68 protein-coding genes and 1 pseudogene (1 of these 69 running past the window's edge) are annotated in these 56,828 nt (G+C 38.1%); 18 read left to right on the forward strand and 51 right to left on the reverse strand.

From position 1 onward, the window contains the following. Positions 1-67 carry the end of a response regulator transcription factor gene (locus tag M3196_RS13095; protein ID WP_251322767.1) on the forward strand. It extends 620 nt beyond the left edge of the window, so 67 of the gene's 687 nt are visible here — the last part of the coding sequence; the start codon falls outside the window, past its left edge; it ends in the stop codon at positions 65-67. Then, positions 57-1,466, forward strand: a complete 1,410-nt coding sequence (locus M3196_RS13100; protein ID WP_251322897.1) for a sensor histidine kinase — start codon at positions 57-59, stop codon at positions 1,464-1,466. The genes M3196_RS13095 and M3196_RS13100 overlap by 11 nt, the downstream gene beginning before the upstream one ends. Before the next feature lie 453 nt (positions 1,467-1,919). On the opposite strand, the gene M3196_RS13105 is transcribed toward M3196_RS13100, so the two are convergent. Together M3196_RS13105 and M3196_RS13110 are read right to left on the reverse strand one after the other, a co-directional pair. Further along, positions 1,920-2,162 (reverse strand): hypothetical protein, encoded by a 243-nt coding sequence (locus tag M3196_RS13105; protein WP_251322768.1) that lies wholly within the window; start codon positions 2,160-2,162, stop codon positions 1,920-1,922. A gap of 51 nt (positions 2,163-2,213) precedes the next feature. Then, on the reverse strand, positions 2,214-3,500 hold the full coding sequence (locus tag M3196_RS13110) for an MFS transporter (RefSeq protein ID WP_251322769.1): 1,287 nt from the start codon (positions 3,498-3,500) through the stop codon (positions 2,214-2,216). A gap of 143 nt (positions 3,501-3,643) precedes the next feature. On the opposite strand from M3196_RS13110, the gene M3196_RS13115 reads away from it, so the two are divergent. The 3 genes from M3196_RS13115 (at position 3,644) to M3196_RS13125 (ending at position 6,379) form a co-directional block, all read left to right on the forward strand. Then, positions 3,644-4,825 carry a DHH family phosphoesterase gene (locus tag M3196_RS13115; protein ID WP_251322770.1) on the forward strand — a complete coding sequence of 394 codons (1,182 nt, stop codon included), beginning with the start codon at positions 3,644-3,646 and terminating at the stop codon, positions 4,823-4,825. Positions 4,826-4,961: 136 nt separating this feature from the next. Then, a complete protein-coding gene (locus M3196_RS13120) occupies positions 4,962-5,612 on the forward strand; it encodes a spore coat protein (protein ID WP_425310999.1) in 651 nt (216 codons plus the stop codon). Positions 5,613-5,614: 2 nt separating this feature from the next. Further along, positions 5,615-6,379 carry an alpha/beta fold hydrolase gene (locus M3196_RS13125; RefSeq protein WP_251322771.1) on the forward strand — a complete coding sequence of 255 codons (765 nt, stop codon included), beginning with the start codon at positions 5,615-5,617 and terminating at the stop codon, positions 6,377-6,379. Positions 6,380-6,637: 258 nt separating this feature from the next. Here the strand turns inward: M3196_RS13125 and M3196_RS13130 are convergent, their stop codons facing one another. Beyond that, the gene (locus tag M3196_RS13130; protein WP_251322772.1) at positions 6,638-7,078 is read right to left on the reverse strand and encodes a MarR family winged helix-turn-helix transcriptional regulator; all 441 of its coding nucleotides are present in this window, start codon (positions 7,076-7,078) and stop codon (positions 6,638-6,640) included. A gap of 148 nt (positions 7,079-7,226) precedes the next feature. Here M3196_RS13130 and M3196_RS13135 point away from each other — a divergent pair, with 148 nt between their 5' ends. The 4 genes from M3196_RS13135 (at position 7,227) to M3196_RS13150 (ending at position 12,120) form a co-directional block, all read left to right on the forward strand. Continuing rightward, a complete protein-coding gene (locus M3196_RS13135; protein ID WP_251322773.1) occupies positions 7,227-7,649 on the forward strand; it encodes an organic hydroperoxide resistance protein in 423 nt (140 codons plus the stop codon). Positions 7,650-7,815: 166 nt separating this feature from the next. Next, positions 7,816-9,192 carry a sigma-54 interaction domain-containing protein gene (locus M3196_RS13140; RefSeq protein ID WP_251322774.1) on the forward strand — a complete coding sequence of 459 codons (1,377 nt, stop codon included), beginning with the start codon at positions 7,816-7,818 and terminating at the stop codon, positions 9,190-9,192. A gap of 84 nt (positions 9,193-9,276) precedes the next feature. After that, positions 9,277-10,617, forward strand: coding sequence for an aspartate aminotransferase family protein (locus M3196_RS13145; protein ID WP_338082949.1), 1,341 nt, complete (start codon positions 9,277-9,279; stop codon positions 10,615-10,617). Positions 10,618-10,668: 51 nt separating this feature from the next. Beyond that, complete coding sequence (locus tag M3196_RS13150) at positions 10,669-12,120, forward strand: sodium:solute symporter (protein WP_251322775.1); 1,452 nt, start codon at positions 10,669-10,671, stop codon at positions 12,118-12,120. A 48-nt stretch (positions 12,121-12,168) separates the two neighbouring features. On the opposite strand, the gene M3196_RS13155 is transcribed toward M3196_RS13150, so the two are convergent. From M3196_RS13155 to M3196_RS13220, 15 genes are all read right to left on the reverse strand, one after another. Continuing rightward, entirely contained in the window at positions 12,169-12,951 is a 783-nt protein-coding gene (locus tag M3196_RS13155; RefSeq protein ID WP_251322776.1) for an AAA family ATPase, read from the reverse strand. Between the two features lie 52 nt (positions 12,952-13,003). Further along, positions 13,004-13,393: a hypothetical protein gene (locus M3196_RS13160; RefSeq protein WP_251322777.1), complete on the reverse strand. Its 390-nt coding sequence runs from the start codon at positions 13,391-13,393 to the stop codon at positions 13,004-13,006. Between the two features lie 147 nt (positions 13,394-13,540). Next, positions 13,541-14,062, reverse strand: a complete 522-nt coding sequence (locus tag M3196_RS13165) for a DUF3189 family protein (protein WP_251322778.1) — start codon at positions 14,060-14,062, stop codon at positions 13,541-13,543. Positions 14,063-14,198: 136 nt separating this feature from the next. Further along, positions 14,199-14,693: a competence protein ComK gene (locus M3196_RS13170; protein ID WP_251322779.1), complete on the reverse strand. Its 495-nt coding sequence runs from the start codon at positions 14,691-14,693 to the stop codon at positions 14,199-14,201. Positions 14,694-15,058: 365 nt separating this feature from the next. Further along, a complete protein-coding gene (locus M3196_RS13175) occupies positions 15,059-15,781 on the reverse strand; it encodes a hypothetical protein (RefSeq protein WP_251322780.1) in 723 nt (240 codons plus the stop codon). Then, positions 15,781-16,509, reverse strand: a complete 729-nt coding sequence (locus M3196_RS13180; protein WP_251322781.1) for a hypothetical protein — start codon at positions 16,507-16,509, stop codon at positions 15,781-15,783. The genes M3196_RS13175 and M3196_RS13180 overlap by 1 nt, the downstream gene beginning before the upstream one ends. Positions 16,510-16,637: 128 nt before the next feature. Next, positions 16,638-17,633, reverse strand: coding sequence for a UDP-glucose 4-epimerase GalE (gene galE / locus M3196_RS13185; RefSeq protein ID WP_251322782.1), 996 nt, complete (start codon positions 17,631-17,633; stop codon positions 16,638-16,640). Between the two features lie 57 nt (positions 17,634-17,690). Beyond that, the gene (locus tag M3196_RS13190) at positions 17,691-18,092 is read right to left on the reverse strand and encodes a hypothetical protein (RefSeq protein ID WP_251322783.1); all 402 of its coding nucleotides are present in this window, start codon (positions 18,090-18,092) and stop codon (positions 17,691-17,693) included. A 119-nt stretch (positions 18,093-18,211) separates the two neighbouring features. Continuing rightward, positions 18,212-18,370: a DUF3934 family protein gene (locus tag M3196_RS13195; protein ID WP_251322784.1), complete on the reverse strand. Its 159-nt coding sequence runs from the start codon at positions 18,368-18,370 to the stop codon at positions 18,212-18,214. A gap of 57 nt (positions 18,371-18,427) precedes the next feature. Next, positions 18,428-18,661, reverse strand: coding sequence for a hypothetical protein (locus tag M3196_RS13200; protein ID WP_251322785.1), 234 nt, complete (start codon positions 18,659-18,661; stop codon positions 18,428-18,430). After that, complete coding sequence (locus M3196_RS22230; RefSeq protein ID WP_425311000.1) at positions 18,646-18,834, reverse strand: NUDIX hydrolase; 189 nt, start codon at positions 18,832-18,834, stop codon at positions 18,646-18,648. The genes M3196_RS13200 and M3196_RS22230 overlap by 16 nt, the downstream gene beginning before the upstream one ends. A gap of 66 nt (positions 18,835-18,900) precedes the next feature. Beyond that, on the reverse strand, positions 18,901-19,281 hold the full coding sequence (locus tag M3196_RS13205; protein WP_251322786.1) for a hypothetical protein: 381 nt from the start codon (positions 19,279-19,281) through the stop codon (positions 18,901-18,903). A 9-nt stretch (positions 19,282-19,290) separates the two neighbouring features. Further along, positions 19,291-19,857 carry a GNAT family N-acetyltransferase gene (locus tag M3196_RS13210; protein WP_425311001.1) on the reverse strand — a complete coding sequence of 189 codons (567 nt, stop codon included), beginning with the start codon at positions 19,855-19,857 and terminating at the stop codon, positions 19,291-19,293. Next, complete coding sequence (locus tag M3196_RS13215) at positions 19,841-20,059, reverse strand: hypothetical protein (RefSeq protein WP_251322787.1); 219 nt, start codon at positions 20,057-20,059, stop codon at positions 19,841-19,843. Before M3196_RS13215 ends, M3196_RS13210 begins: the two co-directional genes overlap by 17 nt. 3 nt (positions 20,060-20,062) lie before the next feature. Further along, the gene (locus M3196_RS13220) at positions 20,063-20,320 is read right to left on the reverse strand and encodes a hypothetical protein (RefSeq protein WP_251322788.1); all 258 of its coding nucleotides are present in this window, start codon (positions 20,318-20,320) and stop codon (positions 20,063-20,065) included. Positions 20,321-20,876: 556 nt separating this feature from the next. On the opposite strand from M3196_RS13220, the gene M3196_RS13225 reads away from it, so the two are divergent. Next, entirely contained in the window at positions 20,877-21,248 is a 372-nt protein-coding gene (locus M3196_RS13225; protein ID WP_251322789.1) for a cyclic-phosphate processing receiver domain-containing protein, read from the forward strand. A 55-nt stretch (positions 21,249-21,303) separates the two neighbouring features. Here the strand turns inward: M3196_RS13225 and M3196_RS13230 are convergent, their stop codons facing one another. From M3196_RS13230 to M3196_RS13250, 5 genes are all read right to left on the reverse strand, one after another. Further along, the gene (locus tag M3196_RS13230; RefSeq protein WP_251322790.1) at positions 21,304-22,110 is read right to left on the reverse strand and encodes a protein phosphatase 2C domain-containing protein; all 807 of its coding nucleotides are present in this window, start codon (positions 22,108-22,110) and stop codon (positions 21,304-21,306) included. Then, positions 22,103-22,558 carry an HIT family protein gene (locus M3196_RS13235; RefSeq protein WP_251322791.1) on the reverse strand — a complete coding sequence of 152 codons (456 nt, stop codon included), beginning with the start codon at positions 22,556-22,558 and terminating at the stop codon, positions 22,103-22,105. Before M3196_RS13235 ends, M3196_RS13230 begins: the two co-directional genes overlap by 8 nt. A 51-nt stretch (positions 22,559-22,609) precedes the next feature. Further along, entirely contained in the window at positions 22,610-23,023 is a 414-nt protein-coding gene (locus M3196_RS13240; protein ID WP_251322792.1) for a flavoprotein, read from the reverse strand. A 1-nt stretch (position 23,024) separates the two neighbouring features. Continuing rightward, the gene (locus tag M3196_RS13245) at positions 23,025-23,537 is read right to left on the reverse strand and encodes a GNAT family N-acetyltransferase (RefSeq protein WP_251322793.1); all 513 of its coding nucleotides are present in this window, start codon (positions 23,535-23,537) and stop codon (positions 23,025-23,027) included. Positions 23,538-23,784: 247 nt separating this feature from the next. After that, the gene (locus tag M3196_RS13250) at positions 23,785-24,120 is read right to left on the reverse strand and encodes a hypothetical protein (RefSeq protein WP_251322794.1); all 336 of its coding nucleotides are present in this window, start codon (positions 24,118-24,120) and stop codon (positions 23,785-23,787) included. 144 nt (positions 24,121-24,264) lie between these two features. Between M3196_RS13250 and M3196_RS13255 the strand changes: the two genes are divergently transcribed. Continuing rightward, positions 24,265-25,614: an FAD-binding oxidoreductase gene (locus tag M3196_RS13255; protein WP_251322795.1), complete on the forward strand. Its 1,350-nt coding sequence runs from the start codon at positions 24,265-24,267 to the stop codon at positions 25,612-25,614. Positions 25,615-25,666: 52 nt separating this feature from the next. On the opposite strand, the gene M3196_RS13260 is transcribed toward M3196_RS13255, so the two are convergent. The 4 genes from M3196_RS13260 to M3196_RS13275 form a co-directional block, all read right to left on the reverse strand. Next, complete coding sequence (locus tag M3196_RS13260) at positions 25,667-26,299, reverse strand: pyridoxamine 5'-phosphate oxidase family protein (RefSeq protein WP_251322796.1); 633 nt, start codon at positions 26,297-26,299, stop codon at positions 25,667-25,669. 433 nt (positions 26,300-26,732) lie between these two features. Continuing rightward, on the reverse strand, positions 26,733-26,975 hold the full coding sequence (locus M3196_RS13265) for a zinc ribbon domain-containing protein (RefSeq protein WP_251322797.1): 243 nt from the start codon (positions 26,973-26,975) through the stop codon (positions 26,733-26,735). 53 nt (positions 26,976-27,028) lie between these two features. Further along, complete coding sequence (locus M3196_RS13270) at positions 27,029-27,754, reverse strand: hypothetical protein (RefSeq protein WP_251322798.1); 726 nt, start codon at positions 27,752-27,754, stop codon at positions 27,029-27,031. Between the two features lie 15 nt (positions 27,755-27,769). After that, a complete protein-coding gene (locus M3196_RS13275; protein WP_251322799.1) occupies positions 27,770-28,219 on the reverse strand; it encodes a GNAT family N-acetyltransferase in 450 nt (149 codons plus the stop codon). 164 nt (positions 28,220-28,383) lie between these two features. Between M3196_RS13275 and M3196_RS13280 the strand changes: the two genes are divergently transcribed. Continuing rightward, on the forward strand, positions 28,384-28,701 hold the full coding sequence (locus M3196_RS13280) for a hypothetical protein (protein WP_251322800.1): 318 nt from the start codon (positions 28,384-28,386) through the stop codon (positions 28,699-28,701). A 157-nt stretch (positions 28,702-28,858) separates the two neighbouring features. On the opposite strand, the gene M3196_RS13285 is transcribed toward M3196_RS13280, so the two are convergent. Together M3196_RS13285 and M3196_RS13290 are read right to left on the reverse strand one after the other, a co-directional pair. After that, the gene (locus tag M3196_RS13285) at positions 28,859-29,233 is read right to left on the reverse strand and encodes a YkvA family protein (RefSeq protein ID WP_251322801.1); all 375 of its coding nucleotides are present in this window, start codon (positions 29,231-29,233) and stop codon (positions 28,859-28,861) included. A gap of 13 nt (positions 29,234-29,246) precedes the next feature. Beyond that, positions 29,247-30,004: pseudogene (locus M3196_RS13290) on the reverse strand (AAA family ATPase). Positions 30,005-30,616: 612 nt separating this feature from the next. On the opposite strand from M3196_RS13290, the gene M3196_RS13295 reads away from it, so the two are divergent. Beyond that, positions 30,617-32,359 (forward strand): ABC transporter ATP-binding protein, encoded by a 1,743-nt coding sequence (locus M3196_RS13295; protein ID WP_251322802.1) that lies wholly within the window; start codon positions 30,617-30,619, stop codon positions 32,357-32,359. 299 nt (positions 32,360-32,658) lie between these two features. Here M3196_RS13295 and pheA read toward each other — a convergent pair whose 3' ends face one another. From pheA to M3196_RS13315, 4 genes are all read right to left on the reverse strand, one after another. Continuing rightward, the gene (gene pheA / locus M3196_RS13300) at positions 32,659-33,483 is read right to left on the reverse strand and encodes a prephenate dehydratase (RefSeq protein ID WP_251322803.1); all 825 of its coding nucleotides are present in this window, start codon (positions 33,481-33,483) and stop codon (positions 32,659-32,661) included. Between the two features lie 114 nt (positions 33,484-33,597). Further along, a complete protein-coding gene (locus M3196_RS13305; protein WP_251322804.1) occupies positions 33,598-34,689 on the reverse strand; it encodes a hypothetical protein in 1,092 nt (363 codons plus the stop codon). Beyond that, on the reverse strand, positions 34,670-35,200 hold the full coding sequence (locus tag M3196_RS13310; protein WP_251322805.1) for an RNA polymerase sigma factor: 531 nt from the start codon (positions 35,198-35,200) through the stop codon (positions 34,670-34,672). Before M3196_RS13310 ends, M3196_RS13305 begins: the two co-directional genes overlap by 20 nt. A 155-nt stretch (positions 35,201-35,355) precedes the next feature. After that, on the reverse strand, positions 35,356-36,252 hold the full coding sequence (locus tag M3196_RS13315) for a DMT family transporter (protein WP_251322806.1): 897 nt from the start codon (positions 36,250-36,252) through the stop codon (positions 35,356-35,358). Positions 36,253-36,373: 121 nt separating this feature from the next. Here M3196_RS13315 and M3196_RS13320 point away from each other — a divergent pair, with 121 nt between their 5' ends. After that, entirely contained in the window at positions 36,374-37,234 is an 861-nt protein-coding gene (locus tag M3196_RS13320) for a LysR family transcriptional regulator (RefSeq protein ID WP_251322807.1), read from the forward strand. A gap of 60 nt (positions 37,235-37,294) precedes the next feature. On the opposite strand, the gene M3196_RS13325 is transcribed toward M3196_RS13320, so the two are convergent. The 11 genes from M3196_RS13325 to M3196_RS13375 all read right to left on the reverse strand — a co-directional run bounded on the left by M3196_RS13325 (position 37,295) and on the right by M3196_RS13375 (position 46,330). Then, positions 37,295-37,738, reverse strand: coding sequence for an SRPBCC family protein (locus M3196_RS13325; RefSeq protein WP_251322808.1), 444 nt, complete (start codon positions 37,736-37,738; stop codon positions 37,295-37,297). Between the two features lie 33 nt (positions 37,739-37,771). Continuing rightward, a complete protein-coding gene (locus tag M3196_RS13330) occupies positions 37,772-38,416 on the reverse strand; it encodes a pentapeptide repeat-containing protein (RefSeq protein WP_251322809.1) in 645 nt (214 codons plus the stop codon). Between the two features lie 27 nt (positions 38,417-38,443). Further along, entirely contained in the window at positions 38,444-39,277 is an 834-nt protein-coding gene (locus M3196_RS13335; RefSeq protein WP_251322810.1) for an MBL fold metallo-hydrolase, read from the reverse strand. Between the two features lie 568 nt (positions 39,278-39,845). Then, on the reverse strand, positions 39,846-40,856 hold the full coding sequence (locus M3196_RS13340; protein ID WP_425311005.1) for a LysM peptidoglycan-binding domain-containing protein: 1,011 nt from the start codon (positions 40,854-40,856) through the stop codon (positions 39,846-39,848). A gap of 232 nt (positions 40,857-41,088) precedes the next feature. Further along, a complete protein-coding gene (locus M3196_RS13345) occupies positions 41,089-41,262 on the reverse strand; it encodes a hypothetical protein (protein WP_251322812.1) in 174 nt (57 codons plus the stop codon). 158 nt (positions 41,263-41,420) lie between these two features. Next, positions 41,421-42,341, reverse strand: a complete 921-nt coding sequence (locus M3196_RS13350; protein WP_251322813.1) for a bifunctional helix-turn-helix transcriptional regulator/GNAT family N-acetyltransferase — start codon at positions 42,339-42,341, stop codon at positions 41,421-41,423. Positions 42,342-42,493: 152 nt separating this feature from the next. Further along, the gene (locus M3196_RS13355) at positions 42,494-42,913 is read right to left on the reverse strand and encodes a CHRD domain-containing protein (protein ID WP_251322814.1); all 420 of its coding nucleotides are present in this window, start codon (positions 42,911-42,913) and stop codon (positions 42,494-42,496) included. A gap of 182 nt (positions 42,914-43,095) precedes the next feature. After that, positions 43,096-44,445, reverse strand: a complete 1,350-nt coding sequence (locus M3196_RS13360) for a S8 family serine peptidase (protein ID WP_251322815.1) — start codon at positions 44,443-44,445, stop codon at positions 43,096-43,098. A 475-nt stretch (positions 44,446-44,920) separates the two neighbouring features. Beyond that, positions 44,921-45,427, reverse strand: coding sequence for an SRPBCC domain-containing protein (locus M3196_RS13365; protein ID WP_251322816.1), 507 nt, complete (start codon positions 45,425-45,427; stop codon positions 44,921-44,923). A 19-nt stretch (positions 45,428-45,446) separates the two neighbouring features. Continuing rightward, on the reverse strand, positions 45,447-45,947 hold the full coding sequence (locus M3196_RS13370) for an SRPBCC family protein (protein WP_251322817.1): 501 nt from the start codon (positions 45,945-45,947) through the stop codon (positions 45,447-45,449). A gap of 47 nt (positions 45,948-45,994) precedes the next feature. After that, on the reverse strand, positions 45,995-46,330 hold the full coding sequence (locus M3196_RS13375; protein WP_251322818.1) for an ArsR/SmtB family transcription factor: 336 nt from the start codon (positions 46,328-46,330) through the stop codon (positions 45,995-45,997). Positions 46,331-46,493: 163 nt separating this feature from the next. Between M3196_RS13375 and M3196_RS13380 the strand changes: the two genes are divergently transcribed. Next, positions 46,494-47,294 carry a DUF2935 domain-containing protein gene (locus M3196_RS13380; RefSeq protein ID WP_251322819.1) on the forward strand — a complete coding sequence of 267 codons (801 nt, stop codon included), beginning with the start codon at positions 46,494-46,496 and terminating at the stop codon, positions 47,292-47,294. A gap of 33 nt (positions 47,295-47,327) precedes the next feature. Here M3196_RS13380 and M3196_RS13385 read toward each other — a convergent pair whose 3' ends face one another. After that, positions 47,328-48,221, reverse strand: a complete 894-nt coding sequence (locus M3196_RS13385) for an aminoglycoside phosphotransferase family protein (RefSeq protein WP_251322820.1) — start codon at positions 48,219-48,221, stop codon at positions 47,328-47,330. Further along, on the reverse strand, positions 48,205-48,750 hold the full coding sequence (locus tag M3196_RS13390) for an AAA family ATPase (protein WP_251322821.1): 546 nt from the start codon (positions 48,748-48,750) through the stop codon (positions 48,205-48,207). The genes M3196_RS13385 and M3196_RS13390 overlap by 17 nt, the downstream gene beginning before the upstream one ends. A 141-nt stretch (positions 48,751-48,891) precedes the next feature. On the opposite strand from M3196_RS13390, the gene M3196_RS13395 reads away from it, so the two are divergent. Next, entirely contained in the window at positions 48,892-49,824 is a 933-nt protein-coding gene (locus tag M3196_RS13395; RefSeq protein WP_251322822.1) for a sigma-70 family RNA polymerase sigma factor, read from the forward strand. A gap of 480 nt (positions 49,825-50,304) precedes the next feature. On the opposite strand, the gene M3196_RS13400 is transcribed toward M3196_RS13395, so the two are convergent. Both M3196_RS13400 and M3196_RS13405 read right to left on the reverse strand, forming a co-directional pair. Further along, a complete protein-coding gene (locus tag M3196_RS13400) occupies positions 50,305-51,096 on the reverse strand; it encodes a hypothetical protein (RefSeq protein WP_251322823.1) in 792 nt (263 codons plus the stop codon). Between the two features lie 159 nt (positions 51,097-51,255). Continuing rightward, a complete protein-coding gene (locus tag M3196_RS13405) occupies positions 51,256-51,477 on the reverse strand; it encodes a hypothetical protein (RefSeq protein WP_251322824.1) in 222 nt (73 codons plus the stop codon). A gap of 310 nt (positions 51,478-51,787) precedes the next feature. Here M3196_RS13405 and cyoE point away from each other — a divergent pair, with 310 nt between their 5' ends. Next, positions 51,788-52,696 carry a heme o synthase gene (gene cyoE / locus M3196_RS13410; RefSeq protein WP_251322825.1) on the forward strand — a complete coding sequence of 303 codons (909 nt, stop codon included), beginning with the start codon at positions 51,788-51,790 and terminating at the stop codon, positions 52,694-52,696. Between the two features lie 128 nt (positions 52,697-52,824). Here the strand turns inward: cyoE and M3196_RS13415 are convergent, their stop codons facing one another. Next, a complete protein-coding gene (locus M3196_RS13415; protein WP_251322826.1) occupies positions 52,825-53,406 on the reverse strand; it encodes an SET domain-containing protein in 582 nt (193 codons plus the stop codon). A gap of 226 nt (positions 53,407-53,632) precedes the next feature. Further along, positions 53,633-54,478: an AraC family transcriptional regulator gene (locus M3196_RS13420; RefSeq protein WP_251322827.1), complete on the reverse strand. Its 846-nt coding sequence runs from the start codon at positions 54,476-54,478 to the stop codon at positions 53,633-53,635. A gap of 239 nt (positions 54,479-54,717) precedes the next feature. Here M3196_RS13420 and M3196_RS13425 point away from each other — a divergent pair, with 239 nt between their 5' ends. After that, entirely contained in the window at positions 54,718-55,422 is a 705-nt protein-coding gene (locus M3196_RS13425) for a GDSL-type esterase/lipase family protein (RefSeq protein ID WP_251322828.1), read from the forward strand. Positions 55,423-56,202: 780 nt separating this feature from the next. Here the strand turns inward: M3196_RS13425 and M3196_RS13430 are convergent. Further along, positions 56,203-56,649: an NUDIX hydrolase gene (locus M3196_RS13430; protein ID WP_251322829.1), complete on the reverse strand. Its 447-nt coding sequence runs from the start codon at positions 56,647-56,649 to the stop codon at positions 56,203-56,205. Between the last annotated feature and the right edge of the window lie 179 nt (positions 56,650-56,828).

Here is a 56,828-nt window from a genome sequence, read left to right on the forward strand (position 1 = left end):
AGATTCACAAGGTGAAATACGTACACTTCGGGGATTGGGGTATCAGTTCTGTGTCTATGAAAAATAAGAATCGAACAACATTGTTAAGATATTGGACAGCAAGATATTTATCTACCCTTTTCATAGGACTGCTGATATTAGGAGTTTGTACGATATGGTGGATCAGGCATACTGCCCTTGAGAACCGTTTAACATTAATGGAATATGTCGCAGCTGAAACGGCAGACCGAATCGCATTCACCGACAGGAACAACGATTATAATTCATTTAATAGAAGACTGGATGACAGAGCTAAAATTCTTCAAATGGACAGACCGCCAGAGTTCTTTATTACGGATATGGATGGAAATGTTCTAAATTCTAAACCGCTTCATAAGGGGCAAATGCCTAATGAGAATACCTTTTTTAGTCTTCAGAAGCTCCCCTCTGATATTTTAGAAAACGATGAAACGGTACAAAAATTACAACTGAATGAAACCCGTGTGTATGCGGTTAAAAAACCAATTGTCTATGAAGATAATCAAGCCGGCTGGGTCGTCGTTATGCAAAACGCCTCTCAATTAACCGACGTGGAACAGGAATACAAACTGCCATTCATCTTATTGATCGGACTAGGTCTGCTTGGATGGATCATAATATATTTGCTGACCAAAAAAATCGTAAAACCTATACAAGATGTAGCCCAGGCTGCTTCATTAATTAAAGACGGAAACTATGACATCCATCTCAATACCAATGCAAAAGAAAAGGAAATTCATGAACTATTAACCTCATTCGAGGAGATGACCAGCCGGCTGACTCAACTGGAAAGACTTCGTGCGGAACTGCTTGCTGGAGTTACACATGATTTGAAGACACCTGTTACTTCAATCAGCGGTCTCGTTCAGGCTGTAAAGGACGGGATTGTTTCTGAGGATGAACAAAAGGAATTTTTAGAGATTACAATGAAAGAAGTTCACCGGTTACAAAGAATGATTGAGGATCTCCTCGATTACAATTCCCTTTCTGCAGGAGCTTTTTCTATCCGAACTGAAAAAACAAATCTGAATGAACTTCTAAAAGAAATTGTCCATCACTGGAAAATCACGTTGAATGAGGAATTTGATTGCAAGGTGATTCTTCCCGATGAAAGGATCTACAAGGAGACAGACCCGCTTCGATTACAGCAAATCTTGATTAATCTCTTAAACAATGCTTATCAAGCACTTGGTAAGAATGACTCAATTATAGTATCCTTATCTAAAAATGCAATCGATGTTCAAGACACCGGATCAGGCATTCCAGAAAAAGAACAGCCATATATATTCGAACGTTTCTTCCGTGGTGAAAAGAAAAAGTTAAAAGTTAGAGGACTTGGACTTGGTTTGCCCTTTAGCAGAATGCTCGCAAAAGCCTTAGGTGCAGACCTCATTTTGAAGTCAAGTTCACCACAAGGAACGACTTTTTCAATAGATTGGAAAAAATAGACTTCAAAACGGTTTACAAGAACACTTGTTCGTGTTATCCTGAATATAGGTTAGATATTCCAACGACTAACCTCCCCACCATCGAGACCGGCCTACCCAGCCGGTCGTTTTTTATATAAAGTCTCTTTTCTAATGATTGTTATTTTTGGATGGTATGTTTAAAAACCCTTCATAGACAAGTTGCGCAAGGTGCGAGACTCCCGTGGGATTAGCTTGCCATCCACCTGAGAAAACTTCTAGCAAGGCATGCGACGAGGAAGCCCACTTCGGCAGGATATGCTTGCAGATGCAGGAGCACACGAGCTTCCTTGAATATCGAGGCTCACCGCACGCCCCGCGGAAAGCGAGCACCCTGAAGCGGAAATCAACCGCTCCCAAGAGCCACCAAGTTTCCGATCAGACAAAAAAAAAGGCTCTGCAAGCAAGTTGCTTCGCAGAAACCTTTTAATCAGATTATCGATAATCCATGCGCTGTCTTTTCATCCATAGCCACACACATGTGATGAGATGAATAGCTATTACAACGAATACCGCACCATATCTTTCTGTAATCCAGCCTACAAACCAAACTAAGGGCAATGTTAAAAATAAATTAATGAGCATTAACACCCACGATGTTCTGGCGATAGCCACGATAAAAAGAACGATAGGCAATATAATAAAAATCCAGAATAGAATACTTTGAAATAATGCCATAACTTCCCCTCCGCCTTTTATTATATAAGGGGTTCGTTACTTTCACCAGCTTTAGACAGGTACTTTTTCTTCTAATAATACTTCACCCTGGTATTCATACTCTTCTGAATCATACTTTGGCAGTGTAAATGTAAAGAAGATTCCAGTTACAAGGATCATACCGCCGATTATCCAAAATAAAGCCTCGATTGTTAATAGCTTTGGAAAGAATGCTGCAATTAATCCAAGTGTAATCGTATGTGACAGCATGTTGATTGGAGTAATCCAGCCTTGTACGCGTCCCATCATTTTAGGATCAACGATCTTTGGCAGCCAGCCTCCGATTCCAATATTAATTAGCGGTATGCTAAGACCTGTGATACCAGTAAATACAAAGAATAGTGCTATAGAATCAACTACCCCGCAAATTCCTAGCGCTAATCCGCTAATGAATAGCCCAATGATGATAGCCGTTGAAAGGTTCACTTTTTTTGCAAGCATCGAACAAAGGACACTTCCAACTAAAACAGAAATTCCAAACACGATGCCCATCCACATCATCATTTGTTCATAATTCGTTGGTGCCAGTTTGTATTTCATAATGAAGGCCGGCATAACTGAAAGTCCTCCATTTACAATACCAAACAAGAAAAAACCAAAGATCAAAGCCAGCAATAATTTTGAGCTTTTTATGTATGAAAAACCGGCACCAAAGTCTTTCCACACCATGCTTATATTGATTTCATTAAATTTGTGATTTCCATTCGGTAAACGAACTTCTTCATTCACTTTCATACTCATGATCAACAGGGCTGAAATTACATACGTTGCCAAGTCAAACGCAATCGCGCCCTGTATGCCAACACTCCAATAGATAAAGATCGCGATCATATTGCCAAACAGCATGAACAAACTGCCTACCATTTGATTTAATCCTGCAGCAATCGCATACTCACCCTTTGATAAAATACCCTGTACCATTGCTTGATCAGCTGGAAAAAAGAACTTTCCTACAGCACTGCGCAAAAATAAGATTGCAAATATTAACGGCATCCAATCAAGCCAGATTGCACCCATAAGCACCAAACAAAGAGCGGCACATATCCAGTCACAATATAAAGCAATCTTCTGCCGGTCCATCCTGTCCGCCAATACACCTACGATAAAAAAGACAGCCAGAGTCGGCAGAGAATACATCAACTCTGCGAGTGTTGCATAAAACGGCTGTTCACTGAACTTATCCAGTAAATAAAACATGAAAGCTGTAACACCTATGATACTCCCCATCATAGATGTAAACCCTGCTAAAAACAGCTTGCTGAAGTTCGGGTTCTGAAATATTTTCAGAAAATCCTTCATTTAATAACCCCCAATTATGTATGTAACAATGTTCTACTTACCATTTTCTACCTAATTCCAACTTTTGTAAATGTTTTTTTAGGTTGAACTTTAGGCATTATGACGATACTCTAGACAGAGAGCATAATAGAGAGGATACTAACATGATTCATTTATTTTCACACAATGATTTAGACGGAAAATCGTGCGGTTACCTCGCACAGCTGGCATTTGGAGACAACTGCAAAATATCATATTGTTCACACGGAACGATTAACGACCGAGTTGAACAGCTTTTGGATAATCCGAAAGAAAGAAAAACAGAAATTATTATTACCGATATCGCAGTAAACGAAGAATTAATGATGCGTCTGGATGAACGCTCGAACGCAGGCGGAAAAGTTAAACTGATTGATCATCATGCAACAGCGCTTCATTTTAATGGGTTTGATTGGGGGCATGTTCAAGTTCGTTATGACGATGATCGCCTGACTTGTGCTACCTCTCTTTTCTATGAATATTTGTTGGAGAACGGGAAGCTTAAAGATACAGGCGCTTTAAAAGAGTATGTTGAGCTGGTCAGACTTTATGACACATGGGAATGGTTTGACGAAAAGATTGAAGCCAAGCGTTTAAACGATCTGTTCTTCATCCTGCCTCCTGATAAGTTTGAAGAACAAATCATGGAACGCTTAAGAGGTGACACTTTTGAGTTTTCTGAAACCGAAAAAACGATCCTTGATCTTGAAGAAGAAAATATCGCTGACTATATTAAAAAGAAACAGCGTCAAATGGTTGAGATTTGGGATACATGGTCATTAGGTGAAGGATCTGAGGAAAAAACGTACAAGATTGGCATCCTGCATGCTGAACGCTACCATTCAGAGCTAGGCAACGAAATAAACCGGGAGAATCCTCACTTAGATCTTATCGTGATCTTAAATATCGCCAACAAGCGAATTGGACTGCGTACTATTCACGAAGAAGTGGATTGCTCGATTTACGCAAAACAATATGGAGGCGGCGGACATCCAAAAGCATCAGGTGGCACAATGACACCAGAAGCTTTTGAAAAGTTTGTGGTAGCAGCATTCCAAGAACAGCCGCGTAGAATCGATGCTCCTAAAAATGAACAGAACGTTAAAGAAAATCCGGATGGAACCATGTACGTTAATAAATACCAGGAAGTTTCAAAGGTTTATTCGGAAAATAACCAAACTTGGCTGATCACTCATAAAACACATCCGGTCGATGAATCGTTTGATAGTTTCCAGGCTGCTGAAAACTATGTTAAACGCCATTTTGAAGGCTGGCTAATGCGTGATGACGAACTCAACAATAATTAATACAAAAACTTGGCTCACTCAGGTTGTCAATCAACCAGAATGAGCCTTTTTTTTATAAATCAACATTTTTTTACTCATGATTAGACGCATTGTAGGTATCCTAATGAAGTAATTACTTTTTCAGGAGGAAAATGATATGCCTAATCCAAACCAAAATCAAATGCAGAGCGCCTCTCAAACGCCGCAAAATATTATGGGAAATCAAGCAATCAATAAAAACCACGGCGGTCACGAGTTGTTTGATGCTCATGAAGTTATTGCAGGGATTATTAGCATGCTGGATCAATATCAAATGTATGACCAGCACATTCAGGACCCGGTTTTAAAAGATATAAACCACCGTCAGTCCGCGTTTGTAACTCAAATGTACAATACGATCGTTGATTGTTTCAGTACTGGACAAGACCCGAAAGTTCCCACTCAGCCATATAAAATGAATCAAAACCATGATGTTGTTTATGGTGTTAAACCGGGACAACCGAAAAAGCCGAATCAATCCGTGAGCGACCTTTCTGACCAAGGATTATCTGCTTACATGTTAGGTAACACAAAGTCATTAGCAACTCTTTTAGCCATGACAGCACTTGAGATGACAAACCCTGTATTACGCCGTGTTGTCGCAGATAGTGTTCCTAACTTTATTGAAATGAGCTATGAGATATTCCTGTATCAAAATAAACATGGGTATTACCAGATTCCGCAATTAAATGATCAAGATATGACGCTAATGCTTCAAAGTTATACTAAAGCTCCACAGCAAAATAGTCCTGGGAATATTCCTCACTAGAGATGACGTACTTAGAAATAGATGACACTTCTTTATACTACAGTGTGAAAGGAGACGGGGTACCAATCGTTTTTATTCACCCTCCTCTTCTTACGTCTGAAAATTTCACCTATCAGGTCGACGAATTATCAAAAAACTATAAAGTCATTACCTTTGATATTAGAGGACACGGTAAAAGCGATTATTCAAGTACTCCTCTTTCTTATCCATTAATTGTTGAAGATATAAAACGATTGTTAGATCATCTTCGAATAGATAAAGCCTACTTGTGTGGTTACTCTACTGGTGGCTCTATCGTCTTGGAATTTTTACTTACATGTAATGAACGCGCCCTTGGCGGAATCATCGTTAGTGGTATGTCTGAAGCCAATGGTGTTTTAAAGGATAAAATAGAGATAGGAAGGTCTTTGGCCGGGCAAGATGCTGTACCACTTATCGCATTAGCTGTTTCAAAGACAAATTCAAATAACAAAGAGATGTTCCAGCTATTATTAACTACATCACTAAAGGGCAACGCGATAAATATCGAGCAATATTATGCCTACAGTTTAGAATACAATTGTACAGACCAGCTAGAGAACATCAATCTCCCCGTTCTACTCGTGTTTGGAAAGAAAGATCGTCAGTTCCATCCTTATGCCAAGATATTGCATAAAAAGTTAAAACAGAATGAATTAAAAATCATTGATCACGTGAAGCACCAGATTCCTACAAAAGCAGCAAATGAACTTAATCAGTTTATTAAAGAATTTATTGCATGTCATTAAACAAACAATAAAGGACTTCATAAAAACGAAGTCCTTTAATTTATTCCACGATTCAATTTATTCCACGACCGGCATGAGTAATGATAGGTCAACACGGACGTTAACTTTAACATCCGGGTAGTGCTTCCCATTTCTTTAGATTTAAATCCCAATAGTTATCCTACAATTTGAGTTATTTTTTATACAGGAATGGTTTCAATATGCATATATAGCAAAGTACACTTAGATTCTCTTAACGTGCTTAACCCCGATGTATTCTTATTTTTTATTTTGCAGTCTTGTCAGTATATCTGTCAGCGTGTCATTCAATAAGGTTAATTCATTTCTATTCATCGACATGTCTTCCACCAGTTGAGTCGGAATACATTCTGCTTTCTTTTTTAATTCGTCACCCTTTTTAGTTAAAGAAATAATCACACTCCGCTCATCTTCTGCTGATCGTCTTCTTTCTATGATTCCGTTTGCTTCCATTCGTTTCAACATGGGTGTTAAGGTACCCGAATCTAAGAATAATCGTTTTCCTAATTGTTTAACGGTCATAGCGTCTTTTTCCCATAGCAACAGCATTACCAGGTATTGGGGATACGTCATATCCAGATCCTCTAATAGGTTTCTGTACAATTTTGTGATTTCCCGTTCCACTGTATATATTTTAAAACAGATTTGGCTCTCCAGTTTTAAGTGATTATTATTTTCCATGCTATCTTCCTTTCTTCTAATCCTTCTTTTCATTATACATTAGTTTTGCACAATTTAATTGTTGACATAAACAAAGTGAAATAGTATTCTTAATTTGTAGCATTTAATTGTACACAATTTAATTTTACACAATAAAGGAGTGTTTTTAATGGAAAAGTTATATACTGCAAAAGCAACTGCAGAAGGTGGCAGAACCGGAAAGATCAAAAGTGATGATGGTGTTTTAAACCTCGAACTTTCAATGCCAAAAGCACTCGGTGGTACAGGAAAAGAAAACGCGACTAACCCAGAGCAATTGTTTGCAGCAGGATATGCAGCATGTTTTGACAGTGCACTGAACTTAGTGGCAAGACAAGCAAGGAAACGTATTGAGTCAAAAGTAACCGCTGAAGTTTCAATTGGAAAAGATAATGACGGAGGATTCAAGCTAGGAGCTGTTCTGCATGTTGGAGTGAATGGTGTAACTCAAGAGGAAGCTGAAGAGTTAGTTAAAGCAGCACATGGTGTTTGTCCGTATTCAAAAGCGACTGCCGGGAACATTGAAGTGGAATTGAATACCGAATTGTATTAGAATCCATTATTTTAAGGACCAGTCACATGGTCCTTTTTTAATTTTATTTACGTATACTCCCTCTTACCAGTATGAAACCTTTACAACTATTGATATAATTATTCAAAAATAAATAATTATTCAGAATTGAATATTTATTTCAATAGTGCTAGGAAGGAATGATTGTATGAATCATTTGAATGACTGGAACGAAAATGAACAGATTTTGCATTCTTTGAAAGATGACATTTTAATCACGAATGTCGATGGCATTATTTTAAAAGTTAGTGAGTTGACAGGGAAAATTTATGGAGTAGATTCTGAGAGCTTGCTTGGAAAATCCGTATATGACCTTGAAGCACAAGGATTGTTTACCCCCATCCTTACCCCCATTGTAGTGAAAGAAAATAAAAAAATTACGTTTGTTCAAACCACTAATCAAGGAAAAAAGCTTCTCGTTACAGGTATTCCCGTTTATAACGAAAGAGGCGAACTGTATAGAGTTGTCAGCTACTCACATGATATTACTGAACTAGCGGAATACAAAGACTTCCTGATTACGATGGAAGAAGAAATGGAAAAAGTAAAAAGCGAACTCGGCCTATTAAGGAGCAAACAGCTGCATGACGCTGGAATTATCGCGAACAGTGAAGAAATGAAAAAAGTGGTCAGTACCGCACTTCAACTTTCAGAGGTGGATGTAAATGCATTAATCCTGGGAGAATCAGGTGTTGGAAAATCACTGTTAGCCAAATTCATACATAACAAAAGCCACCGCTGCAATGGTCCCTTTATTGAAGTGAACTGCGGAGCCATACCCGATTCGTTATTCGAAGCTGAATTATTCGGATATGAGTCCGGAGCTTTTACGGGTGCACACAAAAAAGGCAAATTAGGTCTAATTGAGCTCTCTGATGGAGGAACACTATTTTTGGATGAAATCGGTGAACTTCCTCTTCATCACCAAGTTAAAGTTTTAAAAGTCATTCAGGAAAAGCAGTTTTATCGAGTAGGAGGAACAAATCCGATTAAAGTTGATTTTCGTCTAATTTCTGCTACCAATAAAGACCTTAAAAAAGCGATACAAGAAAAAGCTTTTCGAGAGGACCTATATTTTCGGTTAAATGTAGTTCCAATCACGATTCCTCCTCTTCGAAACAGAACCGAGGATATCGTTCCACTCATCCATCTCCTGCTGCAGCAATTCGCCGAAAAATATAAAAAAGACAAAAAATTAGATGAAGCCGTCATCCACCACTTGCTGCATTATAAGTGGAAGGGCAATGTAAGAGAATTGGTTAACATTATGGAACGATTAGTAGTAATCTCACCTTCTACCCTGATTACGGTTGAACAGCTTCCTGATCATTTAAAAAAGAGTCTGTCTCCTCTAAGTCCTTCTTTAGATGATCATCAAACATTGAAAGAAATATTGGACAAGACCGAAAAGGAAGTTTTATTAAACGCCAGAAAAAAATATAAAACCACGATACGAATGGCAAAAGCACTTGGTATAAGTCAGCCTTCCATTGTTAGAAAAATGAAAAAATATCAAATCATTTAATTTTTTGGCACAGAACTTGCATGGATATTCGATATAGAAACTTTTTATACAACAAGAGTTGGAACTATCCAAGGAGGTAATATTGTGTCTATAAACTGGAGTCACCTTGTAACGGAAATGCCTGATTTATTAGCACCAAGCATGGCTAAGGATCACCCGAACCTGCCTGTCGTAAAAGCGGAGGGCTGCTACTATTACGGACTCGACGGAAAGGAGTATTTGGATTTCACATCAGGAATTGCAACTGCCAACACCGGCCACCGTCATCCAAAAGTGGTACAAGCCATCAAAGACGCTGCAGACCGCCTCATGCATGGTCCGTCCGGGGTGATCATGTATGAATCCATCCTGAAGCTTGCAAAGGAACTAACACAAGTTCTGCCAGGCGGCCTTGATTGCTTTTTTTTCGCAAACAGCGGAACGGAAGCTATCGAAGGAGCCATTAAGCTGGCTAAACATGTAACAAAAAGACCCTATGTCGTTTCGTTTATCGGTTGCTTCCACGGACGATCGCTCGGTGCATTAAGTGTAACAACGTCTAAGAGCAAATACCGAAAGTTCCTTCAGCCGAACGGACTTGCTTATCAAGTTCCTTATGCGGATGTAAAAGGATGCCCGAGTGGCGTTGATCCAGAAGATTATGTCATTAAAAAGCTCGAAAAAGATTTTGAAACCCTGTTTAACCACCAGGTGACACCTGAAGAAGTGGCTTGCATGATCGTAGAACCCGTACTTGGAGAGGGCGGCTATATCATTCCGCCAAGTGGCTGGCTGAAGAAAATCCGTGAAATCTGTGACAAACATGGTATCCTCCTTATTTTTGATGAAGTGCAAACCGGTTTCGGACGCACGGGTGAATGGTTTGCTGCTCAATCATTCGGTGTCACGCCTGACATTATGGCGATCGCAAAAGGAATCGCATCAGGACTGCCTTTAAGCGCAACTGTAGCATCTAAAAATCTAATGAAACAATGGCCGCTCGGAAGTCATGGTACAACGTTCGGCGGAAACCCTATCGCTTGTGAAGCTGCTCTTGCTACAATCGCGGTTTTAAAAGAAGAAAAACTCGTTGAAAACTCTAAGAATATGGGGACTTATGCTTATGGGAAACTGAAAGAGCTGCAGCGTAATTATTCTGTCATCGGCAGCGTTAGAGCATTGGGGCTTATGATAGGTATTGAAATGGTTGATCCGTTTACCGGTAAACCTGATGGAAGTGCGCTCATGACGATTTTAGACAAATGCCTGGAAAAAGGAGTACTCTTCTATCTTTGTGGAAACAACGGTGAAGTGATCCGGATGATTCCGCCTTTAACTGTTACGAAAGAACAAATTGACCATGGGCTACAGGTACTTGAAGAAGCCATCTTTGAGTATCAGGCTGAACTCCAAGGAGAGTTAAGCGGACACTATCAGAATGCTTGATCCGTATAGAGGTATCGCCAAAATCCACTTATAAAAAGGAGGCTATTAAACATGCAAACACTTGATACGGTTATTATTCTTTTATATTTTGCTGTATTAATTGGCGCAGGGATTATCGGTTCTACAAAGGCAAAAACATCTGAAGATTTCAATCTTGCAGGACGAAATCTTGGCATGTTCATGTATCTCGGCTGCTTATCCGCTGTTATTTTAGGCGGTGCTGCAACGATTGGAACAACAAAGCTTGGGTATCAGTTCGGTATTTCCGGAATCTGGTTCGTGTCTATGATCGGTTTAGGCATTATTCTTCTTGGTACGATTTTTATAAAAAAGATCGATTCATTGAAAGTCACGACGATCAGCGAATTATTAGGAAAAAGATATAAATCTGAAACAAGGCTTCTCAGTGCCATTGTGGCCTCGATCTACACCTTGATGATTGCTGTTACACAAGTAATTGGAATGGGTACCATCATAAACGTGCTTTTAGGCTGGAGTATTACAAACTCCATGCTTGTCGGCGGCGGAATCGTTCTTTTTTACACCATCCTTGGCGGAATGTGGAGTGTTACGGTAACGGATATTATTCAGTTCATCGTGATGACTATCGGTATTTTCTTCATCATGGTCCCTATGAGTCTTTCAAAAGTTGATGGTTTAGGAAATCTATTATCCAATCTGCCTCAATCACACTTAGATTTTTCAGCGATCGGCTATCAGCAAATCTTCCAATACTTCATGCTGTTTGCACTAGGGATGGTCGTATCCCAGGACATCTGGCAGCGTGTTTTCACAGCTAAGTCAGCCAAGATTGCTAGAAACGGTTCGATCTTTGCAGGTGTGTACAGCTTTGCTTACGCGATTGCCGGGAGCATCATTGGGATGTGTGCCTTCATCGTCATTCCAAACATAGGTGACCCGCAAAATACGTTTGCAACAATGGCTCTTACCATCCTGCCTACAGGAGTTTTAGGCCTAGTTCTAGCCAGTGTCTGTTCTGCTCTTATGTCAACGGCATCCGGCTCGCTACTCGCCTCTTCAACGTTAGTTACAAACGACATTGTAAAGCAGTATTTTCTGAAAAATTTATCTGACAAACAGCAGTTGATGGTCTCAAGGATCACAACTCTTCTTATTGGCATTATCGCCATTACCTTTTCAATTTGGATACAGGATGTTTTGGTTGCACTTGATGTGGCTTATGCCATTTTATCCGGTGCCATCTTTGTCCCGTTGGTCATGACCTTCTTCTGGAAAAGAGCGACACCAGCTTCAGGCTTTTATGCCATCTTAATCAGTACAATCGTCGTCCTTGCAGGGCTTTTTGTAGAAGGGTTGACGTCAACAAACCCTATCCTTTACGGTATGTCTGCTGGAGTCATCAGCTTGGTGGCAATTTCATTATTCACAAGCCAGGGATCGGATACAGAGTTTGCTGTACCTTTTGATGAGGATGATTCTGATGAAGACGAAGCCGATGCTGAAGAAAGAAAACAAGCATAATATGAAAACCTTCCTGTCGAGGAAGGTTTTTTTAATAAGCTTTGTAACTTAAAGGTGCCTTAAATACCGTTCCGGGCTCTCTAAAAATGATTTTGTGATTTGTACATGCTCCAAATCTTCATAGGGGCAAGATTGCGGCGGCAGCGAATCTAAACTGATGATCTCCGCATCTGGAATCGCCATCAAGATCGGTGAATGCGTGGCAATGATAAACTGAGCTTCTTTTTTCGTCATCTCTTTAATCATGGAGATAAAGCTTAACTGCTTCATTGGAGACAATGGAACTTCAGGCTCGTCCAGTATATAAAGACCTTTTGGACGAAACCGCGATTGAAAAAAATCCAAGAATCTTTCCCCGTGGGACTTGAACTCCAGCCCGTCTTTATATAGATTTTGGAGCTCATACAACGTATTGTTATGCGGCATGGATGCTAAATTTTTTGCGAATGGAGATCTGTCTTTATACTCCACTTCGATCTCTTCTAAATTTCGTTTCGCTTCTTCCCGCATGTCAGAAACACGTTTTACGTAATTTACAAAATCTTCAGCTGTTAAAAAGAAGCCCTCTTTTGTTCTTGCACTCCAGGTTAGCTTCAACTGATCTGAAAGCTGTTGTATGGAATCGTTTGTATAAGTTGCATCAATTCTGATAGAGCCCGCCTGTTCAGCGATGGCTTCTAAGAGGGTTGATTTCCCTGTCCCATTTTCTCCAACTAAAATGGTAACGTTTTTTCGAAAGTGAAGAGATTCTAACGACTGAAATAATGGCAGCTGAAAGGGAAATCCTTGCTGACTCTTTTCTTTTATGTACGTTACGGATTTCAATATCAAGATGATGTCCCCCAAGTATGCTGTTATTTTTGTACCGAAAAAGTGCAATGATCTACCCTTCACTCGCACCTAAATACTTTTTAACCATACCATTGACTTCGACAACCAAAACATCATTTCTTTCTTTTACAGAATAAATTTTTGAACCGATTGGCAGCTTATTCGCCATCCCGTTTTTATACTGATAGTTATCGGGTTTTGATGATACAGAATTAATTTCACCAAGTTCTTTATCTTTCGTAAGCTTTAATGGTTCCACCCAATCTATATTCGTTTTATAAACCACGTTAGTCCACATGAAAATATCAGCGTCCGGATCAAGCGTTAATACCTCTTCAGCATCAGGAACCTCTGAAGAATGTTTCTCTAACTCCTGTTCTTCACATGCTGATATTAAGAAAATGCTTGTTAAAAACAAAAAGCACCAAAGGAATCTTTTCACGTTTATCACCTCTATAAACAGTCGAGAAGTTACAAGTTTACGTTACTAATAATCCTATAAAAAATACTCTTTTTAATAAAAGAAAATAAAAATACCCGCAGCATATCTTTCTGCAACGGGCATCATGCCTATATTAAATAGAATTTATTAAGCATTTGAATATAATAACTGTTTTGTGTTATCTAATATGATTACATCTTCATCAGATGATTGGGCCATTTCTTTCGTGTGCTGAACCAGCTGGACAATGCTAGCTGATGCTTGTTTAGCACCCACAACCAATAAAGGAACACCTAAAAAATCAATTTTTAGTCCTCTTGAGAGGAACCCGCCTATCGTCATCGCCAGTGGAACAGTCGGCGATGTATTTGAAAATATAAATCTTTCTTTCTTTCCTGACTTCTCTTGCAAAATCTCAATCAAGTTCTTCATTCCAGGAACAAAAGCCTTAGAGTTTCCACGGCCTACTGTATATACAGAATCACCTTCTTCGTCTACTCCATGAAAAATGATCCTTCCCATATCAGATCTATCCAATTTATTAAAATAATCCACGTTTAAGATCTCATCACGTGTCAGGAGTCTTTCCTTTGGTAATTTATTTAAATGGAAAGCAGCAGCCATTACTGTGGTATGTGTACCGCCGTAATCATTATAAATGTAGATCATAGGTTTTTAACTCCTCGAAATGGTTTATTAAGTCATTATCTCCCTCCTTCCTTCATTTCAACCCCAAAAAACAAAAACAAAACGCCCATGCATCACTCTGCATCAGGCGCTTTTTTTGTAAGAATCTCTTCTCTTATTAATATCTCATATTTCTTTCACTTACACGTTCACTCAATATATATCTGTATTGTGCGGTACGGAACAGTTTCGCCTCTAATGCATGTTTGGATTGGGGTAGGATCAGGTTTGCGGTGTTCTTAAAGTGGACGCTGCATGTGTCCGTGTCTACGGATTCTATTCGCTGAACATGTGATTGGGATAGCCAGATGCACGTTTCGTTCTTGGGTGATTCTACAGGAAAAAAGAAAATGCCTAATTCGAGGTTAATCATGATAGGGGACAGACTCACATAGCCCATAGAGCGGCGGACAGCTTCTCGCCTGCCTTCGTAACTGGAGCCGAAGAACAAACAACTTTCATTGATTATTTTTATTGGACTGAGGGTAACTCTTTCATTCTTTTCCGATTCTAACACTTCAGTATGAACAACTCCGAATTCATTGTAAAAAGGTAAAAGTGCCATCGTGCTGGTATTTATTTCGTAGGAACTTAGAAGTATTGTTTTTTCCATCTATACATCCTCCCTGTTTCTCTAATTATTTTTTCTGCTATCCCCTCTCTAAATTTTTGAAAGTAAAAAACTTCCAGTAGGTAAATTATACTAAGTCTTTTGACAGTAATCTATATATTTCTAAAATAATTTTAATTTTTTTAATATTTAGTAAACAATTTCATCCAAAGAACCCAAAGCCATGCTTCAGGCATGGGAACGCTCACTGCCAGGCGACACTCTCTTATTCTTGTACGATGAGTACACCTCCATTCAAGGCGTCCTGCAAAAGATCAAACACGCTGAACCAGTTTCTGTCCTGCAAAAAGCAGATAATAGAAAAAAACAGTGCATATTTCTCTTGTTGGAGATGCACTGTTTTTAGCTTATTGAGATTCGAGGTCATTGTCATCCATATATCTTACATAGGAGAGATCATCATTTTGAATGCCGCTCGCATTTTGGCTAAGCTTTGGATAGGTATTTTCATCGTATTTTTTGCCGTTGTTCCAGCCAAAGTACATGGCTTGCTCAAGTTCAAAGGTGTTAATAAAAGGTTTATCCAGTTCCACTCTTAAGATGGAATCCAGAAAATTTGCCCAATTCTTTGGTAAATCCATTGATCCAAACAAGCGGTTCGTTATATTAATCTTTTGCACCATTTGGACCCCTGGCTGATACACATGAATATCACCTGTAATATGATAGTTTCTTTCTCTCATTAAGTAAAGATTCATAGAATCCAGTTTGTCATCAGGATGTATGTTCCAAACGATCTTGTATGAATTTGGGTTTTCTTTATCAATCTTCCAAATACTAGGCTGCCCTCCAGACTGTATAGAAGTCACTTCCCACTTATATTTATTCCATGTCCAGAAGCTTTTCCCATACTTGTTATTCTTCGTAATAAATGGCACAAACACATGTGTATCATCAACATAAATGGTATCTTGAACTTTTGTAGCACCTATATTAAGAAGAGTGCTGTTTATTTTTTGAAGCAATTCGTCTTTTGCTGGCAATTCAGCTGGCTTTGAGTAGTACAACAAATAAACAGCGGCAAAAACGATTAAAATTGAAAAAACAATTAAGGACAATTTTTTATTCATCATTCTTTCCCCACTGTAAGTAAAGATTTTTCAGAGCGGAAATACAGCTGTTTTTCCGGAGTTGTTACAAGTAATCCTTTTCCGTCTTTTTCAACATATACGGTGTTGTTCAAAGCACTACCCCATTTCGGAAAAGTTCCTGCAAGTTGATATGGAAACCTTTCTACACGTCTCCCAAGCGAATCCTCCATATGGACGATTTCACTGTACCACCCATCACTATCAATTCTTTTGCTTTTCATGGTTTGGATCTGTTGATTTAAAACCAGTTGATTTATCGTCGCTTCTCGTGCAGAAGGATGAAGCGTAATTATACTTAACTCTCCCGTTTCCGCTATATAAGTCGTAATTTCACTTCCCGGATAAAGAAGGTTGTGGAAGAGAATCGAGGCAAATGTTGCTGTCAGAAAAATGAAGTTCGCGAAGAATCCCAACCATGCAAAACGCCTGTAAGCTACCCACTTCTCCACCTTGTTTCTAAAGATAAAATACAAAATCCACACACCAAGCGGAAGGATTGAAATTTTAATAAATGTTTCAAAAACAGGCAGGGTAAACGAAAATGAAAAAAGGCCAATAATGATAACAATAAATACTTTCCACTTCTTCGGCTTCTCCTCTTGCTTTTGATAAATATGATAAGCAAGAAAACCAATTAAAAGAAACGCCAGACTATCCATCAGCATAGACGGAAAATGGTTAACAAAATAAAAATCGATGATCAGCACCCCTTTTTTCTACCAATATACTTATCTATGTATGGAATATAATAACAATTATTGCACATGGATGATTTTACATCTATCCCAACTATTAAAAAAGCTCAAAGAGCATATTGCTCTTGAGCTGTTTGTTTTTAAATAGATGTTTGTGCCATGCCTGTCTGTTTTAAATGCCAGTTCCATGCATGAGTAACCATGTCTTTTAAATTCGTGTATTTCGGCTGCCATTTTAGTTCTTCCTGTGCTTTTTGTGACGAGGCAATCAGCACAGCTGGATCACCCGGTCTTTGATGAGAATTAACCGATTTTATCTCTCGTTGCGTAACTTCCCTGCAAGTATCAATCACTTCTTTTACAGAAAAACCTTTACCATTTCCAAGGTTATAAATACCACCCTTATTTTCCTTTCTAATCCTTTGTAGCGCACAATAATGAGCATCCGCCAGATCCATTACATGAATGTAATCACGTACACATGTGCCGTCTTCCGTTGGGTAATCATCACCAAACACTTTTACTTCTTTCCTTATATCCAGGGCGACTTCCAGTACGATTGGAATAAGATGTGTTTCAGGATCATGGTTTTCTCCTAGTCTTCCCAGCGGATCTGCCCCAGCTGCATTAAAATAACGAAGAGCAACATACTTTAATCCATATGCACAATCCGCCCATTGAAGCATCTTTTCAATCGCAAGCTTCGTTTCACCATAGGGATTTGTTGGTTCTGCGGGGTCATTCTCCTGTATCGGAATGTTTTTTGGTTCACCGTACACTGCTGCAGTCGAAGAAAATACGATACGATTCACGTTATTCTTAAGCATCACCTTAAGAAGCGATAGAGTTCCACCTAAATTGTTTTCATAATAAGAGAGAGGCTCTTTCATACTTTCACCAACCAGGGAACTGGCCGCAAAATGGATGACCGAATCAACGTTATGAGTCTGGAAAATATAGTTCAATAATTGTTCATCATTCAAACTGCCCATATAGAATGGAACTTCCTCTAAAACGGATTGCCGATGGCCTTTTACTAAATTGTCAAGAACAACTACGGATTCACCCTTTTCTTTCAGATAAAGAACGGTATGACTGCCGATATACCCTGCACCACCTGTTACTAAAATTGTCATTTTTCAATCACTCTCCATCAGAAATAAGGTGACTTTTTGATGCAAGTCACCCTTCTTTTATTTAAGTGTTTTAACAACAATCGCTTGAGATGCACTCTTAATAAGGCAGCCTTCAAGGTCTTCTTCTTTAATTAATCCGAGATTGATCGCTGACTTCACTTTTTCCTCGTCGGGCTTTGGTACATGCTGAATCAAGTCCGTCATATTTAATTCAGTCAACCGGTGAACTGTCTTCTCATCATTAAACTTTTCAGATTTTCGAATTTGTCTTTGCAGCTTGTAGTTATTGACGGTAACTTCTCCTTTTTCGTTTTTGCCGACAAGGTTATCAAAGTAAATATGAAAGACATTCTTGAGTTCATCCAGTTCCTTTTCAAGCTCTTTCTTCTTTGCACTGAGTGTGTTGTATTTAATAACCAAGTCCTCTGAAATCGTATAGTCCGTTTTCTTTACAGTCACTGCTCGTCCTCCTTCGTAACAAATGGATAATTCATTTTATTGTGAAGGAGGAGGAAATATACCTTTTTGGTGAGATCAAATAAAAAAACCAACTCACTTGGATGGTGAGTTGGCTCTTATTAATCGTTCTGTTCTTGATCTTTATCTATCTTTTTCGTCCCTTTACTTACATACGGTTTTGGACCTTTTTTCTTGCTGCTGGATTTCCAGCGGTTCCAGCCCTTCTTCCCAGTACCCTGGCCGACCCCGCTCTTCTTTTTACCCTTTGCTTTACTCATCTATAATCACTCCATGAACATTCTATTACTCAGTATAGAGCAGAAAGATGATTTATACTACAGACAGGAAAAAATCCTTAAATGACTAAACTTATTTTCATAAACATCTTCAATTCTTTTTTTATTCCAAGGGTGTAGTTCTGGTGGTAAATTATCTTTGTTGAAGAAAGCTATTTGATCGATTTCATTGTTATTCGTCCACTCCAGCTGCTCTTTAATGTTGGCTTTAAATAAAAGAACAAGATCATCTTTTTTAGGAGCAGAATAAAGTGAGATTAAGTGGTCAACCACAACAACGAATCCTGTCTCCTCAAGTATTCCCTTTTCACTCCATCAATCGGTGATTCATTAGGATCCAAATTCCCACCCGGTAGAGTCCAGTTTTGTGAACCATACTTAATTTTTACGAGGAGTATATGATTATGCTCATTAAATATAGCTGCAAAGACCCCTACACTAGGCATGTAGAGCAGCCTCCTTTTCGAGATAAATTAAGAATTCTAGAATAATGCGCCACCTGGACTCCCTAATCACTTAATAACTTCCTTTAATCTTTGTGCTTCTGCTTCATCCAATATTCCATACCTATTTTTGTTCGGGTCAACGATTTCGGTTACTTCGTTGTTAAACCAAATCTGATACTCCTCTAGTCTCTCAGGCTCGTTCGGATCATAGCGGTAAAAAAATGTCAGGATTAGTTCTTTTTTTCTGTCCATCTGTACTTTGGCGTTTTCCCATTTTACTTTTTTGAAGATGGACTCAATCATTCTTACCTGGCTTTCTTCGGTTATCATTTGGGCATCTCCCGTTCTCCACTCACCCATTTGATAATCCACTCTGACCAGCTCTTCATGATCACCGCACCCTGCCAAGCCTATCAGAACAAATAAAAAAGCTATCCATTTTTTCATACATTCTCTTTAATCAGCTGGATTAACAATCGCCATTTGCTGGTGATCTTCCCACTTACCCTTGATCTTCACATTTTTGCGAGCAAGTCCCTCTTTTTCGAACCCCGCTTTTTCTAAAACACGAATGGAGCCAAGGTTATGAGGCATCACTCCTGCTTCAACACGGTGGAGCTTCAATTCTTCGAACGCATACTTCACGATCAGTTTAACAGCCTCAGTCGCATAGCCTTTTCCGTTGTGCTTCTTATCTAAGAAATACCCGACAAACGCACTCTGGATAGAGCCTCGAATAACGGAAAACAGATTTATAGTCCCTAACAAACGACCATCTTCATGTGAAAAAATGCCAAAATAGTAATCAAGATCTTGCTTCGCATTCTCAGCAAACATCTGCAGACGTTTCCGATGACTTTCAAGCGTGTAAAAGTCTTCTTTACGTTCCATGGCGAACTCCTCAAAAAAAGTTCTATTCTCCAGCTGCAGCTGAAGCATTTCTTCAGCGTCTTCAACTGTCAATAAACGTATATAAATACTCTTACCAGATAACTTTTGCTCCATTTCAATACTTTGGTTCATTTTCATTCCTCGTTTCTTCTTTATATTCAATCTCGTGTTTCGTATCGTATATCGGCTGATCCTTCATCACATCAATCTGTCTTCCCATCGTGATGTCATCATAAGGGGTATATTTATTAGAAGGCATCTTACGTTTGAAGATAATGCGGTAAAGGATAATACCAAATACAACCGCATAAAAACTCATCCCAGCAACTGTCATACCTCAGTTTCCATTTTTCTTTGTCTTTGTAGCATCTTTTTCGTTACCTCTTTTAAAATTGCCCGTCACTTTTGCGAGAATCAGCTGGACCTCATGATCTGATGGAGCTTGATTGATTTTATTCAAGATTTTCTCCGCTTCCTTCCCTTTTAATGTTGTTACTTGCCTGCCATGATAATCAATAAAAACCGTGTTGTTCTTCGTCACTCGGTATGTAAAAACCTCTTTTTCCAGCCGTTTACGCTTATCGATATTCCCCATCTGCCGTTCTCCTCTAGTCACCTCAAAATTTAAGGCTGAACACCATTTTATATTTTCATAGCCTATCCTTTTGTAAAAATCATGAGCTTCTTTTTGGTGAGCTCCTGAACGAAGTCTCACTAAAACAAAGTCTTGCAACCTCTTTAGAAATCCGCTTTTACAGCAGTTCTAATCATTTAAAATCACCTTCTATCATTAGCCTATTACCACATATTTCTATTGAATCCGCACAAATTCCTTTACAAAATAGAAAACACCACTAATAACTGTGAAACGCCTATCTTCTTTTTCAACCTCACCAACCTAATTGCCCTCATTTTTGGTTCTATCACAAAGACGATTTGTTTTAAGATTGGTTTCATTTTTTCTATTTGAAAAGCAGTTTTCCTTTTGAGTTAGCCCTCTTGTTAAACTCTACTAAACTTTCAATAATATTATATTTAAACATATGTCTTTTCCAATAATGCAAAAAGTATGTTATGATTGATATATTACAAAAACTTAGGGCTTTCGACTTTTCTTAGTCACCCTCCGTTCTTCGAAGGGAGTGCAAGAAATGGAGAAAATCAGTGTATTTATGGATGATTACCGGAGTCCGCCTGAGGGCTATGTGTTTGTTGAGACCATCGACGAATGTATTGAACTTTTGCGAAACTTCGATATCGAACATCTGTCATTGGATCACGACCTGATCAGTAAAACAAGAAATGGTACCATGCTTGTCCAAATGATGGTCGATGAGAAACTATTTGCAAACCGCATCACCATTCACTCTGCCAATTCCGTTGCCGGCAAAGTCATGTATAATCACTTGAAACAAGCACAACGCGATTTTATTATGCCGCCAACAATTATCGTATCTTTACGACCTTTACCTCTCAAATTCATTCCGCCACGTGTCCTACAGCATTATCTGGAAGTCAGATAACTTATAATCCTAAACTCACAATGCTAACCATAATAAACTGAGGAAACAGCCACAGTTAACTTATATCACTATCACTTGGCAAGGTGGCCGTTTCCTCAATTTGAACAGACCAGAAGATAATCGTTGTACTGTCCCTTACACCTTTTACTCTAACTTCTTCTAATAATATCTGAACACCTTCTTGACCACTGTAACCTTTAAACTTTTCTTCTACCGCTGCAGGCTCCTCAAACGCCACACCCGGACATTCCGTTAATCCATCTGTTGTCATAAAAATCTGACTCTCACCTTGCCGTAATTCTTTCTTTCCAGTGCTGTAACAAGGAACAGGCATCTCAAACGTGTTCACTTCGCCCACCCATTCGTAAAAACTTCTCTGATTCAGCTGCCTCTCACCAAGTACGATCAATTCAGGATGAAACACGTGCAAGATACAGTCTCCGATTGAAAACCACCATAAATATTTTTCTTTCCGAATAACGATCATACAAGCGGTTTCTCCTGTAGTCTTACGGCATGCTTCCATAAAATCAGGTGCCTGAAAAATATCTAAAATAATTGAGTCCATCTTTTTTAACGCCTCACCCGCCGGCAGCATCAATACTTTCTGAATTTGTATCTTCTCCCGGTTAAAATGATCGATAACCAACTCAACACTCTGAGCTGTCTTGTGACCATCAAACAACATGGTGAATTCCCATTTCCCGCTTTCGCATACCCAAACTAAACAGCCATCTTCATTTTTATATTGACCAGCAGAAGAGTTCCCGCCGAACCTTCCTACCGTTACATGCCCAACTTGACTCACATCTAGTTCATCAACAAAATGCTTTTCGCTTCCCACCCATTTGAATTCATTCATAAGGATTGCTCTCCAAATATTGCTTAACTCGCTCACACACCTGAATGATTTCTTCGTTTTTACCGAATGGAGCTTCCGGCCAGTCATACACTTCCCAAGGACCCCAGTATTCTTCAGGAGTGTTCGGATAACGCGGAATGATATGCATGTGAAGATGAGGAACAGAATTACCTGAAACAACAGCATAGATGTGCTCTGCACTCTCCGTTTTCCGAATCGCGTTACTTACTCTCGCCATTATCATACCGAATGCTTTTGCTTCCTCTAGCGTCATATCACCTAAGGAAGGTACATGACGCTTCAAATCGATCATAATATGCCCAAGGTAAGATGGTTTTCCGCCTTTATCGATATGGCCAACGTACACAAATTCATCTTCATAAATCTTAACACCTGACGTTTGAATGCCCCCGTTATGTTTATTGCAAATAAAACAACTCACACTCATTTCCCATCTCTCCCCTCTAAAAATAATAAGCCCACCACTTAAGAGAGTTTCTTAATTAAATTGTATTTCATTCATTTTACTTAACGGTAAGCCCGCTTCAATATAACTTCTTACCAGTTGCCATTCTTCGTTCTCCAGTCTAAACGTTTGAAAAAATAGATTCGCAGTATCTAAACTTTTTCCCTCAATGATTATTGAAGCCCACAGTATGGCCATCACTTCATTCTCACTCAAAGGTATAATCCCCACCTCAGTTAACACCCACTGCACATCTTTGCCTCGAAATTGGTTAAAAGCCTGTTCCCAGCCCTCAATTGATTCGTCGTAACCAAAATCAAAAATGTCCCGCTTTCTAATCTCTCGTGCTTGATAATCATTTGAAATTGCTTTTTTCAAGTCGTCAATGGAAGAGCGTTTCCATGATTCTTTGAAACTCTCTAAAAATGTACGAAACGACTGGTCCATACTACCTCCTGAGCAAATCTTTTTGATATTTACTATGGTTATCCGTCTCTCCTATATAGGTAAAACCGTTTTCGCGATAAAACTGGTTTAGCCTTTGGTTATCTGCAACGCAATCTAGCTTCAAATACGTTTTTTCACTCTGATGGTTTTCTTCTATCCACTTCAGCATGCTTTTACCGATTCCCTTACCCATGTACTTTGAAGAAACGGCTAATCTATGTAAATATAACGAATCGGAAGAATCCTCAACTCCAAAAATATGCTTATCCCACTCACTTTGTTTAGATGATAGAGTAAACGTCCCTACCATCTCACCATTTTCAATAACAATAAATGTTTCCTTATTCTCAATAGCCTTCAGGATCTCCATATCGTCTCCACCTTGTAAAAGATAGCCCCACTGATTAATTTCATTATTTTTTAACCATTGGGCGACTTCTTTTAGCAAACGTATTACTTGTTCACCTTTTAACGAAGATGCTCTTTCCACTTCAAAACTAGTTATATTTTCCAACTAAAGATCCTCCTTTTCATCGTAAAAAAATAATACCAGGGCTAAGCACATAAATAGAAGTATCCAAAAAGGATTAATAGGAACCACAGTTCACCTTGCTGCATCTGATTTACTAAGTACTCCATTTTAATTATTTCCTTGTCTCTGCTAATCCTGTTCCATGCACTTACGATATAACATAATTTTACATTTTATTTATTATTAATAAAAGCAATAACTCCTGATTAGGAATTATTGCTTAGAAGATTTACCACCAGAAACGTCTAAATCTGCGAATCCCAAAAAACGGGAAACCGAAAAGGCCGAAACCAGGAAAGAAAGGACTTGCAAAGAATGGAAAACCGAAACCGCCGCCAAAACCAAAAGCCCGCTCTGTTCTATTCTGAGTTTGCATGACCATGTACATATTGTCGTTGTCATAGCTATGGATTTTGCCTTGATACACTCTTCCGTTCGCCATTTCCACCTCGCAATATTGTCCTACTCTTTGTTTGCAGATGTTCATCAAATCATGATAACCATCTTTCATGGGGTAATTCTCGTTGGGCATATGATACCCTGCGTTGTCTTTGCCGTATTGCAAATGAAAGCCTCCTAATAAATATTCCATATATCTTATTCATATTAAGACAACTTGTTACAGGGCCACGCACATTTAATTCGAACAGTGTATACATTATCCGCATATGTATATATCTACAAAATGATTTTGTCGGGAGTGGGATAAGTGGGATCTAACAATACACGATTAACAGGAAGAGTAATCTTTAAAGGGGACCCCGGTTATAAGGAAGCAATCAAGAACTGGAACCCTTATGTTGATACCTTTCCTCTTGTTTTCGTTTTTGCACAAAATGCATGTGATGTAAGTAATGCTATTAAATGGGCTCGAGAGAATGATGTACCACTGCGTGTCAGAGGCGGCCGTCATGCCCTGGATAAGAATCTCTCGGTAGTGAAAGGCGGAATTGTTATAGATGTAAGTGACATGCAAAAAGTGCACTTAGATAAAAAGAAGGGAATTGCAACCGTTCAAACAGGGATCCATGTGGGTCCACTTGTAAAAGGATTAGCTCGAGAAGGTTTTATGGCACCGTTTGGAGACAGTCCAACCGTTGGAATCGGAGGAATTACGACTGGCGGTGGATTTGGAGTAATTTCACGGTCCATCGGTCTTATATCTGATAATCTTCTTGCACTAGAAACCGTGGATGCAAAAGGCAGGATCCTTAAAGCAAATTCAACTTGTAATGAAGACTTATTGTGGGCTTCTAGAGGAGGCGGCGGTGGTACTTTTGGATATAATACCGAATACACGTTTAAAGTTCATCGTGCTCCTGAAACAGCAACCGTCTTCAAAATCATTTGGCCATGGGAACAATTCGAAACGGTATTTAGAGCTTGGCAACAATGGGCCCCGTTTGTTGACGAACGATTAGGGTGCTTTTTTGAGGTTTTAAGCAGAGTAAATGGACTGTGTCATGCAGAAGGCCTTTTCTTTGGCTCCAAACCTGAACTGATTCGATTAATGGAACCTTTATTAAGTGCTGGAACCCCGTCATCTGTTGTTATAGAAACATTATTCTATCCAGATTGCATAGATTTCCTCGATCCTGATGAACCGATCCCTGGAAGATCTGACCAGAGTACTAAATTCACTTCGACATGGGCAACTAATCTTTGGCCGGAAAAACCGATTTCAGTAATGAAACAATTTTTGGAAGAAACAACTGGAACAGAAGCTGGTTTCTTTTTTATCAATTGGGGCGGTGCCATTAGCAGATTACCGAAAGACAAAACAGCTTTCTTTTGGCGCAAACCATTGTTTTACTCGGAATTAAATGCTTCTTGGGTAGATAAATCAGAAGAAGCTAGTAATCTTGCATTAGTCGAAAGAACACGTCTGCTATTGAAACCATATGTAGTTGGCTCATATGTTAACGTTCCAGACGAAAATATCGAAAATTTTGGATCTGCCTATTGGGGCACAAACTTTGAAAGACTTCGTAGAGTAAAAGCAAAATATGATCCAGAAAATGTATTTAATCATCCACAGAGTGTTCCACCTTTATTTTAAATAACTTTTTATATACTAAAAAGGACCCGAGCAAACTCAGGTCCTTTGATTATTAATAAAGTTTACTCTTATATCCTTCTAATAAATCTGCAGCTACTCTTTCTTCCGTCATCCCAGGTAAATTCACGTGTGCAGCCAGGATTTTTGCAGCATTCGGTAATTCATTATTTGCTGACCACGTTTCGGGTTCCCAAAGTCCTGAACGTTTGAACGCTTTTCCGCAATGTATGTAGCAATGCTCTACTTTTACAACAATCCCGAGCAGCGGTGCTTTTCCGTTAACAGCCATCTGCTCTAAAATCGCTTCGTCTCTTATAATCATCGCATCTCCATTTATCCGCAATGTTTCTCCCATACCTGGTATGAGAAAGAGTAACCCCACTTTAGGATTTGTAAGAATGTTCAACATGGAGTCCACTCTTTTATTTCCCGGGCGGTCAGGAATAATAAGATGCTGATCATCGAGCACGTAGACAAAACCAGGTGCATCACCTCTAGGCGAACTGTCGCAGTTTCCGTCAGCATCTGAGGTAGCGAGAACTAGAAATGGTGACTTCGATATAAACTCTCTACAATGATCATCAAGCGTAGAAATCACCTTGTTTTGTCCTCTAAGACTGGGACTCCCTAACATATTTCTCAATTCTTCCTGGCTGGTTACGCGATCTTGAAATGTAATAGTCATATGTTTCTCCTCAATGTGATTTGGAAATTTACGAAACTTCTCTTCTTCACCATATATACAAATCAGTGAACGAGAGAATTATTGTTGAGATGAAAATGCCAAGTTCCTCAGGATGAGCAGCTGATCTTTTCTACCTTCCCTTTTGCATAGCATTTGCAGCTAGATGGACATCTTCTTTTTTTACATAGATATCGTACTGAGTATTATCGTTATAGTAACTTACACCAAAGTTTTGTATAGGTGTTCTCACTTTATATTTAACGTCTCCAGCATTTAATTTAGAAGCAATATTAAAAAAACTCTCACGTCCAGTTTCGGTACCTATACTTATGGATGAATGTTCCGATGATGATTCCTCCCAGCACAATACTTACAAAAAGCCAGCCGATACTTGGCATAGGACGCCAGCACCTTTCATTTTAAAGTCAAACGATCAGCCAAAAAGAACATCTAACACTGAACTCAACTGGCCTTTTTTTCCTTCTAAAACGTTCGGATTATAGACTTCTACATAACCGCAATTCATGCAAGAGACAAACAGAAAATGATTATGCTGAATATCTAATAATTTACTTAATCCAGAGCCTGTCATTGCTAGCTCTTTTGTATTACAAGCAGTATGACTACACTTCTGGCACTTAAATTTACTTTTGATCGCATCTTCTACTCTGCTCACTCGAATCCTCTCCTTTTAAAATAAATACGTTTTTCAATTCCATAAGTTCCCATTTATTGAAGAACACTGCTTTCGTCATAAAGAGTTGAAGATCCCCGTTCTACTTTGTATGAAATAAACCACGGACCGCCTGTATCATCATCTTTCCACGTCTCGGTAAACGTCACGATGTATACTTCATCCCTAATCTCTTCAACACTCGTTTCTCGTGTAGCATTTCCAACCGTAATGACGCCTTCATCTTTCGGAAATTTATCGATAATCGTTCCTTCACCTGACGTTACGAATTCAATAGCATCCTCAGCAGTAAACGGTGGTGGATCAGGAGATATGAAGCTGAGGACCGCCCAAACCACCGCAAAAATAGGAATAGGAGTTAACATGAGCATCTTTATTCGTTTTTCATTTCTTATACGATAGAAAATCCACATGTCGATGCAGGCATACAAGATCGCTGAACCTACGCCAAACACTGCAAGGATTGGATCTCCGAGCATGATCAGACCAAAAACACCGTGAAGCAAAATGTATATCCAAGTGTTTATTTTGAACCATCTGTTCATAACAAACTCAATTAGGGCAGACACAAGATTCCCATAAACCAGTATAGTTACTCCCCCATACAATCCATATAACATGGTTGCAAATAAAAAAGCCTCTCCGTAGTCAGATGGACCGGCACCAATGTCGCTTAATGAAAGAAGTGCTAGAATCATTGCCAGAGTGACAGTGGTAACGAACGTCGCCGTAATTTTTCTTTGGAGAAAGTTTTCGTGCAAGAGCTGAACCCCTCTCTATTGATGTATTAACTCCCACTTCAGCATATCGCCGTCTTGTCCTGTTCTAGTCATGTCCAGCTTTTCTAACACTTTGACAGATGCGAGGTTGTCTTCTAAACATTCAGCGACAACTTTACGTACGAGATTTGTAGAAAACGCCCAATCTATAATTTCTTCCACCGCTTCAGTAGCATAGCCTTTTCCTTGTGCAGACGGAATAATGCCATACTCAACTTCTACAGTAAGATTGACCGGTTTCCCTTTGAAACCAATGTCACCAATAATTTTTTCAGACGCCTTCTCCATAACAAACCAAACTCCCCACCCAAGCAGACTGGAATCGGCTTTTAAGTCTGCAAGATAACTCTTAATAAACCTATGAATCTCGTAATCTTCTGGTGAAAGCTTCTCTACAAGATGGTGTTCAACAGGAACGATAATAAGTCTTTCCGTATCAAGTTTCATAGTCAGAATGTCCCTCTCCAATTGTTCTTAACCCAATCATAGGGTTATGGAAAAATTTAGTCAATGCATGAAAATACCCCCATAAAAGAGCTTCTCATTATAAATAGTGTATTGAGTACATAAAAAGTTAGACTTACGAATGAACTGCTGTAAGGAGGCAAAAGATGGAGCCGTATGTAAAAGATGCTCTGCTTGAATGGAAAGAAGAGATTGAAAACCAGAAGAAAGAAATCGATGAAGAGTACGAAAAAGTGAAGACAGAACTTCAACTTTATTCTTATAAATTCGGGATCACGAAACAAGTTATTCAATCCACCATCAACGAGGAAATGATCAAAAATATTAAAAAGACGTATCAGCAGCCGTTTGAAGAAAAATACAACGAGCTAAAAGAACAGTTGAAGAGGCTTGAGCAAAAGCGGAGTGTGTTCAACATGTTTGTTGAAAAGATTGAGATTGCAAGTGTAAAAGATTCAAATTAAAAAAGATAGCTTGGAGTAAATCCCAAGCTATCTTTTTTATGCCTGATTCCGTAATAATCATAGTTCCTCCATTTTTACTCTTTAATTGTTTCTACTGTTTTAATGAAAATACCTGATTTCATTAAAAAACGACCCTTCCAAAGAAGAATCGCATCCGTTAGTTAACTATTTTATTAAAACCCCATACCAAAATCAAAAGCCATATTATTATGATGGTAGAACCGGTGAGCCAATTCTTTGGTTTCTCTTTTTGCATCATCACTTCAGCCATTCTCTCGCAATCGGAAATTACACGTTTAGGTATCATCTTCAATGCAAGTTTAATACCTAATGGAACGATTATAACATCGTCAATATAACCTAGAATCGGTATAAAGTCTGGAATTAAATCAATCGGACTGAATGCATATGCTACAACACTAGCTGTAAAAACCTTAGTAAACCAGAATACTCTTTTATCTTTGTACGCAAAGTAAAGTACAAAAACATGCTTCTTTAATTTCTTAGCCCAGGCTTTTATTTTAGTCAGCATGTAATCTCCTTACTTATTGAAATAAATGATGTAATAATCGGTCTTTATCTTCAAAAAACTGTTTCATGATTGAATAATGGTTAGTTTCTTCTAATGTTGATTCTCGCATACCGCCTTCTGTTAACTCAATAATTTTAGCTTTTGGATATGCCATTATGATTGGTGAATGGGTAGAAATAATAAACTGTGATCCCTTCCGAACAAGATCATTTATTCTTGCTAACATCGACATTTGTCTCAGCGGCGACAAAGCCGCTTCTGGCTCATCTAGTATGTATAAGCCATTCCCTTGAAACCGTTCAATAAACGCAGCAAAAAAAGACTCTCCATGAGATTGTTCGTGAAGTGATTTCCCTCCATAGGATTCGATAATTTTTCGACTGGATCCTGGCTCCATATCTAAATCTTCTATATTCGTTGCAACATTATAAAAAGATTCTGCTCTAAAGAAAAAGTGATCCTTGGCTCTGTTTACCCCCCTCATTAAACGAATATATTCGTCTAAATTTAAGTGGGAATCATAACTAGAAAAATTAAAGTTTAACGTTCCTCCTTCTGGATTAAATCCTAAAGCAATAGCAATACCTTCAAGTAAAGTTGACTTCCCCATCCCATTTTCCCCAATGATATACGTAACATTTGGATGGAATCTTAATTCTGAAAATTACGAATGACTGGAAGATTGAGAGGGAAACGATCATAAGAAGAAATTTGATCTCTTTTGAGGGAGATTCCCCTAATATATTGATTATCTCGATTTAACTTTGCCAATTATGTATTCACTCCCCTTTTTTATCTTCCATAACATTCATATCATATTCTAATCATAACTACATTCACTAAAATATAAAAATAGTTTATTTTTTTATAGAATAATAGATTTTACGGTATGTGTTCTTATATTTTGTTACACGTTCGCTCAAGATTACTGGGTTTTCGCTCAGAATAGCCGGGTTTCGCTCAACACTGTTGAGTTACGCTCAAACTTGTCCTAGTTTCGCTCAAAAAAGCTGAAGTGGACTTACCAGTTACGATAAAAAAGGGCTCACCCTAATATATAAGGTGGCCGATTTCAGTTCATACACGTTTTATTATGGGAAAAGTGACAAATAATTATAAGGTGTTGGATTAATAAGGATTGAGTTTTGAAGTACGTATTCATTTATTTTAAAAAATATTAGTTCTTTTCCTTATATAATCATCTACAATGGAAATATCAACGAATAAGGAGGCAATACACATGAGAAAAATGACGAATCAAACCATGCAAACATATAAGGGTGGAACCGAGTAACGAAGAAATTCGCCGCTTATCGTTTGGATTCTCTTAACGGTGAAATCCCTTATATGTGTTTATTTAAATAACACACAAAGGGGTAAATCATGCGTTTTCCAGTTAAAAAATTTTTCTCCTATTACAAACCGTATCTAAAGTTGTTTCTTTTCGTATTATTCTGTGCCTTACTTGTATCTGCTGTGACTCTTATGTTTCCACTGCTCGTCCGGTACATTACGAAAAATGTGCTCGAAGGTGACCTGTCCAATGCGCTTACGGATGTGTACTGGGTTGGGGGGCTGATGCTTGTATTAACAGCCATCCAGAATATAGCAAACTACTTTCTGGACTACAAAGGGCATGAAGTCGGAGCGCGTATGGAAAGGGATTTGCGAAGCGAGCTATTCGCTCATATGCAAAAGCTTTCCTTTAGCTTTTACGATAAAGAAAAGACAGGTCAGCTTATGTCACGGGTTACGACCGACCTTCTCATGCTTGCTGAGCTGTATCATCATGGACCAGAAGACTATGTCAAATATTTGATCCGATTTATCGGCGCGTTTGTTATATTGTTCTTTATTAACGCACCATTAACGATCGCCGTTTTTTGTTTCATGCCTTTTTTAGGTGCGTGCGCGCTGTACTTTAATAAAAGGCTAAACCAGTCATTAAGAGACAACAAAGAACGAATCGCAGACGTAAATGCACAAGTAGAGGATAGTCTGTCAGGAATTCGTGTCGTAAAATCATTTGCTAACGAATACCTGGAAATTAAGAAGTTTAACAGGGAGAATAATCGTTTCCTGGGTAGCCGAAAGAATACGTATAGAGTAGAGGCGTACTTTTACAATGGTATGGAAACGTTTATTCAATTAATCACAATCGCTGTCGTCATATTTGGAAGTGCCAGTATTGTCGGGCAAACGCTAGACTTAGCAGATTTGATCACTTTCTTGCTGTATATCAACTTTATGATCGAGCCCATACAAAAACTGACTCATATGACAACACAGTTTCAAGAAGGAGTTACCGGTTTTCAGCGGTTTATGGAAATTATGAATCTGAAGCCCGCCATTGAAAACAAAGCAGACGCTGTTATACTGTCAGACGTTCGTGGTGAAGTGGAGTTTGATAATGTGTCCTTCCGTTATGAAGACCATACGGAATATGTCCTAAAGGGCTTATCCTTGCATGTAAATCCAGGTGAGTACATTGCTTTGGTTGGTCCATCTGGTGCAGGCAAAACGACTTTATGCTCACTCATCCCCCGTTTTTATGATGTGACATGCGGGAATGTTCGATTAGACGGAAAAGACGTCCGTGATATCGACCTTTTGTCATTAAGAAAAACAATCGGGATCGTACAGCAAGATATTTACCTTTTTGCAGGAACAGTTATGGAGAACATTCGCTATGGAAATCCAGAAGCGAACGACGAAGAAGTTATTGCGGCTGCCAAGCATGCAAATGCCCATGAATTTATCATGAGTTTGCCAAACGGCTATCATTCTGAAATCGGCCAAAGAGGGGTTAAACTGTCTGGCGGCCAAAAACAGCGGTTAAGTATCGCACGCGTTTTCTTAAAGGATCCGCCCGTTCTTATTTTAGATGAGGCGACGAGTGCACTTGATAACGAAAGTGAAAGCATCATTAAAGAATCACTGGAATCGTTAGCAAAAGGACGGACAACAATCGTCATCGCCCATCGCCTTTCCACTATCCGCAACGCTGAACGGATTATCGTATTAACAGAGAACGGAATTGCCGAACAAGGCACCCACGATATGCTTCTTGAACACGATGGAGTATATGCTCACCTGTATTCCAAACAATTTGAATTACAAGCATAACATAACCGGCTCACTCCATACTTGGGGTGGCCGATTTTTTTATTTGTGTCACCGATACTTTTACGGTACGTGTTCTTATATTTCTTACACGTTCGCGAAAGATCACTGGGTTTTCACGCAGAACCCCCTCCGTTTCGCTCAAAACCCTTCCGTTTCGCTCAAACTAGCACTAGTTTCACGCAAACTCCTTATTTTCAGAGAATCTGCCAATAAAAAAGAAGAGAAAGCACTTCAAAAATACACGAAAATGTATTTTTTGCTCTTCCTCTCCTACTAAAAAGTTCCCTTAAATCACCGTTTTATAATTTCGTTGTATTATAGTTTCCTAAAATACGGATATCATGTCCAAAAGCCTTCAGAATCGTGATCGCTTTCGTCATTTTTTCTTCATGCAGACCCTTTTGTGCTTCTATAAAAAAGTGATAGGTACCTAATTGTTTCTTGGTCGGACGAGATTCAATCCAAGTTAAGTTAATCGAAAGAGCCGTAAATACATTCAAAATTGAAGACAATACACCTGAATAATCTTCAGTAGGAGCAATCAAGAGCATCGTTTTCGTTCTGTCTTCACTTTTCTTTGCTGGTTCTTTGCTGATCACTACGAATCGCGTATGATTGTTGCTGCAATCTTGAATACCACTTTTCGTTATCTGCAAATCAAATAATTCTGCTGCATATTTTGATGCAATGGCTGCAACATCTTTTCTTTCTTGATTTTTAACAGCTTGAGCTGCTGCAGACGTACTGTCAAACTGCATGCTTTTCACTTTAGATTCTCTAATAAAATCCCTGCATTGAGCAAGGGCAGGTACGATGGACCAGACTTCACGAACATCATCTAAAGAAGCCCCTTTTCGTGTAAGAAGGTGCAGCGAAACCGGGAAAATCAATTCTGCTTCTACAAACAGATCATAAGTTAATAGACCATCTGCTGTTATATTAATTGTACCTTCAATGGAATTTTCGATGGGAACGATCCCTTTATCCGCTTTCCCCTCACCGACTGCTTCGAGAACATCGACGATGGAATCACTTTTATGCCACTCAATATCATCAGCTTTGAAATAACGAAAGGCAGCTTCTTCTGAGAAACTTCCTTGAGGACCTAAATATGCTACTTTCATTTTTGGACACGCCTGCCTTTTTACTTTTCATATCAGTATACATGTATTATTTCGTAACACCAACTGAAATTTATCAAATTTTTTATAAATTCGTTAAAGTCATGGTTTAACTAATCATTTCACTTCTACAATAATATTCCCGAATCGTTTTGTACCAAAAAATACATCAAGGCGCCAGATCCCAGGTTTGCTGAATTTCATATTACTTGGGATTGAATGTATTGAACCTGAATTGGGGTCTCCAGTTAAAGGACTATTTTTAGGAAAATCGTATTTCCAAACAAGTTCTTCCTTTTCAGTTCCAGCACTTTCAACAAGCACCATCTCTTTTTCTCCGCTTTCCTTGTTTATTGCCGTCACCTTAAAGTCGCCACTACTTAAGGTCTCTACTTCATTATGTCCTCCAAAGAAATGCCATATATACTTATCTGTTTGATCTGCTGCAAATGCCGGCCCCGAAATCCCTAGACTGTCTTTTTCTCCAACCAATACTCCAAAAGTATCCGTAGAAAATTCTTTTGACAATGACCAGTCTTCTTCTTTGCCTTTTACCACTTTCCCATCTTTATAAATCTCAAATGACCTGGCGATATCATCTGCACTCTCCTCAGTAAAGAAAGGCGTATAAAAGTACACATGATAATTTAAGCTGCTTTCAGGAGACGTAAAATAATAATGAAGGATTTGGATGACTTCCATTGTTTTTTGATGATCTAATGTAAAAGTTGTCGGGTACTGATAACCAGCTAACTCCTCTTTAATAAATAGGTTTTGCTTGTTCATACTTTTAACCATTTCTTCCTCATTCAACGGCTCAATTCCGCCAACCGTTTTTCCTTCTGCTTCAAATCGTACTGATCCATCTTTGTTTTCTTTTAATGTAAAATCTTCATTAACTTGAATCGTAAAAAATTCATCAGATTGCTTATATAGATCGATTCCTGTATCAGCTTTTTGTGAAGTTCCAGGTGAACCAGGTGTTTCCTTCGTATGATCCAAGGCAAAAAAGCTGGCACTGGCTAAAAAGAATACGAGTACGACAATACTTAAAACAGCTTTATAGAATGCTGCAGCACTTTTGATCTTCTCTTTTTCCTCTAACTTAGCGAGGTTCCCTAGTATGGCATTTTTTTGATCAGCATCCATTCGGTATCTATGAAACTTCTTCATTTCTGACGTCAGGTTTTCATTCGTTAATCGTTTCAATGTAATCACTCCACTTCTCGGCTTCAAGCTTTTTCTTTAGTGACTGAATTGCTCTGTGATAGGTGAGATTAACTTTACTAATCTTCCAATTCAATATTTGAGAAGTTTCTTCTGGTGTATAGTCCATAACACCACGTAAAATTGCGACATCTCTATAGGATGGCTTTAATTGATTAATAGCCTGATATAGTTCCATTTTCCGTTCATTCTCTAACACTAAATCCTGTGGAACCTTCTCTTTTTCAGAAAAGCGATTTACTAGATTTAATAGAAGCTGCTGCTGCCGTTTCTTTTTCCGAGTATGATCGATGGCTATGTTTCTAGCAATTGAGATCAGCCATGTCTTGGGATCAGAACGTCCTTCAAAATGATTCATATGGTTAAACCCTTTAATAAAAACGTCTTGCACGATATCCTCTACATCTTTCGTGCCCATATAATAAATGAGAAAATTATAGATATCATTGTGGTAATCAATAAACCAGCGCTTTATCAACTCATGGTTTTTCATGGATTCACTCCCTCTTTACCAGATCCTTCAACAATTAGACGCTTGCCGTTTCAATAAATTTCAGTCGCCTTAACATTATTTTACATAAGCTTGTTCGGTTAAAGGGGGAAAAAACAAAAAAGACTGAGCAAATTTCACTCAGTCAGTGTATTAAATTATTTCACTATGCTGCTCTTTTCTTTCATCATCTTGATTCCATGACGTTTCCTAAATGTAGCGTTTGCTGTGAATACACCTGCTAAAATGATTAACGCACCCGTATATCCTCGTACCCCCATATTTTCCTGAAGAAAGATGAATGCAAAAAGGGCGGCAAAGATGGGTTCGAGTGAAAAAAGAAAGGCTGTGCTCTCAGGCGTTGTGTATTTTTGAGCAATGGACTGCATAACAAATCCATAAGCAGAACAAATAAATGCCAGCCCGAGTATAGCGACCCAATGAATCACTTTCTGAGGTAAAACAGGTGTTTCTAAAATAAATGTTCCAATGGTCGCAAACAAGGTGGCAAATCCAAGCTGAAAGATTCCCAGCTGTAAGGTATCCACTTCACGTGCAAAGTGATTTGTTACGATGATGTGTATCGCATACAAGAACGCAGCAGCTAAACAAAAAACCGAACCAAACGCAAAGGTAAAATCTTCTCCGATGGTTAGTAGCGCTAAACCTATAGTAACAATCGCAACCCCTGAACTTATCTTTTTACTCGGCAGCTTTCTTGTGATGAACACCTGTAGAATTGGCACTAAGATTACCGTTGTACTAATCAAAAAACCAGCCGATGAAGCTGTCGTATGTTTAATGCCATACATAAGCGTAATGAAGATCCCCCATAGTAAAAATCCAACGATCGAACCGTATTTCAAAGTTTTAGCATCTGTATGAAATACTTTTTTCCGAAAGATCATCATCATAACGATAAAAGCGATCCCAAATCGTAATGCCACAATAGTTAAGGCTGGGATAGTATCTACACATAGTTTCATAAAAATATAAGATATTCCCCAGCCCATGGATACAGAAACTAAAATCCAGTTCGCTTGTTTAGGTGTCATGCAGTACGCCCTAACCTCTCATTTTTTTAGATTAGGTTTATCGTATCACCTTCATTTGCATTAATAAAACGAATATTTATAATAGAACTATTAGTAATTCTAATGGTAAGGAGAGAATAGAATGAATGCGTATTATGCTTTTATTAAAGCTATAGAGACAGGCAGTTTTACGAAAGCTGCTGAAGAACTTGGTTATACCCAATCAGCTATTAGCCAAATGGTGCATTCATTAGAAGAGGAACTTTCGACGGTTCTTATATTACGCTCTCGAACGGGTATTACATTGACACCTGACGGAGAGGAGTTTTTACCATACATCAAGAAAATTTGTAATTCGCACAGGGAATTGCAAGAAAAGGTTAAAGAGATGGAAGGGCTTGAAAGTGGGCTTATCCGAATCGGCGTATTTTCAAGTGTTTCCTGTCACTGGCTGCCAGGATTGATTACAGATTTTAAGATGGAGTATCCAGCTGTTCACTTTGAATTGCATCAAGGTGATTACACAGAGATCTCGAATTGGATTAAAGAAGGCAGCGTAGACTTTGGCTTTGTGAACCCAAAAGCTGTATCGAACCTGACTACTATTCCCTTGAAAGAAGATGAAATGTTCGCTGTATTGCCAAAAGATCATCGTTTTTCAGGGCAAAACGAAGTGCCATTAAAAGAGCTGTTGAATGAACCTTATATCCTTTTAGATGAAGGAGAAATTAGTGAACCGTTAACGATTTTTCAACAAAATAATTTTGAACCGAATATTCAATACCGGGTACATGATGATTATACAATTATGTCTATGATCGAACAGGGTCTGGGTATTTCAATCCTGCCAAAACTTGTTTTGCATCGCTGTCCTTATCAAATTGTGACTAAAAAAATTTCCCCCTCTTTTGCCCGGACAATTAGTTTGGCTTATAAAGATAAAAGAGTTTTACCGATCGCAAGCCGATATTTTATTGATTTTATTATTGAACGGTATAGCTAAGCATGATAAACATGAAAAAGAGTAACCACATTAACTTAAGTCGTTACTCTTCAAAACGGTTTAATGGATTAATGATGCTCTTAAAGTATTTATATCATTTTCTAAATAACCCTTTAAACAAGTTAACGTATAAACCCAGCCTTCTTTTTGTCCCATCATTTTGTTAACAACTTCAGGATCATCTTCTTTCAAACCTGATTCGATTACTTCAATCATTGTACTCTTATCATCCAATTCAGTTAGTGTGATGGTCACAATGGTTCCTTGATTATGTTCGGCTCCCCAGGAAAAAACGATTTTCTTATTTTCCTCAACTTCTAGAACATTTATAGCCCCTTCTGCATTGTACTCGTCATATCTTAATGTAACCGTCTTGCCTTGTTCCCATCTTTCAGAACTGGAGGAAAACCAAAAACCCCCAATTTTCTCAGGATCGACGATAGCTTCAAACACTTCGCCCGGAGTCTTATTGATCTTCATTTTTGTGGTTACTTGGGTATTCATGTTAACAACTCTCCTATTCTGTTCAAAATATTCTTAGTCGTACTTAACTATCAAACCAAACACTTCAATCAAGGATGCAGCCTGTTCTGGTGAAATAATGGCCCCGCGAAGATCATCTTCTTTTATATGTATAAATGTAAATTGACATTGACTAAGATCCACATTCTTTAAGGAGGTGTCAGAGAACTGCACCTCTTGAATCGTGGATGTTCCAAATTGCACATTATCCAATGCTGCACCAATGAAATTGGCTTCTTTTAACAAGCAAAGATCGAATCGAACATCGCAAAGCTCTGTCAGATTAAACAAGGAATAAGGAGCAGGGCAATCTATAAACTGAACATCTCGCATCACCGCTTCATCAAAGTCCGTCCCAACCAGTTTACACTCTCTAAACTCAACACGATTAAATCGGGCACCGTTTAATTTTACATTCGAAAGATCACACTTTTCAAAGACGACGTCAACCCATGAAGAAAAGGGCAGATGCGATTCCCCAAAGTTAACCCCTTTTACGTAAACCTCACTAAACTGAATGTTCTTGGCGCTCATCGTACCAATCGTTGACTCAATCCTTCCTATTTCGTACACAGCCCCATCCTCTAGTTCATTGATTTCTAGTGTTTCCAAGTCTTCCGGAAGATCTGGGCTGTGAATAGCCCTAATTTTCTTTTTCAAAATAAGTCGCCCCCATTATAGATGGTATTATCTTCGGTCATTGATTAGTGAGTTCACTGTATGTTTTGGAGAACTTTCAAAAAATGAGAAATATTGCAAAGCTTTGTTTTTAGGAAAAAAATCTTTTCTGATCCTATTCATTGGTATACCTGCATCATGCGCTTTAATTACTTTTTCTTGCAGGCTTAACAAATAATCCAGCTTCTTTTCTAGCAATCTGCGTCCATTTTTTAAATATCCACTATGTGAACAATATACCTCCTGGAAGTTATGGGTTAACACAAGTTCAATAGACCTGATAATCTTTGGAACCGATTCGAAAGAAAAGTGAGCCGTAGGAGAATGGAACAAATAAAGGTCACCCGAGAAACAAATTTTCTTTTCTTCATCGATTAGGACAATATGATCCTCCGCATGACCGGGTGTATGTACTACTTTAAAATAATAGGAAGCTGTCTTGATATATTCCCCCTCTATCGGGAGAGCATGAAACGATTTTCTGTTATTCCATAAGAGCGATCGATATAAAGGCAGCCTCGTCTGTTTGTTACATATTGAAACACCAAGTGGATGAATATACTGTGGAATCATAAATTCATCTTCTATCCATCTGCTATTTCCCGTATGATCTTCATGATGATGGGTATGGATAACTCGATTTACCTGCAGTTTCTTTAAGATGGCTTTTACATCCTTTTCTGCACTCTTCGGGCCTGAATCTAAGAGAATATCATCGATCTGAAAAAGATAGACTGGCATCTTAATGCCCAATGTTTTGACTTCCACCTTATAAGAATTGATCATAAACATCTCATCTTCTTTCGTAATTATGATTGGATCCCATAACTTTTGATCTTTCAATCTACCTATTATTATGATTACATAATACCAGTAATTTTGAAACTTAATTTACTTATATGTGAGCCTGTACAGTAAGTCTATGTATAACCATCCTGACCGATTGTTTCATACCGGTGTTTGATTTAAAATAATTACGTCAAATAGTAAAAGTAAAGGCAGGTTACTTCGTTGCACCCAGGTATCTTTTTTGCATTCCACTATTATTTTGACAGGAATTTTTTTATTTTTGGGAATAGGGATGTTAGTCAGTTCAAGCGTTTATTTGAGGGATATTCCTATATATTTAGGGAAAGATTTTGAAGTATTGAGCGGGAAACCATCATCTGTAGAAGATAGAAATACTTCAAAGACAGGTGCAACTGACACCTAAGTAACGATTAAGGACAAAGAAATGAAATTATTTGAGCATGGCCAATATATAAGTACCAAAAACCAGAAATATTAAAAAAGAAACATTTTACTTTTTATTACTTACCTCATTCTGAATGGATTGTTTCCAACAAAATTGACTAGTGTTAAGCACCCTCATGTAAAAAGCGTTTATCTGAACTCAGATAAACGCCCATATTTATTGCCAGGATGCTCGTATTTCTTTCATTTTTTGTGTAACAAGAGGATAAAAGTATTTTTTTGCACTTGCAGTGGAGTTTCCACCGAAAAAGGATGTACCTGGGCAAGTTTTAACAGCATGTCCTTTACTGTTGTCAAACACTTTTTCCCCTGTATTAATATCCCACCAATGATGGTAGGAGATCGTTTCAATGGACGGCGTTAACCCGTATTTCAAACTGAGTAAAGCCGTGACCATAACAATTGTTTCTCTTTGTTCCTTCGTCATCTGATTCTTGCCTTTATCAAAGTTCCCTACATTCTCTATCGCTAATGCATCGGCCTCAATTCGAATCATGGCTTCTTTGTTCTGTAAGCCATATGAACCTTCGGGAGGCGTATCAAACGGTCTGCCAACAGCTACTTTTCCGTCCGGAAAGGTTGTCAAATGCTGACTGATATTGCTCCACCCCATCCCCTTAACATGATGTTCCTCCATTCCTTTTAATAATGAAAAATGATTAGAACCATTGAACTGCTGGTAGGAAGGTATATAAGTATGATGTTGCTGGATCTTTCCTATCTTTCTCGTGAAGATATGATTGAAGAGCCAATCCTTAAAGTCCTCCCTGCTCATCAATACATATTGTCCTTGCATGGCCAGTTTTTTAGGAGGGATTTTTATTTTTTGCCCAATATATAGATTGTTCGAAGAAAGACGATTAGCCGTTTTTATAGATTGAATCGTAGAATTAAACACTCGTGAAAGATCCCATAGGGTATCTCCTGAAACCACCTTGTACATGATGGGAACCCGTAATTTTTGTCCGACCAGTATTTTATCCGACTGTAACCCATTTATTAGTTTCAGATCATTTACGGATGTCCCATACGTTTTTGCGATTTTCCCAAGATAGTCCCCAGGTTTTACATCATACATATTTCTTGGATTATTCTTTGCTTGGGCAGGAGACATATTGATTCCTAGTAAAAAAATAAAGGTACATAGGAGGACGAAAGTTTTTTTCATCATCATTAAAAATCCTTTCCTGAACAAATTTAATCTTATCTTGTTATTTTTGTAAAAGAGCTATTAAATTATTCTAACAAGCATAAAAAAGGACCACCCAATACGTGAGCAGTCCTCCTTACATATTCATAAACAAGTATTTATTTTAGTCCAACGCACAAGAATAAAGGCTAAACCAATAAACACATAAAAAATTCGTTATGGGTGAGCCTCTTTTTCCTTTTATCTTTGATTATCCCGTAATACTTCTTTCAATGGCATCATCCCAACTAGGAAAATAATGAAGGGCATTTCTCATGAGTTGAGGATTTGATTTCTTCACTTGTTTCTTATTTAAATTCATGCCTTTTGCTTTTAATCCTTGAATCTCCGATAAGACTTCTTCTGAGCTCATATTTACTTCCATACATACGTCCTCCTTTAGTTGTCTTATTATCATGTATTCACCATATAAGTGTTTATTATACTCTTTTACCCCATTCCATCTTCTTTCAAACATCCATCTCCCCATTCACGATTCATATACCCCATTTCTTTCCGCCATAACTTGAATCTATTTAGATACTAGTTAATTTCCAGGTCCCAACGTTCTTCGATTAATTTCGTTCCAGTCCATTCTTCATTTGGTTTTTCTTCGGTTTTTCTAAAGTTATATTTTTGATATAGATACCGAGCTGTATTTAACGTACTTACCGTCCATAAAAACACATGCTGATAGTTCTTTTCTTTGCAGAAACCAAGTGCAGTCTCCATGAGTTTTTTCCCAATGCCCATGCCCTGATAATCTTCGTCTAAAACAAACCACCTTAGCTGCGCGATTGTATCACTAGATTTCGTAATGGCAATTGAACCAATGATTTTGTTATCCGCTTCAGCTACCCATAACTCTCCACCATCCGTATTGATCATAAATTCTGTTAAGCCTTTCATTACGTAATATTCAAACTTCCTGCCAAACTTATAGGTATGATCGTATAATATTCCATGCAGGTGGGCTATGTATCCTACATCTCCAGAGCGAAATGGTCGAATCAATACTTCCGTCTGGGAAGGAGTGTCTTGTGAAAAAACAGTTTGAATCGTTTCCATAGATGTGACTAAGCTGGTTATATCATGTTTGGATAAATTACGTATCATGTGTTCTACACCCTGGTTTGCACGTTCAACTAAATCGTTATAAACTTCTTTGCCATATTCGGTCAGATAAAGTGAGTACTGGCGTTTATCATCTGTCGACTGTTCTTTAATGGTGATATTTTCATCTTCTAGTCGTTTGATTATACGACTCATATAGCCTCGGTCAATCCCAAGATTTTCTCTTACATCGGTTGCCGTACACCCATTTCTTAAATGGATTTCAGTTATGACTCGTGCCTCTGTTAAAGAAAAAGGTTGATTATAAATGTTTTGATCGATTTTACCTAGAACATTCGCATAATATCGGTTAAAATGACGTATTTTTTCTACATATCTATTAGATTCCATGAATAAACCCTCCTGAATATTCTGAAATTAAGAACAGTTTACACTTTATCGGTTGACTAAGTCAACTAATAAATTCAAAAAAGTTGGCTTACAATAGGTCGATTGACGACGGATTGCATGCCAACTGTTAAACATCCCTTAATATTTACTTACTAGCAAAAGTGTACGGGTTTAATCTGACCTCTGATTTCACCATCTGGAAATTCCTCGGTGTGAGCATTTACATAAGTCAGCCCTTCTCTCATAAGTCTCGCAAGTTCTCTTAACGATAACCCAGTTAAAGGACCAATCAGATCTCCTCTTGTAAGTGTACCTTTGATTACTTTCTTCTTGGCATCAATTCCAGGCTCGACTAGACCAAAAAGGAATGCCACGACTGGCCCGTTTTCTCCTCTGGCGCCTAAATGAATATGCGCTTGTGTAAAACCTTCAATACATTCCACAGTTAATTTAAAATGCAGTTCTCTAAAATTTTCATTAAACTTAAATTCGGTTGAACCGCTTGCAATTGTCTTGACGGGAGGCACTTCCTCTCTCCCGGTTAATTTAGCAGAAAATAAACGTGTAAACATCATATCATCTCCAATAAAACAAAAAAATCGTTTTATTACATGATATGCATGGTTCGATTATTCGCATGGTGACTTGTCCTATTGCAAAAAAAATAAATCACTCAAAGATGGTTCGAATCCGTATCATTAACCATATAAAAAAGCGAGGCTATGTAATAAGTCCCCGCTTCTTCGAGTTGATATTAATTGTTCAACGCATTTACAGCATTAATTAAACCGAAACCTGACTCTCCATCATATCCTTGTTTAAATACATCTTCGGTTGAGGACTGGATGATGCTCTTTACCTGTGCAGGAGAAAGTTTGTCTTTACCTTGTTGTGCAATAATGACACCCGCAAGAGCAGCTGTTTTTGGAGCTGCCATGGAAGTTCCGCCTTTATAACCATATCCGCCTCCAGGAATTGTGCTTAAGCATAAGTAAGTGTTATCTCTTCCAGTACCAGTTGCAGGATTATAATTTGGTCCGAGGTCACCACCAGGAGCCATCACATCAATTTTTCCAACACCATAGTTAGAATAGAAAGCTAGATTCTTAAGCTGACCACCTGCAGAAACTCGAATCATAGTCTGACTGCTCGGACTGCGGTGGGTTGCTCCATTATCATCGCCTGATAGTTTACCAGGGCTTCTTAGATCAACTGCATTGTTTCCTGCAGATCCTACTACAGTCACACCTTTATTAATCGCATATTGAATCGCTCTGTTAAACAATCGAACATCAGCAACGGTATCTTTTGTCGCGTAATCAGGGTTTTGGAACCAGTCATATCCACCAAGAGACATATTAACAACATCGACATTGTCATCTGCAGCTGTCATTAGTGCTTCAGCAATATGAGACGTTTCCGCTCCGCCTGTTGGACCAAATACACGATAAGCAGCCACTTTTAAATCAGGGCCGATCCCCATTGTGCGTCCTTTAGCAGCAATAGAACCAGCTACATGTGTTCCATGTGAATTTTGATCCATTGCATCAGGATACCCTGGAACAAAGGATTTACCATAAGCATAGTTTTCTTTTAGATCTGGGTGATTGTAATCTATTCCTGTATCTATAACTCCGACTACAATATCGTTTCCATCGATAGATTTACCCGTCCCGCCAGGAAGATTCCAAGATTTCCCGTCTTTCGTAACCTGTTTTATATCCCATTGTAAGCTCTCATAAAGATCTGCATTCTCACCAGAAGAACTCACTAAAGCTATTTCTTCTATAGCTGCTGTTTCAGGCTGTACAATATTTTGTACACCTGCTTCTAGTACTGTACTAGAGTTCTTAATTTCTGAAAGGAAGTTTGGATTACTAGAAACAACCTCTACGGCACCTAGCTTGTCCAATCTGGATTCGATTTGTCCTCCAGCCTTCGAGATTTCGTTACCGAAGCCTGTAGGTAATTTCGCTTGCTCTTTGAAGATCACTATGTATTTCTTTTGGGGACCATTTTCAGCACTTACCAAACTACTGCTGCTAAAGGTCATTGTTGCACCAAGAGTTAGAGCTAATGCACCTGCTAATATCTTCTTTTTCATCCAATTACTACCTCCTTTATACTAATACTATTATTATATTAAAATTTTAAATATTTACAATCTATTTTTAGAAAATTATTTATATTCAGTTTTTATAAATCTCTTGTTTTATATGCCTAAAGGCGCACTTCTTTATACCTATTCACCTATAAGTATAAACTGTTTTACCTACTAATAATATTTTCTTGAAATAATAAAAAGAACAACCTGCCATTAAGGTGATTGTTTCTTTACAAGAATCTTATTGTCTCAACTCAAGTTTTTTACCTATACTTCACGAAATATTTCTCCATTAAAAAAGACGTACAAATGACTGATTGCACGCCTTCATCAATCTAGTTATCCCGCTCTTACAAACTCTCTTTCTTCTAATAACGCTTGCAGCCACTGTGAGGGTTTCTTGAACTCAGATTGATCCGTTACAGATGGATTTAAATAGGAATACCAGCTATCTGAATTTACGCCTCATAGCTTACTATTTTACTTCTTTTAAGTGTAATTCCAACTTATCCCACGATTCTGTAAATCCTTGAACCATTCCCATATCGAGTAACGACTTTAATGTATCTTCTGAAGAGAATTGAGCGTGGTTTACAAGTTTTGTTTTTCCTTCGTGTTCAATGAGCGTTAAAGTGATCTTGATTCCCGGCATGTTTTCGTTTATATTTCCTTCTTCGTCAGAAAAGTAATCTTTATAAACGATACGCTCAGGTTCAACGATCTCTTCATAAAATGATTTCCCCCAAGACTTCATATCTCCATCTGGAGATTCCATGCAATAATGCCACGTTCCTCCTTCACGGAAGTCCATCTTATTTACAGTAATCGTCCAATATTTCGGTCCCCACCATTTTGACAGGTGTTCAGGATCAGAAAGCGCCTGAAAAACCAGCTCCCTCGGTGCATCGAAGATTCGAGTAAATATAAGATTATTGCCCTCAACCGTTGTCGTCATTGAATTCTTTACATTGCTTTCAGCCATTTTCAATTCCTCCTTTGGTTTATAACAACTCACCATTCTCTTGAATCTTTAACAATTGTGCCTCTAAACGATTCATTGTGGATTTCGCACCTTCAATGGCTCCGAATTCTTTAACTGCCTTTTCCAGTTCATCAACTGACTTAAAGATCATTTGCATGGTTAGTTCCGTTTGATCTCCTTGATCTGCAAAGGTCACGGTTACACGAAAATGTTCTCCTGTACTGTCACCATGCGCATAGACAAGACGCTCAGGAGTAACAACCTCAAGATAATCAATCTTATTATCATAATCAACACCATTTGGTCCATGCATCACGTAGCGCCATATACCACCTGGTCTTACATCTATTTCTTGAACCGTTAGTGCAAACCCTTCTGGTCCCCACCATTCTGGCAAATGTTTCGAATCCGTCCAAGTCTTAAAGACAAGTTTACGCGGAGCATTTAAAACACGTTTGATCATAAGTTCTCTTTCACTGATAGACGTCATCGTTTGGTTCGCAGCTTTACTGATTCCCATACATGCATACCTCCATTATCGTTTTTAAAACGTTGCAGATTGACCACCTACTTGCTCTTAGTATCATCCACTTCCTTTCTTTGCAATTTCTGAAGGTAATCGTCCAAGCGATCCAATCGTTCGTTCCAAAGATGCCGGTAAGATTCAATCCAGGAGTCCAACTCCTTAAATGGCTGGGGTCTTAGCTTGTAATATCGTCGATTGGCGATTGGCTGCACTTCGACGAGCCCGTTTTCACTAAGTACGCGCAGGTGCTTAGAAACTTGAGGCTGATTCATTTCAAGTTTGTCTGTGATCTCCCCAACTGTAAGGGGCCCATCACGCAGAAGTTCAACGATTCGCAGGCGGTTTGGCTCGGCGAGAGCATTCAATATTGTTTTCATGATTATAATATACACCAAAAGGAATATACGTGTAAAGGAATATTTAAAATTTATTTCATCAGCGACTAAGAGTTTCAGGCGTACTTATTTTGAACAGGTATTAATATATATCAATGTGATGATCAAAGGTAAGTAATTATTCTTTTGTTTAAGGGGAGGACTTATGAATTTTAAAGAGGCAGCTAAATTTGAACATACGTTTTGGCTTCAGATTCTCGGTGACCACGCGCGCTTTATTTTGGATTCACTCGCAGAAAAAGAAAAAGCTGATATACAGCAGGCAAAATATTTTAAACAGAAATTCGACCAATACCTCTCACAAGCACGCACGAATATGGATATGCACGCATTAACATTAGCTGTTTTGAAAGATGTACAAAATATGCGGAATTTTAAACTTACACTTATCGAAAAACTTCTTTTGGGTAAAATCACGATCCATCTCTCTCCTACTTTTATCAATCACATGGTTAATGAAATTGAAGAATACATCCTCGTACTGAACAGTCTTGAAAAGAAAGAAGTACCGCCTGTTCAGCATGAGCTGCATTATCATCTAGCATGGCTCCCTGATGCCGCGGGGCATGCAGCAGGAATCTCAAGCAAACTTGACCTGGTAGAAAAACGATTAAAAGAAAAAAGCGAAATGTACACCTTGCACTTTGAACAGTTTTATTTAAAAGCACTTGAATTGACCGGCTACTTGCGTACAAACCTGCAGTCTTTCCCGGCTTTAAAACGGATGAATAAAGATGTTAAATTAGAGATTGAGCTGTTCTCTAAATTCCTCCATGAATTAGAAGAACTGGAGCTTTCCGAGCAGGCACTTGGCACATTTTCTGCGCTAATGGCTGATCATATGGCGCGGGAAGAATGCTATTACCTCACGAAGCTCTCTCAATCTGCCCAGCTTCCCCCCTCACAATGTGACCCTACTAAGCCCAGAACAGAACGATCCGTTTAAGAAAAAACCAATCCCTAAACGGATTGGTTTTTATTATGGCTTACACAGTTCCTTAAAAGCTTCAATTGTATTCAATTGTCTTTCAGTAAAATTCCCTTCTTCAATTGACCAGCAAGTTGATAACACAGCATGCGAGAAACCTCTTAACAATACTCTTTCTTTATCTAAGTTCAATTCATTCACAAAAATATCAACACGTTTTTTAATTGTGTCCTTTACGTTTTTTTCTGGTAATTTGTTTAGCAAATACTGAATTACATCGTATTCCCTGTCTCCAATTAATCCCTTTGGGTCAATCGCCGACCACGAATCACCGTTCTTTAATAGGTTGTAATGATGCAGGTCCCCGTGAAGCAGGTATGAATGGTTTATTTGACCATTCAACTGTTCAAATACAGATAAAGCCTCTTGTAGTGTTTCTTTTGATATAGGACCGAAACCATTCGGATTGTTATTGAATATGCGTTTCAAACTATTTTCCCGATCGCTGACTGTTTCTAATTCCGTTTTATTCGGTGCTGGAACCCACAAGCTTTTCATGACTTCAGAAGCTATATAGGCTGCTTCCTCATCATCTTCTATAACTGCAAGAGTAACTCCAGGGCTTAATCGTTCCAAAATCATGATCCCACGATCAACATCATACTCCAAAAGCTCAACCATTTTTTTGCCTTTCATAAGCCTAAGCGTTTCAAGCTCACCAAGGAATTCCTTACGCGAAAGCACAACTTTTATCACCACTTCTTGTCCATTGTTCCGAATTGCTGGAGCAACAAAATTGTAAGATAGATCAAAAGGGCCCTGAATGCTAATTTCCAATCGCTCCTCGTAAGCAGCAATCATCTGATCAAAATTGTTCAGCCACTCTTTGGCTTTATCCTTGTGAATGCTTTTCATCGTTTTGACGAATTTATCTGGTAATCTCATGGTTTTTCTCCAACGTTAGGTAATGAATGACTTCATCCATATAATTTTCTAAAGGCTGATTCGTATCTACCACCAAATATTTGTCCTCAGAAGGTCTCTTGCTGTTATGTAGTCCGTAGTTAAACATATCCTCATTCGCTTCTTTAATTTGACTGATCATCTGGTTACGATTCTTTAACCTTTCGTTGATGCGGTTAAAGTCATCTAGAATACACTCGACATACTTGTAATTCACATTAAATTTATTTGATAAACCTGTGCCTTTTTCAACCATCTCATCGTAAAAGCAAGGACTATCAAATACCACACTATTACCTTGAGATAACTGAAATTCAATTAAAGACCAATCAATATTATATGAAATTTTGCCTGCCAGCTTTGGATCTATTGTGCCACCATCTATTGCATACAGCAATGCAGATTTTACAACATCGTGATCAATGACGACCGCACCGGTTCGTTTACCGATTTCTCGAGCAAGTGTTGATTTACCTGCTCCTGGAAAACCGGCCATTTGAAGAAAGAACATGCCTTCCAACCTCCTATTATATCCCATTAAACAATATCACAATTTTTCATTTATTTTAAAAAAATTTAGATAATGCGTATAATTTTAGGAAAGGCATTCGTCGTACATATAGAACGAAAAATTCTTTAGGAGGGTTTTATTTTGTCACAATCACAAACAGACACACTACATGAGCAGTCCCGTGAGCTTCAGCAACAATTTCAATCAATAATGGTTGATGTTGGCGATGACCTTTGGAAGTACTGCCGCTTTCTGACTGGATCACCATGGGATGGGGAGGATCTTTTTCAGGAAACGATGCTTAAAGCTATGGGTGGTTTGTATACCAGATGGCATCCTACCAATCTTAAATCCTACTTGTACAGAATGGCGACCAATACGTGGATTGACCATTGCCGAAGAGAGAAACGACATGTTGGTTCATTGGATGAATTAGATGAACCACGCGAAGATTTTTCCGACACACATGATCTGGAAGAAGCACTCGAAAAGCTCTACCACCTTTTCACCCCAAGACAGACTGCCGTTTTCCTTCTTATGGAGGTCTTTCATTTTAAGGCAGAAGAAGTAGCAAGTATCGTTAAGACGACACCTGGGGCTATTTACGCTACAACAAACAGAATGAAGGTTAAACTAAAAAACGATGCAACTTTACTCCCTAAACAAAACAGAGAATCAAAATTGCAAAAAGATGTAGTAATCTCTGCCTATTTAAAAGCCTTTAACCAAGGTGATCTAGAAGGGATGTTGTCCTTATTCAGCGATCCAATTCACTATGAAGCTTCATTAGGATTCTTAGAGACGACGAAAGATGAAATGCGAGAAGGCTCTCTTATGTACGGTTTACCTGGGCATCATGCAAAAGAATGTATATTATGGGGAAAACCAGTGATTGTAGTGTTAGCAGATTCTGTTCAAGGACCTCTCGTTCACGACATCCAATATCAAGATGTAGAAAACGGTAAGATCGTTTACCACAGAAGCTACTTCTTCCGAAAAGAATTTATTATGGCTGCAGCTAAAGAACTCGGGTACAAACCACAACTGGATAAAGCTCCACTGAACTGGGAGTAAAACGATTAAAAGTCGATTCTATTTACTAAGGAATCGGCTTCTAATTAATTGTTTAATCATTGAATGACTTCAGTTTTCATTTCAGAAGTAAATTCATGATTCACATTGCGATGTACATGAAAAGTCACTCTTGCATCTTTTTCATTTTGTAAGAGATAGTGATAGAATTGCTTTTGCCCCTCAATTGGAACAACTTTCTCTGAATCCCCATGTAGTAGAAGCACAGGAGAATTACTAACATCTTTCCCTGGGGTCATACTTTTTAATTACATCTATTTCTACTCCAGACAGAGCATCCCTATTATCTGCTTTTCTAAATAATTCTTCTGTTAACACAAAGGATCCTGAACCGTTTATGTTGACTAATCCTGCTATATCCTGATGAAAATTTTCTAATAGCCTATTCAACTAAAAATATGCCGATATTTACATTCGGCTAAAAAAATCCCACTCAGAACTGAGTGGGATTTTTCAAACTACTTAAGTTGTTATTTTACTTTCCTCTTTAATATCATCATAACAAGCTAAAATTAAACTCTTCATTTCAAGTAAATCCTCAACAGAATTAATATATATTCTTGAATTCCCCATTCCTTTTGGTGATTCTTCAACCCTAAAACCAGGACACATTTGATCGACAACCTGTGGTTCTAATCTTGTAATAATATTTTTATTCCCTGTATCCGAATAAAATCTAATGAACCATTTTGTTATTACTCGATTCATTATATTAAAGTAACTTGAGTTATCTTTATATTTCAAGTTCTCCACATCTCTACCACTTACCTCTAAGGTTTCTTTGATTATGGAGAACGCTCTAAGTTCTTCTTCGGTAGTTAATACACCCGGTTTTGTTTTTTCTTCATTAACATCTTCTAATTTATCGTCAACATCGACTTTGGTTTGGTTTGATATTAAAATATCCTCTTGAGCTTGTTCTGCTTGAACATTAGTAAAAGATAAACCTTCTCCTATAATTTCTAATAGCGTATGGTTAATTGCTTTTTTAATTATCGGTCTAAATTTTTCTACTACAATAGAAGTTACGCGTTGATTATTTAAATCTTTTATAAGGAATCTTACAAAGTCATCGGAAGGATTTTTAAATAATTCTTTGAGGGTAGTATTTATGTTGTTAGTATAAACAAGTTCTTGGGAGAATTTAATATTTTCATTAACCTCAAAGTCTTCTTTTGTAAAATGCTCAGTTACTTCAATATCAAGATTAGTTAATGATTCAATATTAAATTGATAAAAAGGTTCGTCGTCCATAATATTATCTCTTTTTAAATCTGTGAAAAGCTTATATTCTGTACCATTAGTTAAAATAGAAAATCTAACATCAGGTGTTGCATTAAAGTATCTATAAATTTGGGAGCTATGTCTATTAATTTCTCATTGACTGATTTAGCTTCAACAAAAATTATTGGTTTATTGTTTTTCTTTTTTTGCGTAATCTACTTTTTCACCCTTTTTAATTCCAAAATCAGAAACATATTCAGGTTCAACTTCAAGTGGGTTAAATACATCAAACCCTAACTTTTGAATAAAGGGAATGATCAAAGCTTGCTTAGTGGATTCTTCATTAATAATATGAGATTTTCTTTCTATAAGCTGGAGTGATAATTTCTCAAGTTCTTGCTTAAAATCCATAATAATTCCTCCTTTATTATTTATTTAATAGCTTCTTTACGTAAGTATTAATTCCTTCTTGTAAATATTCCTTTATTTCTAACGAATTAAAACCTTAATTTTAAATTCTGTAAAATACTGTGTTATAAAAATCTATCACACAACCCTCACACTTCCCTCACAAAACGTTCACAAAAAGCGATTTGAATGTGCTGTGAGTTGTTCTATCATTTGTACTGTAAAAAGATTTAATGCTTTAATAGAGATGTATTTAAGGTTACAATTAATTGGTTAACCTATAGAGATAATATATGAAGATGGTGTCTTGAAAATGGAAAGAAGTATTGAAAAACAAAAGTTGTCGGCAGTCCTAGGACAAACGGTAAAAACGGGGATTATTAAATCAAACCTTGTACCGATGTTCGCTGGATTAACACTGGCTTTATATACGTACGATATTGAACCAGGCGATAAACTTATGGATATATTATTCGTCTTGATCGGTACAATTCTTGTTATTGGTGCTGCGGGGACTTTTAATAATATTTATGACCGCGATATCGATGCGATTATGGAAAGAACCAAAGTGCGTCCCACAGTGACGGGGGATATAAACATAAGAACAGCATTATGGCTCGGAATTTTGATGGGTGTACTCGGTCTTGTTGCACTAGCTTTTACAACTCCACTTGCTGCTTTGCTAGGTTTTCTTGGTCTTTTCTTTTACGTAGTTCCTTATACCATGTTAACGAAACGAAGAACAATCTATAACACAGAGGTCGGCTCAATCTCTGGTGCGATGCCTCCGCTGATCGGATGGGCTGCGATGACTGGTAGCATCGCTCACCCCGCAGCTGCTGCTCTTTTCATCATTCAAGTCATCTGGCAGATGCCGCACTTCTATGCAATCGCAATCCGCCGGCATGATGAATACAAAGCCGCAAGAATTCCGATGTTACCGGTTGTAAAAGGTATAAAGAGAACGTATACCCAAACCAATGCTTACCTAGTGCTATTAAGCTTAACAAGCTTTCTCTTCTTGCCATTAAGCTTGGGACTGACACTGGTAGCACTGCTCCTGAATGTAGGCTGGCTGGTGTTGAGCATCTACGGCTACAAAAAAAATAAGGATTCTGAGAAATGGGCGAAGCTGCTTTTTATCTACTCCCTGTTTCATATGACAATCCTGTTCGCAACGGTTATCGTTTACTCGCTAGTGGGAATTTTCATCCTTAAATAGAAAGCAAAAAAAGCCTGGACAGCCAGGCTTTTTTATATGCTTGTTAACGAATGTCATGCAATTAGATTTTTCACAAGTAATGCACCAGATTGAAGGTACACTCCAATAATGCATAATTTTCTACCTTTTTATTCAAAAGTTGAACGAATCGAATCTAATGGTTCTCGTCCTTCAGCAACGGCATTCACTTTTTCAACAAATTGCTTCTGGATTAAATGTTTGAGTGGCTGATTTACACGATTAAAATACTTAAATGCTTCCATTGCCATTTCATCCCATTCCTGATAACAATGCAAATAATCTTCTGCCGTTACTTTCGTTCTCGTAGTCCCTTCTTCGGGTACACAATGAAAAGATTCATCGTCACCCAGTGTCCCATAATCGCATGTGATCTCTTCACCAGGGTAAATGTCTCGAGCTGCTAACTCAAGCTCATACGCTGTTGCGATCATATTGGGCAGGAAGCTGTGATTAATGTACCTTCCATTATCCCAACATAGTACATATTGGTCGTTTTCATTTTGATAAGAATATTTATAAATGAAATCTTTTCGAAATGTATCAAGTGACTCTACGTAATCTTCATCAAGAATCTGGTCTAAATCATCCAATACCCAAAGAATTGTCCCTTTTGGGATAAACTTAGTAGCAAATACTCCAACACCTATCTCATCACTTACAAAGCGGATTTCCGTATGTGGATGCATCATTCTTATCACACGCCTTTTCTTTTTACTTCAGAGAATGTTTCTGATGTAAACAGAATATGCATCATGCCCCATTTCGTAATTGGAAATGCGCCAAAAAAGCTACAAATGTGTATTTGTGAAAATAGAGCTTGCAGAGAAAGGTGAGGTCCAGATTGTTCACTAAACAATTGCTATGACTATGCACCCGAATGTGGAATAGTCAAAGCATATTGTATCATCAACGGATTCATTTTTTCATAACAGGAATCCACACTTCAGATCTATAGCCTTCAGCTTCGGTTTTATCGGGGATATAAACCTCAATTTCGGGCAGTCCGGCATGCTCATATTCAGTTGCCGGAAACCATTCTTGAAAAATCTGACGGAATCTATTCTGAATGGCTGCCGGAAGCGGCCCCGAACATGGGAATACAGCCCATGTTGAGGAGGGTATCCTTTGCAGTGATAAGCCAACAGCAGGAACCTCTCCCTCTTCTTTCTTTCCAATCAGGTATGTAAAATTTTCGTTAAAATTCAACGTTATGCCGAGTAATGGTGCATCTGGTTGCTTAGAATCTATTTTTGCTAGTGTCCCATCCTGCTGACATTCTCCCCAAAACCATTGGCGAGTCCTTCCTTCGTTCCCACAAATTAATGTAGCCGATTTACCCATTACGGTAAATGACTCTTTTTCCTCTATGAGATAATCCACTTCCTTTTCTCCTCGGATCGTGAGTTGGAACGAAAGGCGGGGAAACGCTTTTAATGATACACCCGAATGTCGAGCTTCCGATGGAGAAATCCCATGAATTTTACGGAACAATTTGGAAAAGGATTCTGGCGAATTATATCCGTATTTCAAAGCTACATCAACCACTTTCGAGGGGGATACGGCCAGTTCTTGTGCTGCTAATGTCAATTTTCGCTTTCGTACATATTCGGCTACGGTCATTCCAGTCAACATATGGAACATCCTTTGAAAATGGAATGGCGAGGAATAAGCTACCTTCGCGATCGCTTCGATATCAAGCGGTTCGTTCATCTTACTCTCTATAAACTCCAGGGCATCTTCCATCCGTTTCAACCAATCCACACGATCACCTCTTCAATCTTTGAAATACTATTCAGGTCCACCATTTTAGACGTTATTACATTCGACAGCTGCTGAGTTCCAACCTGCTAAGTCCTATTAAAATACTAATTTGATGACAAGCAATAAAGTACCTGTTCAATAAAAGCACGGAAAGACAGGATTCATATCTATGAGGTTTATATAATGATTACAGGAAATCAAATAAAACGAAGAGGTAACGAAGGGAGAGTTTGAGTTTGATGAAAAAATGGATATTTAGTTTGATCACACTAGGTACGCTTTTTTCAACCAGTTCAGCAACATTTGCTTATCTTCCACCCGATCGGTATGTGGAGTATGTAGCGTTAGGTGATTCTATACCAGCGGGGATGACACCTTATGGTTCCTATGACCTTAGCTATCCAGATTATCTTAAGAAACATTTTGAAAGTGGAAAAAATAAGCTGTTAGATTACAATAATTTTGCTGTTCCCGGTTACACTTCAGAGCAATTAAAAAATGATGTAAAAAATAACACCAACATACAGAATGAAATAAAAGAAGCCACACATATCACCCTTACGATCGGTGCAAATGACCTGTTCCAAAAACTCCTTTCCGATCCGTCCACCGCTCATGAAGGAATCACCACTGCCAGTGAAAATTTACAAACGATACTCAGTACGATTGATGAACTAAATCCTGAGGTCGAGGTCTTTGTAATGGGGTATTATAATCCATTTGCCTACTACCCTGAGCAGGTCCAGGAGTTTTTAGTTCCATTAGTAGAGACACTGAACTCAGAAATTGAAAAGCGTACCGAAGCCAATGGTGATACGTATGTTGCGACAGGTAACCGAATAGATCCACACTTTGAGAAATATATGCCGAACCCTGAAGATAATCATTTGAATGTAAAAGGATACAAAGAAATCGCAAAAGAATTTTGGAAGGCTATCAAGTAAAACAGGTAAACAATTTTAATATAAATACAAAAACCGTAGCTAAAAACGACTCTTCCTGGAGGAGTCGTTTTTTCTTTACCAAAATGTATATTAGCTCAATTATATTATATGTCTATTAAACTATCTCCATTAGTCTACACAACTTGTCTCACTTTTTCATAAGATATAAAGATACCGATAAAAAAGTTAATTTTGGTATCACTTAGTGAGGTGACGTATATTATGTGTTTCAGCTGTAATCGTAAATCTAGTAAATGCAGATGTGAATCTTCTTCATCTTCATCTGATAGATGTAGAAAGCGCAGAAAGAGAAGTTGCAGATGCCGCGACCCTTGGAGAAAAATTTTGTTTTGGTAAGATGCAACCCCGTTTAACGGGGTTCTTATTACTTAAGGCGTCTTCTTTATAGGAGTACTACCCTCGCTATTTATCCAAGTTTCCATTCGTTAATATTTGTTGATTCACGATGAGAATCATCAATGTGTTGCCCTATTTTAAGTGCATAAAAGTCAAGATTTCCAGCACAATCATAATTAAATTTTTATTCTATGAATCTTCCCGTTAGTAATACCATTTTTCTTAAACCATGCTAATAAACTCCACTCTATAAATAGCACCGATAATTCTTGGATTTATATATTAATAGTAATACCGATAGAGCGACCTTATTTATCACGGATGCTTTATCGGTATTTCTCCTGCATTACGCAGTGCTTTTATCATTCTAGTATCTTATTTTTCTATTCCATTTAAAGCACCGACAATTGTTGAAAATATAAATTAGATAAAATCTAGTATCCTAAGGTCCACTGAGTCTATATATCCAATTTCTTCTCTTAAATCCCAGAGCTTTATTTTTGAAATTTCTTCGTTCTCAATAAATGGTTGGATTTTTTCGGTTCTTGCAAAATAAACAGGATTAAACTTAATCTCTCCATTTATAATTTTTTTGGACTTTAGTAAACCTTTAAATTCCATATCTAATACCTTTTGGCCAGTTTCTTCGTATAGTTCTCTTATAGCACATTCCTTTGGAGTCTCGTCACCTTCTCGACGCCCGGCTGGCAACTCCCATTGTTTGCGCCAAACGTTGTAACACATAAGGTATTTGTCTCCACATTTTATTACTGCAAAGGAACCAGCTAATGGCTGATATTTATAGAGCTCTTCTTCCGTTATAATTATAAATTCAAGAAACTCTAAACCATTACTTTTAGTTAAATTCAAAGGACCATCTCCCCCACTTCATACGAACACCTCTTCTACATTCTTTCACTTACTTCAATAAAAAATGCTCTTCTCCTTCTTGAAGAAATGGGCTCTTAAACAATATGAAAATGTTATTCTCATTTACATCTCTCTAAGAGTATAATTTCCTTAGTATTATTTTGAGATATAAATAAGGA

The sequence above is a fragment of the Fictibacillus nanhaiensis genome, from assembly GCF_023715445.1.
Taxonomy (GTDB): domain Bacteria; phylum Bacillota; class Bacilli; order Bacillales; family Fictibacillaceae; genus Fictibacillus; species Fictibacillus nanhaiensis_D.

Excerpts from the sequence above, each read along its gene's own strand:
- M3196_RS13100 (WP_251322897.1), top strand. The coding sequence starts at position 57 with ATGAAAAATAAGAATCGAACAACATTGTTAAGATATTGGACAGCAAGA.
- M3196_RS13105 (WP_251322768.1), bottom strand. The coding sequence starts at position 2,162 with ATGGCATTATTTCAAAGTATTCTATTCTGGATTTTTATTATATTGCCT.
- M3196_RS13110 (WP_251322769.1), bottom strand. The coding sequence starts at position 3,500 with ATGAAGGATTTTCTGAAAATATTTCAGAACCCGAACTTCAGCAAGCTG.
- M3196_RS13115 (WP_251322770.1), top strand. The coding sequence starts at position 3,644 with ATGATTCATTTATTTTCACACAATGATTTAGACGGAAAATCGTGCGGT.
- M3196_RS13120 (WP_425310999.1), top strand. The coding sequence starts at position 4,962 with ATGCCTAATCCAAACCAAAATCAAATGCAGAGCGCCTCTCAAACGCCG.
- M3196_RS13125 (WP_251322771.1), top strand. The coding sequence starts at position 5,615 with ATGACGTACTTAGAAATAGATGACACTTCTTTATACTACAGTGTGAAA.
- M3196_RS13130 (WP_251322772.1), bottom strand. The coding sequence starts at position 7,078 with ATGGAAAATAATAATCACTTAAAACTGGAGAGCCAAATCTGTTTTAAA.
- M3196_RS13135 (WP_251322773.1), top strand. The coding sequence starts at position 7,227 with ATGGAAAAGTTATATACTGCAAAAGCAACTGCAGAAGGTGGCAGAACC.
- M3196_RS13140 (WP_251322774.1), top strand. The coding sequence starts at position 7,816 with ATGAATCATTTGAATGACTGGAACGAAAATGAACAGATTTTGCATTCT.
- M3196_RS13150 (WP_251322775.1), top strand. The coding sequence starts at position 10,669 with ATGCAAACACTTGATACGGTTATTATTCTTTTATATTTTGCTGTATTA.
- M3196_RS13165 (WP_251322778.1), bottom strand. The coding sequence starts at position 14,062 with ATGATCTACATTTATAATGATTACGGCGGTACACATACCACAGTAATG.
- M3196_RS13170 (WP_251322779.1), bottom strand. The coding sequence starts at position 14,693 with ATGGAAAAAACAATACTTCTAAGTTCCTACGAAATAAATACCAGCACG.
- M3196_RS13175 (WP_251322780.1), bottom strand. The coding sequence starts at position 15,781 with ATGAATAAAAAATTGTCCTTAATTGTTTTTTCAATTTTAATCGTTTTT.
- galE (WP_251322782.1), bottom strand. The coding sequence starts at position 17,633 with ATGACAATTTTAGTAACAGGTGGTGCAGGGTATATCGGCAGTCATACC.
- M3196_RS13195 (WP_251322784.1), bottom strand. The coding sequence starts at position 18,370 with ATGAGTAAAGCAAAGGGTAAAAAGAAGAGCGGGGTCGGCCAGGGTACT.
- M3196_RS22230 (WP_425311000.1), bottom strand. The coding sequence starts at position 18,834 with ATGCCTAGTGTAGGGGTCTTTGCAGCTATATTTAATGAGCATAATCAT.
- M3196_RS13205 (WP_251322786.1), bottom strand. The coding sequence starts at position 19,281 with ATGAAAAAATGGATAGCTTTTTTATTTGTTCTGATAGGCTTGGCAGGG.
- M3196_RS13210 (WP_425311001.1), bottom strand. The coding sequence starts at position 19,857 with ATGAACCAAAGTATTGAAATGGAGCAAAAGTTATCTGGTAAGAGTATT.
- M3196_RS13215 (WP_251322787.1), bottom strand. The coding sequence starts at position 20,059 with ATGACAGTTGCTGGGATGAGTTTTTATGCGGTTGTATTTGGTATTATC.
- M3196_RS13220 (WP_251322788.1), bottom strand. The coding sequence starts at position 20,320 with ATGGGGAATATCGATAAGCGTAAACGGCTGGAAAAAGAGGTTTTTACA.
- M3196_RS13225 (WP_251322789.1), top strand. The coding sequence starts at position 20,877 with ATGGAGAAAATCAGTGTATTTATGGATGATTACCGGAGTCCGCCTGAG.
- M3196_RS13230 (WP_251322790.1), bottom strand. The coding sequence starts at position 22,110 with ATGAATGAATTCAAATGGGTGGGAAGCGAAAAGCATTTTGTTGATGAA.
- M3196_RS13235 (WP_251322791.1), bottom strand. The coding sequence starts at position 22,558 with ATGAGTGTGAGTTGTTTTATTTGCAATAAACATAACGGGGGCATTCAA.
- M3196_RS13240 (WP_251322792.1), bottom strand. The coding sequence starts at position 23,023 with ATGGACCAGTCGTTTCGTACATTTTTAGAGAGTTTCAAAGAATCATGG.
- M3196_RS13260 (WP_251322796.1), bottom strand. The coding sequence starts at position 26,299 with ATGACTATTACATTTCAAGATCGCGTAACCAGCCAGGAAGAATTGAGA.
- M3196_RS13275 (WP_251322799.1), bottom strand. The coding sequence starts at position 28,219 with ATGAAACTTGATACGGAAAGACTTATTATCGTTCCTGTTGAACACCAT.
- M3196_RS13280 (WP_251322800.1), top strand. The coding sequence starts at position 28,384 with ATGGAGCCGTATGTAAAAGATGCTCTGCTTGAATGGAAAGAAGAGATT.
- M3196_RS13285 (WP_251322801.1), bottom strand. The coding sequence starts at position 29,233 with ATGCTGACTAAAATAAAAGCCTGGGCTAAGAAATTAAAGAAGCATGTT.
- M3196_RS13295 (WP_251322802.1), top strand. The coding sequence starts at position 30,617 with ATGCGTTTTCCAGTTAAAAAATTTTTCTCCTATTACAAACCGTATCTA.
- pheA (WP_251322803.1), bottom strand. The coding sequence starts at position 33,483 with ATGAAAGTAGCATATTTAGGTCCTCAAGGAAGTTTCTCAGAAGAAGCT.
- M3196_RS13310 (WP_251322805.1), bottom strand. The coding sequence starts at position 35,200 with ATGAAAAACCATGAGTTGATAAAGCGCTGGTTTATTGATTACCACAAT.
- M3196_RS13315 (WP_251322806.1), bottom strand. The coding sequence starts at position 36,252 with ATGACACCTAAACAAGCGAACTGGATTTTAGTTTCTGTATCCATGGGC.
- M3196_RS13320 (WP_251322807.1), top strand. The coding sequence starts at position 36,374 with ATGAATGCGTATTATGCTTTTATTAAAGCTATAGAGACAGGCAGTTTT.
- M3196_RS13325 (WP_251322808.1), bottom strand. The coding sequence starts at position 37,738 with ATGAATACCCAAGTAACCACAAAAATGAAGATCAATAAGACTCCGGGC.
- M3196_RS13340 (WP_425311005.1), bottom strand. The coding sequence starts at position 40,856 with ATGAAAAAAACTTTCGTCCTCCTATGTACCTTTATTTTTTTACTAGGA.
- M3196_RS13345 (WP_251322812.1), bottom strand. The coding sequence starts at position 41,262 with ATGGAAGTAAATATGAGCTCAGAAGAAGTCTTATCGGAGATTCAAGGA.
- M3196_RS13350 (WP_251322813.1), bottom strand. The coding sequence starts at position 42,341 with ATGGAATCTAATAGATATGTAGAAAAAATACGTCATTTTAACCGATAT.
- M3196_RS13355 (WP_251322814.1), bottom strand. The coding sequence starts at position 42,913 with ATGTTTACACGTTTATTTTCTGCTAAATTAACCGGGAGAGAGGAAGTG.
- M3196_RS13360 (WP_251322815.1), bottom strand. The coding sequence starts at position 44,445 with ATGAAAAAGAAGATATTAGCAGGTGCATTAGCTCTAACTCTTGGTGCA.
- M3196_RS13365 (WP_251322816.1), bottom strand. The coding sequence starts at position 45,427 with ATGGCTGAAAGCAATGTAAAGAATTCAATGACGACAACGGTTGAGGGC.
- M3196_RS13370 (WP_251322817.1), bottom strand. The coding sequence starts at position 45,947 with ATGGGAATCAGTAAAGCTGCGAACCAAACGATGACGTCTATCAGTGAA.
- M3196_RS13375 (WP_251322818.1), bottom strand. The coding sequence starts at position 46,330 with ATGAAAACAATATTGAATGCTCTCGCCGAGCCAAACCGCCTGCGAATC.
- M3196_RS13380 (WP_251322819.1), top strand. The coding sequence starts at position 46,494 with ATGAATTTTAAAGAGGCAGCTAAATTTGAACATACGTTTTGGCTTCAG.
- M3196_RS13385 (WP_251322820.1), bottom strand. The coding sequence starts at position 48,221 with ATGAGATTACCAGATAAATTCGTCAAAACGATGAAAAGCATTCACAAG.
- M3196_RS13390 (WP_251322821.1), bottom strand. The coding sequence starts at position 48,750 with ATGTTCTTTCTTCAAATGGCCGGTTTTCCAGGAGCAGGTAAATCAACA.
- M3196_RS13400 (WP_251322823.1), bottom strand. The coding sequence starts at position 51,096 with ATGGACGACGAACCTTTTTATCAATTTAATATTGAATCATTAACTAAT.
- M3196_RS13405 (WP_251322824.1), bottom strand. The coding sequence starts at position 51,477 with ATGGATTTTAAGCAAGAACTTGAGAAATTATCACTCCAGCTTATAGAA.
- cyoE (WP_251322825.1), top strand. The coding sequence starts at position 51,788 with ATGGAAAGAAGTATTGAAAAACAAAAGTTGTCGGCAGTCCTAGGACAA.
- M3196_RS13415 (WP_251322826.1), bottom strand. The coding sequence starts at position 53,406 with ATGATGCATCCACATACGGAAATCCGCTTTGTAAGTGATGAGATAGGT.
- M3196_RS13425 (WP_251322828.1), top strand. The coding sequence starts at position 54,718 with ATGAAAAAATGGATATTTAGTTTGATCACACTAGGTACGCTTTTTTCA.